This window comes from Granulicella aggregans (assembly GCF_014203275.1).
Taxonomy (GTDB): domain Bacteria; phylum Acidobacteriota; class Terriglobia; order Terriglobales; family Acidobacteriaceae; genus Edaphobacter.
Genome location: NZ_JACHIP010000002.1, coordinates 1091866 through 1149536, shown reverse-complemented (window position 1 = coordinate 1149536; position 57671 = coordinate 1091866). Strand labels below are relative to the sequence as shown.

At 62.6% G+C, this 57671-nt stretch carries 34 protein-coding genes (1 of these 34 running past the window's edge); 21 read left to right on the top strand and 13 right to left on the bottom strand.

The annotated features are described in order from the left end of the window. Nucleotides 1-147 precede the first annotated feature (147 nt). Nucleotides 148-1731, top strand: a complete 1584-nt coding sequence (locus HDF16_RS09995; RefSeq protein WP_184216003.1) for a UdgX family uracil-DNA binding protein — start codon at nucleotides 148-150, stop codon at nucleotides 1729-1731. 313 nt (nucleotides 1732-2044) lie between these two features. Here the strand turns inward: HDF16_RS09995 and HDF16_RS31230 are convergent, their stop codons facing one another. Beyond that, the gene (locus tag HDF16_RS31230) at nucleotides 2045-5974 is read right to left on the bottom strand and encodes an Ig-like domain repeat protein (protein ID WP_184216001.1); all 3930 of its coding nucleotides are present in this window, start codon (nucleotides 5972-5974) and stop codon (nucleotides 2045-2047) included. Between the two features lie 392 nt (nucleotides 5975-6366). Between HDF16_RS31230 and HDF16_RS09985 the strand changes: the two genes are divergently transcribed. Both HDF16_RS09985 and HDF16_RS09980 read left to right on the top strand, forming a co-directional pair. Continuing rightward, nucleotides 6367-6786 (top strand): BlaI/MecI/CopY family transcriptional regulator, encoded by a 420-nt coding sequence (locus HDF16_RS09985; RefSeq protein ID WP_184215999.1) that lies wholly within the window; start codon nucleotides 6367-6369, stop codon nucleotides 6784-6786. Next, nucleotides 6783-8714, top strand: coding sequence for a M56 family metallopeptidase (locus tag HDF16_RS09980; protein ID WP_184215997.1), 1932 nt, complete (start codon nucleotides 6783-6785; stop codon nucleotides 8712-8714). The genes HDF16_RS09985 and HDF16_RS09980 overlap by 4 nt, the downstream gene beginning before the upstream one ends. Before the next feature lie 131 nt (nucleotides 8715-8845). Here the strand turns inward: HDF16_RS09980 and HDF16_RS31225 are convergent, their stop codons facing one another. The 4 genes from HDF16_RS31225 to HDF16_RS09960 all read right to left on the bottom strand — a co-directional run bounded on the left by HDF16_RS31225 (nucleotide 8846) and on the right by HDF16_RS09960 (nucleotide 14280). Further along, nucleotides 8846-10210, bottom strand: coding sequence for a cytochrome P460 family protein (locus tag HDF16_RS31225; protein WP_281383430.1), 1365 nt, complete (start codon nucleotides 10208-10210; stop codon nucleotides 8846-8848). Between the two features lie 43 nt (nucleotides 10211-10253). Continuing rightward, nucleotides 10254-12887, bottom strand: coding sequence for a CPBP family glutamic-type intramembrane protease (locus HDF16_RS09970; protein ID WP_184215996.1), 2634 nt, complete (start codon nucleotides 12885-12887; stop codon nucleotides 10254-10256). Between the two features lie 20 nt (nucleotides 12888-12907). Continuing rightward, nucleotides 12908-13705, bottom strand: coding sequence for an ABC transporter ATP-binding protein (locus tag HDF16_RS09965; RefSeq protein WP_184215994.1), 798 nt, complete (start codon nucleotides 13703-13705; stop codon nucleotides 12908-12910). Nucleotides 13706-13842: 137 nt separating this feature from the next. Further along, entirely contained in the window at nucleotides 13843-14280 is a 438-nt protein-coding gene (locus tag HDF16_RS09960) for a MerC domain-containing protein (RefSeq protein ID WP_184215992.1), read from the bottom strand. Nucleotides 14281-14421: 141 nt separating this feature from the next. Here HDF16_RS09960 and HDF16_RS09955 point away from each other — a divergent pair, with 141 nt between their 5' ends. Continuing rightward, complete coding sequence (locus tag HDF16_RS09955) at nucleotides 14422-15672, top strand: serine hydrolase domain-containing protein (RefSeq protein WP_184215990.1); 1251 nt, start codon at nucleotides 14422-14424, stop codon at nucleotides 15670-15672. Nucleotides 15673-15681: 9 nt separating this feature from the next. On the opposite strand, the gene HDF16_RS30590 is transcribed toward HDF16_RS09955, so the two are convergent. Then, complete coding sequence (locus HDF16_RS30590; protein ID WP_348641285.1) at nucleotides 15682-18405, bottom strand: endonuclease MutS2; 2724 nt, start codon at nucleotides 18403-18405, stop codon at nucleotides 15682-15684. 443 nt (nucleotides 18406-18848) lie between these two features. Here HDF16_RS30590 and HDF16_RS09945 point away from each other — a divergent pair, with 443 nt between their 5' ends. Continuing rightward, nucleotides 18849-19319, top strand: coding sequence for a hypothetical protein (locus HDF16_RS09945; RefSeq protein ID WP_184215988.1), 471 nt, complete (start codon nucleotides 18849-18851; stop codon nucleotides 19317-19319). Nucleotides 19320-19411: 92 nt separating this feature from the next. Here HDF16_RS09945 and HDF16_RS09940 read toward each other — a convergent pair whose 3' ends face one another. Beyond that, entirely contained in the window at nucleotides 19412-19783 is a 372-nt protein-coding gene (locus HDF16_RS09940; RefSeq protein WP_184215986.1) for an ester cyclase, read from the bottom strand. A 120-nt stretch (nucleotides 19784-19903) separates the two neighbouring features. Here HDF16_RS09940 and HDF16_RS09935 point away from each other — a divergent pair, with 120 nt between their 5' ends. Then, the gene (locus tag HDF16_RS09935) at nucleotides 19904-21160 is read left to right on the top strand and encodes a winged helix-turn-helix domain-containing protein (protein ID WP_184215984.1); all 1257 of its coding nucleotides are present in this window, start codon (nucleotides 19904-19906) and stop codon (nucleotides 21158-21160) included. A gap of 325 nt (nucleotides 21161-21485) precedes the next feature. On the opposite strand, the gene HDF16_RS09930 is transcribed toward HDF16_RS09935, so the two are convergent. Next, a complete protein-coding gene (locus HDF16_RS09930; RefSeq protein WP_184215982.1) occupies nucleotides 21486-22658 on the bottom strand; it encodes an MFS transporter in 1173 nt (390 codons plus the stop codon). 318 nt (nucleotides 22659-22976) lie between these two features. Here HDF16_RS09930 and HDF16_RS09925 point away from each other — a divergent pair, with 318 nt between their 5' ends. From HDF16_RS09925 to HDF16_RS09895, 7 genes are all read left to right on the top strand, one after another. Further along, nucleotides 22977-24605, top strand: a complete 1629-nt coding sequence (locus HDF16_RS09925; protein ID WP_184215980.1) for a sensor domain-containing diguanylate cyclase — start codon at nucleotides 22977-22979, stop codon at nucleotides 24603-24605. Between the two features lie 488 nt (nucleotides 24606-25093). Next, nucleotides 25094-30148 carry a beta strand repeat-containing protein gene (locus HDF16_RS09920; RefSeq protein ID WP_221312629.1) on the top strand — a complete coding sequence of 1685 codons (5055 nt, stop codon included), beginning with the start codon at nucleotides 25094-25096 and terminating at the stop codon, nucleotides 30146-30148. Continuing rightward, a complete protein-coding gene (locus HDF16_RS09915) occupies nucleotides 30145-33777 on the top strand; it encodes a beta strand repeat-containing protein (protein WP_184215976.1) in 3633 nt (1210 codons plus the stop codon). The genes HDF16_RS09920 and HDF16_RS09915 overlap by 4 nt, the downstream gene beginning before the upstream one ends. A gap of 66 nt (nucleotides 33778-33843) precedes the next feature. Then, complete coding sequence (locus tag HDF16_RS09910; protein ID WP_184215974.1) at nucleotides 33844-34560, top strand: hypothetical protein; 717 nt, start codon at nucleotides 33844-33846, stop codon at nucleotides 34558-34560. A 142-nt stretch (nucleotides 34561-34702) separates the two neighbouring features. Continuing rightward, a complete protein-coding gene (locus HDF16_RS09905) occupies nucleotides 34703-37804 on the top strand; it encodes a CHAT domain-containing protein (protein ID WP_184215972.1) in 3102 nt (1033 codons plus the stop codon). 421 nt (nucleotides 37805-38225) lie between these two features. Continuing rightward, nucleotides 38226-38462, top strand: a complete 237-nt coding sequence (locus HDF16_RS09900; protein WP_184215970.1) for a hypothetical protein — start codon at nucleotides 38226-38228, stop codon at nucleotides 38460-38462. Next, entirely contained in the window at nucleotides 38462-39241 is a 780-nt protein-coding gene (locus tag HDF16_RS09895; RefSeq protein WP_184215968.1) for a septal ring lytic transglycosylase RlpA family protein, read from the top strand. Before HDF16_RS09900 ends, HDF16_RS09895 begins: the two co-directional genes overlap by 1 nt. A gap of 255 nt (nucleotides 39242-39496) precedes the next feature. On the opposite strand, the gene HDF16_RS09890 is transcribed toward HDF16_RS09895, so the two are convergent. Together HDF16_RS09890 and HDF16_RS09885 are read right to left on the bottom strand one after the other, a co-directional pair. Next, complete coding sequence (locus HDF16_RS09890) at nucleotides 39497-41038, bottom strand: metallopeptidase TldD-related protein (protein WP_246408929.1); 1542 nt, start codon at nucleotides 41036-41038, stop codon at nucleotides 39497-39499. A gap of 269 nt (nucleotides 41039-41307) precedes the next feature. Then, nucleotides 41308-43092: a TldD/PmbA family protein gene (locus HDF16_RS09885; protein ID WP_246408927.1), complete on the bottom strand. Its 1785-nt coding sequence runs from the start codon at nucleotides 43090-43092 to the stop codon at nucleotides 41308-41310. A gap of 448 nt (nucleotides 43093-43540) precedes the next feature. On the opposite strand from HDF16_RS09885, the gene HDF16_RS09880 reads away from it, so the two are divergent. Continuing rightward, nucleotides 43541-44839, top strand: a complete 1299-nt coding sequence (locus tag HDF16_RS09880) for a M48 family metallopeptidase (RefSeq protein ID WP_184215966.1) — start codon at nucleotides 43541-43543, stop codon at nucleotides 44837-44839. A gap of 9 nt (nucleotides 44840-44848) precedes the next feature. Then, nucleotides 44849-45202 carry a histidine triad nucleotide-binding protein gene (locus HDF16_RS09875; RefSeq protein ID WP_184215964.1) on the top strand — a complete coding sequence of 118 codons (354 nt, stop codon included), beginning with the start codon at nucleotides 44849-44851 and terminating at the stop codon, nucleotides 45200-45202. 77 nt (nucleotides 45203-45279) lie between these two features. Here HDF16_RS09875 and HDF16_RS09870 read toward each other — a convergent pair whose 3' ends face one another. After that, on the bottom strand, nucleotides 45280-46806 hold the full coding sequence (locus tag HDF16_RS09870) for an RDD family protein (protein ID WP_246409003.1): 1527 nt from the start codon (nucleotides 46804-46806) through the stop codon (nucleotides 45280-45282). Nucleotides 46807-46860: 54 nt separating this feature from the next. Between HDF16_RS09870 and HDF16_RS09865 the strand changes: the two genes are divergently transcribed. From HDF16_RS09865 to HDF16_RS09855, 3 genes are all read left to right on the top strand, one after another. Further along, complete coding sequence (locus HDF16_RS09865) at nucleotides 46861-49488, top strand: LPS-assembly protein LptD (protein ID WP_184215960.1); 2628 nt, start codon at nucleotides 46861-46863, stop codon at nucleotides 49486-49488. Between the two features lie 202 nt (nucleotides 49489-49690). Beyond that, on the top strand, nucleotides 49691-50635 hold the full coding sequence (locus HDF16_RS09860; protein WP_246408925.1) for a DsbA family protein: 945 nt from the start codon (nucleotides 49691-49693) through the stop codon (nucleotides 50633-50635). A 32-nt stretch (nucleotides 50636-50667) separates the two neighbouring features. Continuing rightward, the gene (locus tag HDF16_RS09855) at nucleotides 50668-51792 is read left to right on the top strand and encodes a SurA N-terminal domain-containing protein (RefSeq protein ID WP_184215957.1); all 1125 of its coding nucleotides are present in this window, start codon (nucleotides 50668-50670) and stop codon (nucleotides 51790-51792) included. 84 nt (nucleotides 51793-51876) lie between these two features. Here HDF16_RS09855 and HDF16_RS09850 read toward each other — a convergent pair whose 3' ends face one another. Together HDF16_RS09850 and HDF16_RS09845 are read right to left on the bottom strand one after the other, a co-directional pair. After that, on the bottom strand, nucleotides 51877-53529 hold the full coding sequence (locus tag HDF16_RS09850; protein ID WP_246408923.1) for a multicopper oxidase family protein: 1653 nt from the start codon (nucleotides 53527-53529) through the stop codon (nucleotides 51877-51879). Nucleotides 53530-53636: 107 nt separating this feature from the next. Continuing rightward, a complete protein-coding gene (locus HDF16_RS09845) occupies nucleotides 53637-55298 on the bottom strand; it encodes a phospholipase C (protein WP_184215955.1) in 1662 nt (553 codons plus the stop codon). Between the two features lie 227 nt (nucleotides 55299-55525). On the opposite strand from HDF16_RS09845, the gene HDF16_RS09840 reads away from it, so the two are divergent. The 3 genes from HDF16_RS09840 to HDF16_RS09830 form a co-directional block, all read left to right on the top strand. After that, nucleotides 55526-56527 (top strand): Gfo/Idh/MocA family protein, encoded by a 1002-nt coding sequence (locus HDF16_RS09840; RefSeq protein WP_184215953.1) that lies wholly within the window; start codon nucleotides 55526-55528, stop codon nucleotides 56525-56527. 354 nt (nucleotides 56528-56881) lie between these two features. Then, nucleotides 56882-57472 (top strand): RNA polymerase sigma factor, encoded by a 591-nt coding sequence (locus HDF16_RS09835; RefSeq protein WP_246408922.1) that lies wholly within the window; start codon nucleotides 56882-56884, stop codon nucleotides 57470-57472. Next, nucleotides 57469-57671, top strand: the start of a protein-coding gene (locus tag HDF16_RS09830; RefSeq protein ID WP_184215952.1) for a hypothetical protein. Its footprint extends 277 nt past the window's final position; 203 of the gene's 480 nt are visible here — the first part of the coding sequence; the start codon lies at nucleotides 57469-57471; the stop codon falls past the right edge of the window. Before HDF16_RS09835 ends, HDF16_RS09830 begins: the two co-directional genes overlap by 4 nt.

Here is a 57671-nt window from a genome sequence, read left to right as displayed (position 1 = left end):
GGTTCGTGCTTCGGACGAATGCCCACCTTAGCGACGATAAAGCTGTCGCGAAGATGGGGCACCCGGCGATGGCGGCGCAGATGCGGAATTGTTAGCTCGGGGTGATGAGTTGCTCTCTCGTGAGTTGCATCGTAACTGGGGAGTGTGATGAAGCGTGTTCTGATTCAACCTGATTTCGAGGCTTGGCGTGAGGCGGCGCGAGATGCGCTGCGTGAGGGTTATGCGCCTGAGGAGATCGATCTTCAGGATGCCGCGGTCGCCAGTACGCTGGCGCTTTCGTTTGAGCTAGAGGCGGGGCCTACGGGGGTGGCGACTACTCAGCCCTATGTGTCGAAGAGCTTTCTTGACGATGCTGCGATGGTGGCGGTTCATCGCAATGCTGGGCGGTGGAATTTGCTGTATCGGGTGCTGTACCGGATGCAGGGCAATCGGAATCTGCTGAAGATCGAGACGGACTCGGATGTGGCGGAGATGAACCGGTTGGCCTCGCAGGTGAGGCGCGATCTGCACAAGATGCATGCGTTCGTGCGGTTTCGGAAGGTGATGCGACCGGGTGAGGTGATGCTGACGGAGCATCGGCCAGAGGTGCTGGTGCCAGCCAGTGGAGCGGCGGATGACGATGGGGAGATGCGTGCTCTGGTGCTGGTTACGCCGACACCGTTCGGCGTGGCGAAGAGCGAAATTGAGCAGTGTGAGCCGGAGGTTCCGGAGGCGCAGCTCGCGGCGGATGATTGTGAGCACTTCGTGGCGTGGTATCAGCCGGACCACCGGATATTGCCTTTGGCGGCTCCATTCTTTGCGGAGCGATTTGCGATTATGCGATGGAGCATTTTGACGCCGGATGCGAGCGTGTCGTGGGACCCGGTGACGAAAGAGCTGCTGTGGTCGGCGGGAGTGCCGAGGGAGTCGGCCCCGGATGAAGACGAGCTGGAGACGCTCTGGCGGAGCTACTACTCGAGCATCTATAACCCGGCGCGATTGAATCCGCGGGCGATGCGGTCGGAGATGCCGGTACGGTACTGGAAGAATCTGCCGGAGATGACGCTGCTGCCGACGCTGGTTACGCAATCGCAGAAGCGAGTGGAGGGGATGGTGGCGAAACAACAGGAGAAGACTTCAGCGGCACCGTTTGTGCCGGCTGAGCATACCGTGACGGCGATTGGAGCGGCGCTGCCGGCGTGCGAGGGGTGCGAGCTCTACAAGCATGCGACGCAGGCGGTTGGTGGTGTTGGGCCGGCTCACGCGAAGATGATGGTGGTGGGCGAACAGCCGGGCGATCAGGAGGATATCAAGGGGCTGCCGTTCGTGGGGCCGGCGGGGCGGCTGCTGGACCAGACGCTGGAGGAGCTTGGAATCGACCGGTCGGAGCTGTATGTGACGAACGCGGTGAAGCACTTCAAGTTTGTGCAGAAGGGCAAGCTGCGGCTGCATGAGAATCCGCGGCTCTCGGAGATTACGGCGTGCAAGCCTTGGCTGCTGGCGGAGATTGATGCGGTGCGGCCGAAGCTGATCGTGTGCCTGGGCGCGTCGGCGGCGAAGTCGCTGCTGGGCGGGACGTTTGGTTTGATGAAGCAGCATGGCGAGGTGCTGAGCACACCGTATGCGGAGCGGGTGATGGCAACGCTACATCCTTCGGCGATTCTGCGGGCGCGAGATGATGCGTCGCGTTCGCAGATGATGGAGATGTTCAAGGCCGACCTGGCGAAGGCGGCCTTGGTGATGGCGGGGTAGGATCCGGTTGGCGGTTTTGGCCGTCCCACTCATCGCGTGAGACAAAGGCGCGATGAATGGGGCACAGAGCGGTGGCTGGAGAAGGAGGAACAAGCAACGGCAAAGACCGATGCGGGGATTCTTCGCTGCGCTGAGAATGGCGGACATGCCAGATTAGGACGGGCTAACGCAGATTCCCTTCGGGAGTGACAAACGGGGAGAACAGACAACAGCAACGGCCAAAGCAGATTCCCTTCGGGAATGACAAACAAAAGAACAGACGAACAAAAGAACAGACGAACCGATTCCATGGCAAACGAGAAAGGATCGGGCGTCACTGAATGTTGAAGACGACGGCGGTGTTGTGGGTGATGCCTTCGGAGGTTGCGGTGACGACCACGGTGTAGGCGCCGGCTGGGGCGTTGGTGGTGGTTGTCGTGGGTGGGGGTGGGGTGATCGGATTACCGCCTGAGGAGCCTCCGCAGGCGACTATCGTCGAGGCGACAGCTAGCAGGAGCAGGCTGAAGAGGATTCCGCTGAGGCGCTTGCGGGTTCGTGGAAGGAAGATGAGGCAAGCGATCGCCAAGGATAGAGCGATCGGGCCGCTGGTGCCTGGATGGGAGGCTGGGTTTGTGGGGGTGAGGAGTGAGCCGGTGGTGGTCGTGATGAAGGCGTTGAGGGTGAGGGTCGCGGTACCGGTGCCGGTGATGGTGGAGGAGCCGGGAGAGATGGAGCAGGTGATTGCGGAGGAGGGTGAGGCGCAGGCGAGGGTGATGGGGACGGCGATGGTATACGGGCTCGAGAGGGCGACGGGAAGGGTGACCGTCTGGCCGGTCTTGACGGAGAGCGCGGAGGCGGCGACGGAGAGGGTGAAGTCCGAGGCGGTGACGGTGAGGGGAACGGCGGCGCTGGTGGAGGGTTGGTCGTTGAAGCTGCCGAGGTAGACGCCGACGACCTGCAGGGCGCCGATGGGGAAGTCGGTGGCGGGGATGGTGCCGGTGCCGGAGAGGATGCCGGTGGTGGAATAGGTCGAAGTGGGGACTACGGCGATGCTTCCGAGGAGAGTGCCGCTGGCGAAGATGTTGACCCTGCCGCTCGGAGAGGAGGTCTGGGGGACGGCGTCGACCACAGTGGCGGTGACGGCGATGCTGCCGGAGCTATCGACTGAGGCGGGCGTCAGGGCGAGCGACGTGGTGGTAGAGCTAGCAGAGGTGGCGGCAAAGGTGAGCGGGGCGGGGTAGGTGTACGAGACGGCGTTCCAGTTGGTGTCTCCCGCGTAGGTGGCGGAGAGGGTGTAGGTTCCGGCGGGGACGGCGGGGAAGGTGATAAAGGCGGTGGCAACGTTCGAGGTCTGGTACTCGCCCGGAGTGAGGGTGGCGGTCTGGCTGGAGGAGCCGAGGTTGACGGTGACGGTGCCGCTGGGCGGGGCGGAGAAGGTAGCGCCACGGAGCAGGACGTGGACGACGAGGCCGGAGCCGGCGGCGTAATCGAGGCCGTTGGTCGTGGAGATTTGTAGGATGGATTCGGGAACCACGCCGAAGGCGGCGGTTCCCTTGACGACGGTGATAGCGAAGGCGGATGAGGTGGAGGCGGTGAAGCTGGGGTCACCGGAGTAGGCGGCGGCGATGGAGTGCGCGCCGAGGGCGAGGTTCTGGGGAGTCCAGGTGGCGGTGCCGTTGGCGTTGAGGGGGATGGTCGCGGTGGCGGAGGTGCTGGAGTCGGTGAAGGTGACGGTTCCCGTAGCGACGCTGGAGGCAGGCAGAGCGAACGTGGGGGTGGAGGAGATGCTGGTGGGGATTGCCTCAAAGAAGAACTGGCTGCCGTAGGGTTCGGAGGGCAGCGCGACGGGGTTGGAGGGGAAGGCTGCGGGGTTGGTGAAGAGGTTGATGGCAGTGGAGCTGGCTTCGGGGGTGACGGTGAGGGTGACGGGAGTGGAGGTGCTGGAGGCGAAGGTGGCATCGCCGCTGTACTCGGCGGTGAGGCTGTAAGTGCCGCCGGGAAGCGTGGTCAGGGCGGTGGTCGCGGTGCCGTTGACCAGTGGGATGGTGCCCGGAGTGTTGCGGATGGCGGCGGTGGACGAGGTGAGGACGGTGTTGCCGGTGGGAGTGGCGGAGCCGGAGGTTGGCGTGACGGTGGTGGTGACCGAGGCGGATGCGCCGTGAACGAAGGTGGTTGGGGAGACCTGGAGGCTGGTGGAGGTCGCAGCGGCGGGAGCGGAGTTCCAACTGGCGAAGAGCTTTCCGGCGTCGATGGAGCCGAGGCCGGTGGCGAGGTCGTATCCGGGGCCTGCGGCGTAGACGCCGAAGGAGTCGATGGCGATCAATGGAGCGGCTGGAATCGGAGTGGCGCAGAGGGGGCCCGAGTTGATGGAGCAGAGAACGTCGTTGGTGCCGACAGTGATGTCGTGAAAGAGGGTGGGATCTTTGCGGGCGAGGGCGTAGAGGGTGAAGTTAGCCTGGCCTTGGCGACCGTATTTCTGGTCGATGAGGGCCATAACGCCAGCCATGGCGGGCGACGAAGCAGAGGTTCCGCCGACGAGGAAGACGTGATAGTTGCCGCTGGAGTTAGGGGTGCAGTCGCCGGGGTCGGCGCAGATGGGCCAGGCGCTGAAGTTGGCGGCGTTGGCGGCGAAGAGGGAGACGTCAGGGAGGTCGCGGGCCTGATCGGCGGGGACACCGGTGGCGGACTGCCAGGCGGGCTTGGGATAGCCGGAGAGGCAGGTGTTGGATGTTGATGTGGAGGAGCTGCTGGTGGCGGTGCAGTTACTGACGCCGCCTCCGCCGGAGGCCGAAGGAATTGTAAAGGCTGAGTAGTTGAAGGGGACGACGTTGAGGCCGAGGGCGTTGTCCCATGGCTGCTCAGGCAGGGGAGCTTTGAGGGAGCCTTTTGAGGTGTCGTTGGAGGCGTTCCAGAGGGTGGAGATGCTGGCGCCGCCGGTGGCGTAGTCGGAGTAGTAGAAGTCGGTGCCACCGACGGCGACGTTCCAGGGCGTGGAGGCGATGCCGTTGACGGAGAGGGTGCTGGTGGGAGTGAACTGGCCGGAGGAGCCGACCGAGGCGAGGGTACAGGTAGTGGGGCCGCTGTCGCCACTGGAGACGAAGACGGTCTGACCCTGGGCGGCGGCCTGCTGCCAGATGCCGTTCCAGAACTGGTTGGCTGTGCCAAGGAGTTGCTCACATGTTCCGTAGCTGACGCTGAGGACGGAGGCCTGATTGTCTTCCACAGCACGGAGGGCGGCGAGCGCGAGCGAGCTAAGCAGCGGCTGACCGCCGGAGATGTAGAGGTTGACGGTAGCTGCGGGAGCCACGGAACCGCTGACCTCGACGTCGAGGAAAGCTTCGATGTCGGGGGAGAGCGGGTCGCCGGGGTCGGTGCCGTCGACGATGACCTGGGTGTGGTCGGCGGGGAGGCTGAAGAGCTTGCGGTAAGCATCGACGAGGGCGAGGTTGATGTTGCTGGTGCCGATGATGCCGATGGTCTGGCCGGCGCCGGTGGTGCCGCCGGCGTAGATGGGAGCGAGGTTGTACTGGGTGGCGAAGTCTTCAGGCGCAAGGGCGTAGAAGGGCTGGTTGTTATGGGTAAGAGTTTGGTCGGGATTTTCGGTAGACGCGATGGGGGTGGCGCGGTGGGTCTCGCGTGACCAGGTGGCGGGACCGACCGGGGCGGCGTAGCTATCGAGGATCAGGTTGTTGATGGGGGCAATGGCGGCTACGCGGGAGAGGATGGCGGCGGGGAGAGAGATTGCCTGGGAGTTGGCGTAGAAGGTTTTGCTGGTGCCCTTGCTCGTGACGGCGAAGTTGTGGATGGGGGTGTGGAGGGCCTCGGCGACCTGGGCGGCAGTGCCGGAGAACTCGACGGTGGTGCCGTTGAGGGCGAGGTGATTGACGGTGAGGCCGTGGGACTCGAGCCAGGAGGTGACGACGGCGGCGTCTTCGGGGAGAGCGCCGAAGCGGTCGCCGAACTCGCTGGGAGTGAGCCACCGGTGGAAGCTGGGGGAGCCGGGGGAGTGGGCGTCGCGGAGGAATTGCTGGAGGGCCCGCTCGCGGGAGGCGGGGCGAGTGAGAGTGAGGATGAGGCGGTCCAGCGGGAGGTCGGAGGCGACGGGACCTTGGTCGTACTTAGCCTGGGCGAGCGGGTGGACGGAGCCGGGGAGGGTGGTGCGGTGAGCTTCGTCAACCGTGACGGAAGACTGGGCGGGGGTTTTGCTGGTGAGTGGGGCAGAGAGGACGAGGAGGCAGAGAAGCCAGGGACGCAGTTGCCGCATGCAAAATTTCTCCGGGAGCGGGATTGGAGGAGGGTACATGAGGAAGGGGCTACGTTGGGTAAATTTCGTTATTGCCAAGGGGTGGAGAGGTCTCGCTGGGCGGTTGGGGCGGACCCACTCATTCGCGATGAGACTGCGAATGAATGGGGCACAGGGTGTGGGGTGGTCAAGGAAGGACAGGCAACGACAAAGGCTAATGCGGGGGTCTCTCCACTGCGCCGCGCGGTGAAGCTGCACGGCTCCGGTCGAGATGACGTATTTCTTGGGTGCCACTTTGCCCTCGCCGAGAGGACGAATCGTTAGAGAAACTTTCCTACTATCTACTAAAAACTTAGTTGACAAAATGAAGGGGCGGGCGTCTTATCTACGAAAGGATTAGGAGGTCGTTGTCGATGACGTTGAATAAGGGCAAGGGGAACCAGACTTTGACTCCGCTGGAGCTGGAGATCATGCAGGTGTTGTGGGAGCTGGGGCCGTGTACGGTGTCGGATGTGCAGCCGAAGCTGAAGGGTGATCTGGCGTATACCACGGTGCAGACGATGTTGAATGTGCTGCTAAAGAAGACGAAGGTGAAGCGCGTACAGGAGGGGCGGGCGTATCGGTATCGGGCGGTGGTGAGCCGGGAGCGGGCGTTTGGCGGGGCGTTGAATGACCTGGTGAAGCGGATGTTCGGAGGCTCGAGCGAGGCGCTGCTGATGGCGATGGTGGATACGAGGCAGATCTCTGCAGAGGAGCTGGAGCGGGTGGCGAAGCGGCTGGCAGAGATGGAGCGGGATGGGGCCAAGGACAGTGATCTGAAGGAGGCGCGATGACGGAGCAGGCGGTGGTCGAGTATGTGGCGAACTGTGCGTGGCAGGTGCCGCTGCTGGCGGGCGGGGCTTGGGCGATGGTGAAGCTGGCAAGGCCGGCTCTGCGGACGGAGTACTGGCTTTGGGTGGCGGTGCTGGCGATGGCGGTGGTGCTGCCGATGCGTGGGGTTGAACGGCGAGGCGGGAATGAAAGACGAACCGCAATCGTAGAGGTGCAACGTGGCGCGGGTTCAACGTATGCCTTGATGTGGGCGGATGGAAGCTTTCTGCGAGGAGAGGAAAGGCCCGTAACGTTGCGGGAGCGCATCGCAACACTGCGATCTGAGCTGGGGTCTGGAGCGTGGTCGGGGTGGAGAGGATTTCGGCTGCAGATGAGCGCTCGTGGGACGCACTGGTTTGTGGGCGTCTACGTGCTGGCGATGTTGTTTGCGGGGCTGCGATTGTTTGGGGCGTGGAGACGGGCTCGGCTGCTGGTGAGGGATGGGCAGGAGATGTCGCTGGGCGACGAGGCGATGCGGAGCTTGCAAGAGGTGGCCTACCGGATGGGGGTGGAGGTTCCGGAGATTCGTGAGTCGCACCGGATCGCTGGACCGATGGTGGTGGGGGCTTTGCGGCCGGTGCTGCTGTTGCCTGAAGGAGCGGGGGAGTACGGCGAAGATGAGTTACGGGCGGCGATCGCTCACGAGCTGGCGCATGTGAAGCGGAGGGACTACCTGGTGAACTTGCTGTGCGAGGCGGTGATGCTTCCGGTGAGCTGGCATCCGGTGGCAAACGCGGTGGAGCAGAGGATTCAGCAGACGCGGGAGATGGTTTGCGATGAGATGGCGGCGGAAGAGATGGAGTCGGGCGAAGGGTATGCGCGGTGCCTGGTTTCGGTGACGCGGCGAATCATGGAGCGGCCGGTGGCTTTTGAGCGGACGCAGGCGGTTGGGTTTTTCGACAGGAACACGCTGGAGGAGAGAGTGATGCGGCTGACGGCAGGTGGGGAGATGATGACAGGACGTTCGAAGGCAATGCGAGTGGTCTGCGGTGGATTGGCGTTGGCTACGGTGGTGGGAGTCGCGGCTACGTTCCATGTAAAGCCGGCGTTTGGTGCTGAGGCAGTGGGGCAGAGTTCGGCTGCTGTGACCGCTGCTGCTAGCAATAAGGCGGCTGCGGGTGTGGTTCAGGTGCAGCCGGTGAAGCCTTCGGCGTTGGTGGTTGAAGGGGACACGGTTGCGGCGACTGAGGTGCAAGGGCATCCTTCTGCCCCGGTGGCGATTGCGCGGGGTAAACATGCGACCGTGACAGCAGAGCCGGGCGAGTATGTCCATCGGTGGAAGACCCACGATGGCGAGGCGTTCGCGATGGTGAATCACGAGGCGACCGAGCCGAGTGAAGAAGAGCAGCAGGCGGTGGAGGAGAAGCTTGACGACATCCATGCGGGGGCAGATCCGGCAGTGATTCGGCTGGACTGGCCGGAGGTGAAGCTGGATTGGCCGGAGGTGAAGCTGGACCTGAAGAAGCTACAGATCGATAAGGTGCAGATCGAGAAGGCGCAGCGGCTGATGAACGATCCGGCGATGAAGAAGCAGTTTGCGGAGTTGCAGCGGAAGGGCATGCTCGACGCGCAGAAGCAGATTGCGGAGTTAAGGATCAATCCGCCAGATATCAACCTGTCGAACCTGAACCTGGAGCTGCAGATGCAGTCGGCGAAGGATGCGTTGGACAGGCTGCAGGTGGAGGGGCTGGCCGATTCGCAGATCAAGTTGATCGATGAGGCAAAGATCAATGCGGAGATCGCCGAGGGAATGAAGGGTAACGCTGCGGCCATGGCGAAGCTGCGGAAAGAGATGGATTCGGGCGAGTTGAAGGCGAAGCTGGAGGCGGCGCAGAAGTTGCTGGACGAGGTGCAGAGGAAGATGGAGGCGATGCAGAAGGAGAAGAAGTAAGTTCGGTCCCACCCATGGCCAAGTGCTTGCCATGGGTGGGGCACCCGATTTTTTTCTGCCGCACGAGACGATCAATGCGGTGGTCTCTCCACTCCCGTTGGTCGGTCGAGATGACGGTTTAACGGGGCGACTCACGGGAGGCTTGCGGGTGGTAAGCCCAGTATGGTGGCGATGCGTTGGGTGGTCTCGGGGTTATTGGGTTGGGCTTCGGTGAGCTGGGTGCCGGCGAAGTGACGGTAGGCGGTCTGGCCGGGGGCGGCGAGGGTGACGAACTCGACTGATTGGGGGGCGTCGGGGATGCGGGCGCCGAACCAGTGGGGGTCTTCGCGCTGGACCCAGGTGACCAGGGCTAGGACTGAGCCGGGTTGGTAGGTCGCAGCGGGGGGAGAGGCGGAGCGGGAGTTGATGGAGCGGGCGGCGGCTTCGTTGCCGAAGAGGGTCGCGGTGGTGTGGGTCCTGGGATCGACGTACATGGTGATGGGAGTCCAGCCTAGAGGTTGATAGGGGAGGCTGGCGGGCAGGGCGGCGGCGTGGTTGTTGACGGCTTCCTGACGATCGACCTTGGCTGTAGTGATGGGCAAGGTGTAGACGTAGTCGTCACCTTTGACGGGTAGATGGCAGGTGGTGCATTCGGTGACGAACTTGGCGTCTTTGCCGTAGGGCTTGAGGTCGAGGCCGCGCCAGCGTCCCCAGCCCCAGCCTTCGATGCTCTTATACTTTGCGGCGTCTTTGACCATGAGCTCAACCTGTATGAATTTACCGGGATGGATGAGGCCGTCGGCACCGAGCTGCTGTTGCCAGGCGATCTTGGCGAAGCGGGCGCCGTCGGGCCAGGGGGTGATAGCGCCGGACTGGGCGGCTTTGAAGGCGACGTCGTTGCCGAGGATGAAGCGGAAGGTGTTGTTGTCGCCGCGGTCGGTGGTGGCGATGACCTTCCAGTTTTCGAAGCTGGGATCGAAGGCCAGGCCGTTGAACTCGGGTGGGACTTCGGAGAGGGAGGTGGGAGCGGCGGACGTGGGAGCGGCGGACGTGGGAGTTGGTGCTGAAGGTGCGGCTGGCGGTGTGGGCAGAGTTCCCCAGGGCGCTAGATAGGCCTTGAGGGTGGCCAGGTCTTCGGGGGTGACTTTGGCGTCGGGGTGGAGCGCGGTGAACTGGGGGAGCGGCATGGCTCCCAGCTGGATCATGTTCACGGCTTCGAAGAGCGTGGCGCGCTGGGCGGCGGCGGGCTTGGTGCCGATGGTGGAGAAGTTGAGGTGCTCGCGGGCGGTGAGGATGTCGTGGCGGACGAGCCAGTAGCCGGGGACGATCTGGTCGAACCATGCGAGGCGGCGCTCATTGGAGTGGCAGGCGTAGCAGTCCTTTTCGAGGATGTGTTTGATCTCGGGGGGCGCTTGAATTTCGGCGGTCGCGGGTGCGGCGGGGATGGTGGGGCGGATTGTCTGCAGGGCTATGAAGAGGATGATGCCAATTGCCGCGAGCCTTGCGAGGAATTTCATTCGTTCTCCTGGGGGTAGTGTCGATTCTACTGGTGTCGACCGACTAGGAGAGGACGACGGCGTTGTAGACCATGTGGAGGAGGATTGCGGGAGCGAGGCGTCCGGTCTTCTTGAAGAGGAGGGCGTTGGCGACGCCGAGCAGACCGACGGGAAGCCAGGAGAGCGGGCCGTGGTAGATGGCGAAGAAGGCGGCGCTGCCGAGGACGGCGCGCCAGCCTCCCCACTCGCGGCCCCATTCACGATCAAGGGCGCGGAAGAGGAGACCGCGGAAGAGGTACTCCTCGGCGAATGGGGCGAAGAAGACGGCCATGACGAAGTAGGACTGCTTGAGGCCGAAGATCCTGGCCGCCTGCTCTTCGGACTTGCGGAGGATCTCGGCGGTGGCGGGGATGTGGTGGAGGATGGCAATGTAGCCGTGGGCGAAGAGGCCGAGGAGCAGGCCGCCGGCGACTCCGGCGAGCAGGGCCGGGACGAGAGCGGTGTTGGTGGAGAGGAGGGTGCGCCACCAGGATGGCGTGGGGGGTAATGTGGGTTTGGAGTTGCTCGACGGGGACTGGCTGGGTGGCCAGTTTATGACTTCATGGAGGGAGACGCTGCGGTTGCCAAGAAAAGAGATGGCTCCAAGGGTGACTGCGACGGAGCAGACGCAGTAGCCCATGGCCTGGGCGATGGCTATGTTGTCGCGACCGAAGATGCCGAGGAGGATGCCGGCGACGACAGCACCGCTCTCGACGAGGATGCTGATGGCGATCATGGCGTGCATGAGCGTTGGCGGCGGGGGCAGCTCTTCCGACCAGGGATCGTAGAGGAAGGGCAGGCGGGCGCGGAAGTTCTGCCAGATGGCGGCGGCGGTGATCCAGGAGTAGACGATTCCCATGACGGCGATGTGCCACTGCTGGGTGACGATGCCGATGGAGAAGGTGAGCATTCCCAGTTGCACTGCCCAGCGGCGTCCGCTGGGGATCTTTTGGACCTCGCCGGAGTCAGAGGTCACGGTGACGAGGGTGACTGATTTTTCCGCCATGCTGCGGCTGAAGAAGAACCACCCTATGCCGACGAGCGCGATCTTCCAGAAGGCCGATGGGAAGAGGAAGACCGCGTAACAGAGGATGAGAGCGACGAGGACGGAGGAGATGAGCGACCAGAGCCACGCCTTGGCCTTGAGCAGAGCTTCGAGGCCCTGGGGCCAGGACATGGCGATCCAGAGGGCGTTGCCTTCGGAGGTGAGGGACTTGGGGCCGAGCACCCAGAGGAAGTAGGTGCCGAAGAGGATGGCCGCTCCGGCGAGGTAGTTCCAGGACTCCTGAGCGTGGCTGACGAGGAAGCGGAGGTTGAAGGCCTGGAATCCGGCGAGGGTGACAGGGACGAGGATGGTCTGGACGATGGCGCTGCGGTCGCGGGTGAACCAGAGGAGTTCCTTGCGGTAAAGAGGCCTGGTGCCGGAGCGGAAGGCGGAGCTTCCGGCGGCTGAGGGGCGGGAGTCGGAGGCGAAGTTTCCGGCGAGGCCCTGCTGCGCTCCCCAGACGCTGAAGGCGACGGCGGCGGCGGTGGTGCCGGCGGCGAGGGCCCAGCAGACGAGGAGTCCTAGGGAGAACGAGTAGGTGCCGTGGGCGCTTCCTCCGAGGAACCAGCGGAGGTAGGGCCATGGGAGTGCGGTGAAGCGCAGGAGGAATGCCGGGGCGGCGGCGATGAGCTTCGGAAGGCCGGAGAGGCCGAAGAAGAAGATCATCATGGAGGTGAATCCGAACCATCCCATGAGGCCGATGACTGCTCCACGAGAGCGCGGTGAGACGCGGAGCATGACGGCTATCTCCACGGCTTTGCCTATGCAGGCGGTTGCGATGGCGATCGGGATGCCCATGAGGACGGTGGCGAGCGCGCCGAGGTCGGGGCCGTAGATGAAGCCGTAGGTGAAGCCGACGAAGAGGGGCGCTCCCCAGTAGATGGGGTTGGCGGCGAGGGGCGAGAGGATCTCGGCGAGGAAGATTGCGCCGGGAGGGACGGGGTGCGAGAAGAGCCACTCCCACATGGGGTGTCGGCGGCGCTGGAGGTCGACCTCGAGGCCCTCGCCCTGGAAGATGAGCATGACGGCCCAGAGCAGGAGCAGGAGGGAGCCGAGCATGGGGGCGAGGAGTTGCGGGGCCGTGGGGATGACTTCAGGGGCCGGTGGTGGAGGGGCGGTGTCCACGATGAAGGCCTGGAGGCCGCGATCGTGGAGGCCCTGGCGGAGTGTGCTCTCGATCTGATCCGGATCTCCGCCGGTGATCTCAGAGATCCGTTGGGATTCGGCGGAGTAGGCCTCTTGCGGGACTGCGTTCTCGGCGGGGGTGTAGAAGTTTGCCTTGTCATTCAGAGCGCGATTCGCGGCGTCCAGAAACGTCTGGCTGACGGCAATTCTGGCGTCGCGGTAGATTGGGGCGGGCGGCGGAGGAGCCGGAGGTTGAGATGCCTCGTGAACCAGGAAGGCAGCGAGGACGTTGAGGCCGACCATGATCAACACAGCGAAGAAGGCACCGAGGCTTCCCCAGTTGGTGGAGTTTCCGGAGCGCCGCTGCAGAAGCTCCTGCGCGCGACGACGCCGGCCGTTGGAGCGGGCGCGGGATGCGGCTAGGAGGATGCGGACGGTTCGCCAGAAGCTGGGCGGGGAAGTCGAATCGGGATTTGTGGCCGGGTTCATGACGGGATCTTATGTCCGGCTTATCTTTGGGGCGGACGGGCGGTGAGTTGGAGGAAGATCTCTTCGAGGCTGGCATCTCCGAAGCTGGCGCTGAGTTCCGTGATCGAGCCCTTGGCGACAACGGTGCCCTCGTTGACGATGACGGCGTGGGAGCAGAGGCGGGTGACGTGGTCCATGAGGTGCGTGGAGAAGAGGACGGTGGTCCCCTGTGCGGCGGTCTCGGAGATGAGGTCGTAGAAGAGGTGGGTGGATTCGACGTCGAGGCCGTTGGTGGGTTCGTCGAGGACGAGGAGGCGGGGCTGATGGAGCATGGCGAGGAGGAGGCCAAGCTTTTTTTTCATGCCGCGGGAGTAGTCCTCGGCATAGGCGTAGATGTCGTCGGCGAGACGGAGTCGGGCGATGATGGGGTCGAGTCGGGCGAGGGTCTCTTTGGGGTCGAGGCCGTGCATGGCGGCGCTGAGCGAGAGGATCTCGTGGCCGGAGAGGTAGGAGTAGAAGATGGGCTCGTCGGGAAGGAAGCCGATGAGGCGTTTGACGGCGACGCGGTCTTCGAAGGCGTCGAGGCCGGCGATCTGGATGCTGCCGCGGGTCGGCTTGAGGATGCCCATGAGCAGGCGGAAGAGCGTCGTTTTGCCGGCGCCGTTGGGGCCGAGGAGGCCGCAGATCTGGCCGGAGGGGACGGCGAAGGAGATGTCCTTGAGGGCGGTCTTGTCGCCGAAGGACTTCATGACGTGATCGACGGTGACGAGTTGGAGGGGTGGTGGCGCGGGTGAGGCGTCGAGATCCGGGCTGGGGATGGTGAGGGTATGGTCGCTCATTCGTTGCTCAGGGGCGGTCAGGTTCGTCGGGGTCCTCAACGGGGTATCGATGGTTTGCGTGATGTGAGGATACGACAGAATTTGACTGGGCCCGAGAGATGGCCTAAGAGATTGGCCGGAGAGATTGGATCAGGGGGCTAGGTGGCGCAGGCACAGTCCTTGCAGAAGGTGTGGTTGAGGCGGTGGGCGGAGATCATGAGGATGCTGCCGGCGAAGGTGACGGCGACCTCGGCCCAGTGGCTGGGGAGGCGATCGCCCGCGAAGGCCGCGAAGAAGATGCAGGCCAGGCCAGCGAACATCAGAGCGATGATGCGGCGTTTGCCGTGGGTGCGGAAGCCGCGGACGAGCGAGGCGGCTCCGATGAGTGCGATGAAGAGAGCGAGGTCGCGGTGGATGCGCTCTTCGGACGGAAGCAGGTGTGCGAAGACGGCGGAGATAGAGAGCAGGACAGGGGTGAAGAGGCAGTGGACGATGCAGGCGGCGGAGGTCCAGACGCCGATGCGGTCGTAGGGCAGGTTGGAGGCGGTTGCGGCGGGGACTGACGGGGCCTGGGTGCAGGAGTGCTGGCGGGACATAGCTTCAAGGGTAAAGGCGGGGTGGGGATGGGGCAAGGATGTGGGGGCTGAAGAGGAGGGATTTGCCGCTGTGAGGCCGGGATCGGGACTGGTCTAAGATGAAGCGGTGCGTAAGCACTCCGGGCCAGAAGAGCATCCGAGATGAGTTTGCTGGAGGTGTGCGTGGGTTCGAGGCGCGAGTTTCTCTCTTCGTGCGCGGGAGCGGTGGTGGGCGCCAGATATGAGGCTTCAGGAGTCGCCGACTTTTTGCAGACAACAGTCCTTCAGGGACCGATCAGCGTTGGCCTGCCGGCCTCACCACCCGCTGAAGTTACGCAGGCCAACCTCGCCGCGGCTGACTCTTTGATGACGAACTTTATGGTGCATGAAGGCGTTAGCGCGGGACAGCTGGCAATCTGCCGCGGAGGGAAGGTCCTGCTGAGTAATAACTATGCGACGAAGCCGCCCCGTGGATATGAACCAGTCACCCGGACGAGCCTGTTTCGCATCGCGAGTTTAAGCAAGATGTTTACGTGCGCAGGAATTACCGTGCTGCGATCGCGCGGCGATCTGGATATCGATGCGAAGGTGTTCCCGCTGCTCGGTATCGACACACCGGCGATTGCCAGGGACAAGCCCGATCCGCATATCAACGAGATCACGGTGAAGCATCTTGTCGACCATGCGGGCGGATGGAACGACCATGAGGGATGCGTCGCCAAGGATGGGACCCATGTTCCCGGGACCGGTTGGGACCCGATGTTCGCCGCGCGTCAGATGGCGCTGGAGATGAATCTGAACAGGCCTCCGTCACGGCAGGAGATTGCGCAGTATATGTACGGAAAGAAGTTACAATTTGCGCCGGGCACGCAGGATTTTCGCTCGACGGGTTCGAAGTCTTATTCGAATCTGGGATATATGCTGCTGGGACTTGTGATCGAGAAGGTGTCGGGGCAGGCCTATATGGACTTTATTCACAAAGAGCTGGAACCCGATTGCGACACCTCCAATGTCTACCTCTCGAAGCTGATGGATGCGGTCAAGGATCCACGCGAGGTCTGGTATGTCAGTCCGGGGTCCGCGCCGACGCAATTGAAGCCTCGTTCCTCCGACCTGCTTCCGTCGGCCTATGGAGGAGACTTCATTCCCGAGCTGCATGATGGTGCCGGGGGACTTATGACGAATGCGGAGACGCTGGCGCAGTTCAGCTTTCACTATGCGGTGTGGGGGTTGGGGAGGCGCGCTGCGGGCTATACCCGGAGCGGAAGTTTGCCGGGTACGAGCAGCTTTACTTACTCCCGCCCCAACGGAATCGATTGCGGATTTGTGCTGAATACGCGGGAGTTTAACGGCGGCCCGAAGCGGCTGGAGGAGTTTAGTAGCTCGCTCCAGGGGCTGCTGGACAAAGCTTGAGGGCTGGCCCTATTGGCGGAGTTCGACTACCGTGGCTCCCTGTCCGCCTTCGTTTTGTGCGGGCTCGGTGACAGTGGTTACGTGTGGATGCGAGCGCAGATACTCGCGTAAGGTCCGGCGGAGGACGCCCATGCCGGTGCCGTGGACGATGCGGATCCGGGGGAGGCCGGCGAGGAAGGCGCGGTCGAGGAAGCGTTCTACTTCGGTCTCGGCTTCGTCGGCGGTGCGGCCGATGACGTTGATCTCGGAGCTCATGTAGTCGGAGTCGCTGCTGGTGGCGGTGGAGATGGTGACGCCTCCACGCTTGCGGGCGGCTTGCAAGGGCGTGATGGCCTGGACGGTGACTACGTCGGTGATGTCGTCGCTGCTTGCGCGCATCTTCATGGGGCCGATGGAGACTTCGTAGTTCTTTGCGTCGATCACGCGTTCTACGCGGGCCTGACGGCCGAGAGATTTGAGGGTGACGAGGTCGCCGGGCTTGATGGCGCGTGGGGCTTGCTGGAGCGGGGACTTTGCGTTGGAGGCGCGGTCGGGATGCTTGTCGGCTCCGGTGTTGTGGGCGACGATGGTGCCTCTGAATTGGTCCGAAAATTCGCGCTTCGCGCGGGCGAGGCGGAGGTCGGCGTCGCGGGAGATCTTTTGTGCGAGGGCCTTGTCGTCGATGGCTTTGACGGTGTCCTTGATCTGGGTGGCGAAGTCCTGCATGAGGGTTTCGAGCTTCTGTTCGAGCTCGCGGATGCGGGCCTTTTGTTCGGCGCGGCCTTCGATGTCTAAACGGATTTTCTCTTTGCGGAGTTCTTCTTCCTTAGCGTGCAGGGACGCACGCTCGCTCTCTGCCTCGCGGAGTTGATCGTGGAGCTGGTCTAGGAAGGCACCGATGTCGGCGGTCTGGGTGGTCATCTGCTCGCGGGCGACCTGCATGATGGCTTCGCTCATGCCGAGGCGGGCGGCGATGTTAAGGCCGGCGGAGGCTCCGGGGACGCCGAGACGGAGCTGGTAGGTGGGCGAGAGGGTGGCCTGGTCGAAGCCGACAGCGGCGTTGAGGACACCGGCGTGGTTGGCGGCATAGACCTTGAGCGAGGTGAGGTGGGTGGTGATGCAGGTCCAGGAATTTGTCGCGAGGAAGTGAGAGGCCACGGCTACGGCGAGGGCTGCGCCTTCTTCGGGGTCGGTGGCGGACCCTAGTTCGTCTAGAAGGACGAGTGAGTTCGCGTCGGCGAGGCGGCTGATGCGGTCGAGGTTGACTACGTGGGCGGAGAAGCTGGAGAGATTGCGCTCGATGGACTGGGCGTCGCCGATGTCGGCGTAGATGGAGTGGAAGAGAGGTAGGATGGCTTCTTCGGCGGGGACGGGGATGCCGGCCTGGGCCATCAGGGCCAGGAGGCCGGTGGTTTTTAGGGTGACTGTTTTGCCGCCGGTGTTGGGGCCGCTGATGATGAGCTGGCGGGCTTCTGCGGGGAGGGCGATGGTGAGGGGGATGGGGGTGAGCGCGGCGGTGCCTTCTTCGCGGGCTGATGCGCGCATGCGGAGTTCGAGGAGCGGGTGACGGGCGTTGGTTAGGGAGATTTGGGGGTCGTTTGAGGAGAGCGGTTCGTGCTTCGCACGAATGCCCACCTTAGCGACGATAGAGCCGTCGCGAAGATGGGGCACCCGGGTTTCGTGGCTGGAAGCTTGGAGCGGTTGTGGAGATTGAGGCGGGGTGGCGGGTCCTTCGACTCCGTCCGTCGCAGGTGCGCGACGGACTTCGCTCAGGATGACGGCATTATTCACGTCCGTGCCAACAGTGAACTTGGGGCGGGTGCAGTTGAGGTCGTTGGCGAAGCGGGCTCGGGCTATGTGGGATTCGACTTCGGCGAGGATGGCGGTGCCCAGGTGGAGGGCTGTCGCGTTTTCGCCGAGGGCGCGGGTCATGGCGACGAGGATGCGGTGGATCTCGGATTGCTCCTCGTCGAGGAGGCGGACGAGTTCGTTGTTTTGCTCGATGGTTTCGAGGGGTTCGACGAAGACGGTCTGGCCGGAGGATGAGGCTCCGTGGATGACGCCGGGGACGCGGCGGCGGAACTCGGCTTTGACGGGGATGACGAAGCGGTCGCCGCGGATGGTGATGAGTTCGTCCTGCGCGGACCCCTCGCTTGCGAGGGAGCGTAAAGAGCGGCGGAGAGAGTCTTCAATGGCGCGGTGCTGGCGCTCCATGGCGCGGCGGATGCGGCGGAGTTCGGGGCTGGCGTCGTCGGAGAGGGAGCCGTCGGGTTCGATCTTTCCGCGTAAGGCGCGGAGGAGGTTGGCCAGGTCGTGATCGAGGAGCGGGGCGGTGAGGGCGGCGATGCTGGTCGCGCTGGCGAGGCCGTTGGCTCGGGTGGCTTCGGCGGAGGTGAAGAGATTGCGCCAGGCGGCTACGCGCTCGGCTACGTTGAGGAGGTTGAGGATCTCGAGGGATTCAAGGGCGGCGCCTTCGATGCGGGCCTTGTCGAGCTGGGTGGTGGGGTCGAAGAGGCCGTTGAAATCGAAGGTGCCGCCGGCGGCGAGCATGGCGCGGAGTTCGGAGGTGCGCTGGTGCTGGGTTTCAATCCACGATAAGTCCGAAGAGGGTTCCAGCCCTGTGACCCAGGCCCGGCCTAGCGGCGAGGTGGTGCGGGTGGCGATGTGCTTGCGGAGGCGCGGCCACTCGAGGGCGATGGCGCTGGTCTCTGTGAGCGGAGCAGGGATGACGGGGATGAGGGACGGCTGTGGCACAGGTCTATGGTAGCGGGTTCGAAGGGTAGGGTGGTGCGGCGTTTTACGTCCCACCCATGGCCAAAGGCGAGCCATGGATGGGGCACCCGGTTGTTGTGGTTATGTCGAACCCATCGCTAAAGTCAGGAGCGCGATGAATGGAGCGGTCTTCTATCGTAGTGGGTCGGTTCGTGGCGAGACCCACTCATCGCGATGAGACCGCGATGAATGGGACACAAGGGTCTTCGCCACCCGGCCGTCGTGGTTTATCGAAGTCCTTTGGGCGGGTGTGGATTGAACCCGGGAGTAAGATGGCGCGTATTGAAAGTCGGTGCTCGTGCTTCATGTTCCTGGATGGGCATGGTTTCGAGGGCGTGAGTTGGAGGTTTGCGATGGTTTGTCCGGCGTGTGGAACTCCTGCGGTTGAGGGCGTGAATTTTTGTGCGAGATGTGGGGCGGCAGTTGTGAGTGCGTCGCCATATGGTGTGCCTCCGCCTCCGGTTGCGGGGCACTACGGGATTCCTGATCCCCCGCGTGTGTGGCTGTTACGCAACCTGCAGCCTTTGGGTGTTCTGTGGTGCGTGTTTGGCGCGTATCGCGTGGTTTCGGGACTCTTCGGGCTGATCTTTGTCCGGTCGTTTGTGGGGAATGGATGGGGTCGGCACTTTGGCAATGACTGGATCGCGCCGCATGGGTTTTGGGGCGCGCTACTACCGGTGCTTGCATTCACGACGCTCGTCTACGCCGGACTTGCGGCGTTCACGGGATGGAGTCTGTTGAACCGGAAGCCGTGGGGGCGGACGCTGGCGATCATTGCCGGAGTGCTGGCCCTGTTCAAGTTTCCACTGGGGACGGCGCTGGGGATCTATACGCTTTGGGTGCTGGCTCCGCGGCAGGCAGGGATGGAATGGGAGAGGATCGCGGATCGAGGGTAGGAGCGTCGCGCGCCTGTGACGGGGATGGTTATGAGATCCCACCCATGGCCAAAGGCGAGCCATGGGTGGGGCACCCGCACTCAGGGGATCGCTCAAGCTTTGAGCTGGGCGAGGCCGCCCATCATGTCGACCTGCATCCAGAATTTGGCGATGCGGCCGTTGCTGACTTGGTAGAAAACCATGGCGCCGACTGAGACGTGCTTGCCGGTGGGCGGGATGCCGGCGAAGGTGCCGTGGTGGGCGGCTTCGAGGGTGGCGTTGATGGCGACGAGGTCGCCTTCGGAGACGATCTGGTGGATGACCAGCTCGTAGTTCGGGAAGCTGGCTTCGGTGTCCAGGATGTGCTGCTTGAGAGCGGGGTCGTCGACCCATTGGTCGATGAGGGCTGCGGTCTTGGGCTTGCCGCTGAAGGCTTTGAAGTAATCTTCGACGACCTGCTTGCTGGTGAGGGTGGCGGTGGACATGGCGTCTCCTGAGAGGTGAATTTCGGGTGCGGGAGAAGATTAGCGCTGGCGGGAGCAATTGAAGTCCACTAAAGTTGTGGGGAAATTCAAAGGGAAATCAAAGCCAGGGATCTTGAAGCTATGGACGAGAGCGTCTATCGGTTCGCTGAGTTTGCGTTGTCGCCGGGTGGGCGGCGGCTCTCGCTGGCTGGAGTGAGCGTTGCGCTGCCGCCGAAGACGTTCGATGCTCTGTGCCTGCTGGTGCGGAAGCGTGGCGAGCTTGTCGCGAAAGAAGAGTTTCTAAGGACGCTTTGGCCGGGCGTTTATGTGACCGAAGCGAACCTCACGAACATCGTTGTGGATCTGCGGAAGCTGCTCGGCAAAGAGGCGGTGCAGACGGTGGCGAAGTTTGGCTATCGGTTTACGCTGCCGGTTGCGGGTGAGGCGGGGATCGATCAGGCGGCGTATGAGAGCTTCGTGCGCGGGAAGGAGTTGATGGCGGAGCGGTCGCTGGAGTCGATACAGCGGGCGAGGGATCTGTTCATGATCTGCGTTGCGGCCGATCCGCAGTTTGCAAAGGGATGGGCGTGGCTGGGGCGGGCGAGCCGGGTGCTGGAGAAGTTCAAGGGCGACAGGCCGCTGACGCCGAATGTGGCGGTGGCCGCGTTTCAGCGGGCGTTTGCGATCGATCCTGACTCGGCTTGCGCGCATAACTTTTATACGCAGTTGCAGGTGGACACCGGCCAGGGGATGCAGGCGATGAACCGGCTGGCGGCGCGGATCAAGACGCGTGGAGAGGATGCGGAGACGCTGGCGGGGCTGGTGCAGGTGTTGCGTTGCTGCGGGATGCTGGAGGAGTCGGTGGCGGCGCATCGGAAGGCGAAGGCGCTTGATCCGACAGTGAAGACGAGCGTGGCGCACACGGTGTTTCTGCAGTGCGATTATGCGAGCGTCTTTGAGCACTATGTGGGGAAGCAATACTATCTCGACGTGGCGGCGTGGGTGGCGATGGGGCAGAGGGAGCGTGGATTGACGCTGCTGCGGGTAAGGATTGCGGAACAGCCGGAACTGGGGCCGTGGATGTCTGCGCTGATGGGGTCGCTGCTGGCAGTGCTGGAGGGTAGGCGCGAGGATGCCTTGAGGTTGGTGGAGCGGGCGAGGTCCGTTTACGAACCGGAGGGAGTGTTTTACTTTGCGCGGCATTGCGGGATGTTGAACGAGGCGGCTTCGGCGGTGGAGTTGATAGGCCGGGCGCGGAGGGAGGGATTCTGGAGTTCGGAGACGCTGGAGAGGGATTCGGCGTTTGACGGGGTGAGGAGTGGGGTGGAGTTTCAAGCGGAGATTGCGGAGGCTAAGGGGATGGAGGCTAGGGCGAGGGCGGAGTTTGAGATGGTGTAAGGGGGAGCGCCAGAATTGGGGAGACGGCTCTGTACATACTCGGGGGTCGAGTCATGTTGACCCTGGCCCGAATTCGGGTGGCTGAAAGCCGGCAGACGCGTTGGTCGACCGGACTTGCTCGGGGTCCTTCGACTACGACGCTTGCGATAAAGCTGCAAGCGCCTCTGCTCAGGGTGACGGCTGGAAACAGAGGCAAAGGCCAAATGCGGGGGGCTCTCCGCTGCGCCGTGCCATGAGACTGCACGGCTTCGGTCGAGATGACGGCCCCTGTTGCGTAAATGGTTCGTGCCTAGCGTTGCCAAGATGCTTGGTCGAGATGACGTTTCTATCGCTTGGGGGACGCTTCGCTAAGTCTTACTCGTGTGGCGTCGATGGCGAGGAGGGCCATGGCGATGGATGCCACCAGCGGAATTGTTAGTCCGATGGTGAGTGACCCGGTGCGATCGGAGACGATGCCGGTGAGCAGGGGCAGGGTGGAGGAGCCGATTCCTCCGGCGAGGAAGACGAGATTGCGGGCTTCTCCGCGATCGAGGACGAGGCCGAGGATCAGGGGATAGAGCGGGCCTACGCCGAGGCCGGCGAGGAGGGCTCCGGCGGCGACGGCTAGCTGGATGTGCGCAAAGGCGAGGAGCAGGGCGGTGCCGGCGATCATCAGGATGGGCGAGAGGCGGAGGGTGTGGCGCTGGAACTTCGCGGCGAAGCCGGGGATGGATTGGACGAGGCGGCTGAGGAGCAGGCCAAGCCAGAAGCAGGTGACGGTGCTGATGGTCGCGGCGAGAAGCATGCCTTCGCGGCGGGAGTAGGCTGCGAGCCACGCTCCGATGCCTGCCTCGAGGCCAGTGGCGAGGGGGACCATGGCGAGGAGCTTCCACGGGGCGTCGCGGATGCTCATCTGCTCCATAGGTAGTGTGGCGTCGGGTCTTTGCGGCTCGCTGGAAGGAAGGACGATGGTTGCGATGACGCCGCAGAGGAGGAACTCGGCGGCTGCTGCCCAGAGGACTGCGTTGAGGTTCCAGCGGGCTACGCCGTGGAGCAGCATGGCTGGGCCGGAGACCGCTCCTACGGCCCATATCAGGTTTAGGCGGGTCATCTCGGCTACGCGGATGTTGGGGCGACGGCGGGATTGGAAGAGGCTGATGGAGGTCATGGCGATGCCAAGGCCAACGCCGAAGAGGAGCATGGCGGCGAAGGCTCCGAGGCGGGATGCGGCTGAGAGCAGAGCGATGCCTGCAGCGGTGAGAACGGTGCCGCGCACGATGGACCAGGCGAGGCGGCCTCGGGAGAGCAGAGCTCCAGCGCTTGAGCCTACGAAGAAGCAGAAGAAGAGGAGGCCGGCCTGGGCGTCGTTGAGGGACCAGCGAAGGAGCAGGCTCGAGAGAAGCGTGCCGGGGATGACGATGGCCGCGCCGGTGGAGGCGAAGAGGAGATAGAGCAGCGAGGTTGCGGGGGCTTCGCGGAGATTGCCGGGTGAAGGCTCCGGTCGAGGGTCGAGTGCCAAGGTGAGTTCTCTTCGGAGCCGGATAGGAGCGATGCTCCTGATTGATGGGCTCGGGATCAGCGTACCATCGGGCTCGCCGAATTCCGGTGTCCGACGGCTCTATTCGTGATCCTTTTGCCCGTTCAAGTCATCCCGTCAATGGCTGCGTCTAGACCGTGTAAATTGTTTCCAAGACGGGGCGTGAGTCGTCAGGAGAATAGGATTTGGCGGGAATCCGTGAAGTTCTGAATGTGGGGCTGGACCTCGGTTAGGATGAAGCGTTATCGATCGAGAGCACGCGGCGCGCCTGTGTGGGACGGCCCGAAGTGCCAGGAGAGCATGTTCGAATCTGGGGACGAGTCTGGGAACAAGTCTGGGAAGAGGACGGGAGCATCGGTGGATGCCGATGCCAACCGCGATGACGTGACTTATCACGCTGAGCATCGGCCCGATAAGGGCGCCGAAGAGTCAATGGATGGGGGAGCGGCCTTTTCAATCAGCGGACTTGTGTCCGGCTTCATGAAGGACTCCTTCCAATTTCGCACTTCGTGGAGCCGGAGTTCGTGGGACCTGAGATCGCTGACGCGGCTCGGTGTCGTGCTGGTTGTGTTGACGGTGTGTTCGTGGCTTGGGATCGCGTTGTCGCGGCAGTCGGGTGGCGTGGCGACGATCTGGCTGAGTAACGGGATCTTGTTTGGGCTGGTGATCACGCAGCCGCGTAAGAGGTGGCTGGCTTATTTTGCCGTGGGGTTGATCGCGGATACTTCGGCCGATGTCTTCTGGGGCGATGGGTTCTGGCTGGCGCTGGGCGTGTCGGTGGCGAACTCGTTCGAGGTGATCACTTCGTGCGTGGTGCTGACGCGGATCTTCGGGCATCCCTTCAACCTGTCGCGGCGGCGGCCTTTGCTGGGATTTCTTGGGGTTTCCGTGGTGTGTGCCGCGGCGCTGACGAGCGCGATGGGCGCGACCTGGACGATGCTGTGGCAGGATGCGGGGCCGTGGCTGCAACTGTTCCGCACGTGGTACCTGGGCGACATGCTGGGGATGGCGTTGATGGCTCCGCTGACCTTCATGCTGCAGCGCGAGGACTTCTTTTCGATCCTGCATCCGGCGCGGCTGGCGAACACGCTGCTGCTGTTGCTGGTTCCGGCGGCGGCAACGCTGCTGGTGTTTTCGCACAATGGAGATCCGCTGATCTTCTTCCTGTTTCCGGCGTTGATGCTGATTGTCTTCAAGCTGGGTTTCCCGGGGACGGTGACAACGATCTTCGTGGTGGCGTTGCTGTCTATCGGGATGACGGTGAAGGGGCATGGGCCGCTGATGTTGATCACGGGTGAGCACGCGATGCTGCACCGCATCGTGGTGGACCAGATCTTCCTGGCGGTTGCGATCTTCACGCTGTTTCCGGTGGCGGCGCTGCTGGAAGAGCGGGCTGCGCTGCAGTTGTGCCTGGAGGCGAGCGAGGCGCGATATCGCAGCCTGGCTACGCTCGATGAGCTTACAGGGCTGGCGAACCGGAGGGCTTTCAATCAGCGGCTGAGCGAGGAGATGCAGAGCGAGCAGGAGATTGCCCTGCTGCTGATCGATGCGGACCTGTTCAAGAGGTACAACGACCACTACGGACACATGATGGGCGACGAGTGCCTGCAGGCGGTGGCGGAGGCGATCAGCGGAGCGGCGACGCTATCTGATGCGTTTGTCTCACGCTTTGGCGGGGAGGAGTTTGCGGTGATTCTGCCAGGGACCGGTCTGCAGCAAGGGCGGGCGATCGCAGAACAGATACGGACGGCGGTGGTCGAGATGCAGCTGCCGCATCCGTCGACGCAGATCGGATATCAGACGGTGAGCATCGGGGTTTCGGCATCCACTGCGGCGGGGCAGGGGAGAGCGGCGGACCTGATCGGGCAGGCGGATATGGCTCTTTACCGGGCCAAGGACCTGGGGCGGAACCGCGTTGTCGCGGGCTAGTTGAGAGGGAATTCGAGCGTCGCCGTTCGGCGACACATCCAGAAGGGCAGAGCGTCCGTTACTAATTTGTGTTTGACTTGCGGCGTGTTAGACCCTATCTTTTCTGCATTCGTAAGCGGGCCATTTTTTAAATAGCTTTGCAGTCGGGTCTTCGCGATGTATCGCGGTAGATCCGGTTCTCGTTGTGTCTTCTGGGCTATGTCTCCGTGTGTCCTTGGCCAGGAGATGCCGAAGAGCGAGATTTCAGCGAGCGTGTAACGATTTCGGGCGCCTGAGCACTAGACCCTGAAACGCAAAGAAAAGTTTCAGACCTAACGTTTCAGAACGCGCCGCATGGTCACGGCGATGCATCAGGCACGAAACCATCCAGAATTCTGATTGATGATCTCGATCGACGGCAGGCAATGCAAAAAAATAAGCGAATTCGGCAATCTTTTTCCCAAGTTTCAGGTCCCCAGTTTTCGGGCGCACCAACGCAACAGACTGCGTTGCGGAGTGCCGGGCACCTCTTATCGGGCTTAGATTTTCTTCGGCGGGGAGTTCTCCCCGCGCTGCTGATTCTGCTTTTTGCCGCCGTGAGCGCGAGCGCTCAATCGACTTTCAACATTACTTCGGCTACCTATGGAACGGGCGCGACAAGCACAGTTCCGGCCGGGGTAAACGGTGCGGTGCTAATGCTGGCGGGGACGCTTCCAGGTGCGCAGCAGATCAACGATTCGAATATCTTTGCCTGCTTTTATACGGGATACGGGCCGACGAGCCAGCTGACGTTGACCCCTCCGGGGAGTGGTACGCCGGAGATGCTGACCGTTCCAGCATCGGTGATCCAGTCGATTCCGCAGGGGAACTTTACGGCGACGAACGGCTATGCGGTGACCGCTTACGTTTATTTCAGTGCCCCGGACGCGACTTGCGATGGGACGTTCGATGCGAGTCTTACGAACGAGTTTCCAGTGAGCGTGGTGGCTCCGTCACTTGGTACTTACTCGGGACCGTTGGCGGTTCCGCAGACGAACTCCGCGACGAGCTTGCGCGCGGCTCCGCTGACGCTGGTGCTTCCGGCGAGTGGGGTCCTCCCGACTGCATCGACCGTAGGCGCGACCACGGTGGTCTTCGACAGCTTTGGCAGCATCACGCCTGTGATCTCCGGATCGGCGTTGGCGGTTCCGATCCCCGCTGCGTTTGCATCCTCTGCCGCGGGGACAACTGCGTCCCTGACCATCTGCAATACGTTCGGAACGAACCAGGTGTGCACTACTCCGACGCCGGCGATTACGCTGACGGTTACAGCGCTGGTGGCGAGTTCGGGCACGCTCACAGCGACTCCCACGCCGGTCTCGGTGGCGGGGCAGACGATTTTAACGGCACAGTTTTCGAAGGCTGCTGGCGCAGGTCAGGGTGCGAATCCTGGAGCACCATCAGGATTGGTGACGTTTACGGCCGACGGCGCGACGGTTCCCGCAGCGAGCTTGTTGCTGGACACGACGGCGACGTTTGTCTCGCAGCCGTCCACGGTGACCTCGCAGGTTGCGCCGGCTCCGACGTTTACGCCGGTGGCGGGAAGCTACCTGGGAGTACAGACGATCACGATCGCCGACAGCGACACGACGGCGGCGATCTACTACACGCAGGACGGAAGCACGCCGACGAACGGATCGACGCTTTACACGGCGCCGTTCAGCATCAGCATCTCGCAGACGATTAAGGCAATTGCGGCAGTTTCGGGATCGCTGAACAGCGCGGTCGCGTCCGTGGCCTATACGGTCACGGTGAGGCCGCCGACGCATCTTGCGTTCCAGGTGCAGCCGGTCAGTACGGGGCTGAACACGGCGATTACGCCGGCGGTGCAGGTGGCCCTGCTCGACTCGACCGGTGCAGTTGCTGCGGGCGCTACGAACGCGGTGACGATTGCCATTGGGACTAACCCAGGCAACGGGATTCTTTCGGGCACGAAGACGGTAAATGCCGTCAATGGTATTGCCACATTCTCTGATCTTTCGATCGCGCAGCTCGGCACGGGATATACGTTGAGCGCGACGAGCGGAAGCCTGACGGGGGCGATCAGCAGCCTGTTCAACATCACGCCGCCGCAGATCACGATGACGGTGCAGAGCACGACGCCGGCGGGACTTGTGGGCGTCGGAGCCACACTCAATGGCAGCTTCACGCTGGGCGCCCCGGCACCGACGGGCGGCGTAACCGTGAACCTGTCGAGCGGAACTCCGGCGAATGTGACGATCTCTCCGGCGACGGTCACGGTGGCTGCGGGTCAGACGACGGGCAGCTTCACTTACACCGGTGTGGCGGCTGGAAGTTCGACGCTATCCGCATCGGCGACGGGATACCAGACGGGAACGGTGGTGACGACGGCCACCATGGCGCAGGTCAGTCTCGGCTTGATCCCGAATGTAGCTCCGGGCCAGACGCAGAGCCTCGCGCTGAGCCTTGCGACGGCTGCTCCCGCAGGCGGAACGACGGTGACCTTTACCATCGCGAACACGAACATCGCCACGGTCACACAGAGCGTCTTTGTTCCGGCCGGTGCGTTTACGGCCTCCACTAACCCGCAGGTGGCGGGCGTGCTGATCGGAACGACGACGGTGACGGCGAATGCGCCAGGCTATGCTCCTGCGACGCGCCCAGTGAATGTCACCGTGACGGCGACGTTCAACCCGGGCACGACGAACCTCAACCTGATTACGTCGACGAACACGGTGCTTCAGATCTCGGCCCCGGCACCGGCAGGCGGCATCACGTTCAACCTGACCTCGAGCGATCCGACAAAGGCCACGGTTCCTGCGAGCGTGACCGTCATCCAGGGCGGCACGAATGTGAAGGTTCCGATTACCGGCGTGGCGGACGGGACGGTGACGATCACCGCGAGCTCGACTGGTATCACCAACGCGACGGGTACGGTCAACGTCAACAGCACGATCACGAGTCCCGACTTTACGACCGGGTATGACCTGCAGTACTACGAGTACTTCTCTCTGCCCGTCACGCCGTCGGTGCCGACGAACGTGACGTTCAAGGTGAGCGACCCGACGGTCGCCATCATCTCGACGACCCAGAGCGCGGTCGGCCAGCAGACCTTGGTCTCCTCCAACGTGACAACGGGTGGGATCGGCTACCTCTATATCCAGGGCAAGAAGGTGGGTACGACGACGCTGACCATCTCAGCGCCTGGATACACCACCGGGACCGAGACGATCACCGTCACTAAATCGGGATTCGCTTACTACTACACCAACGCGAACTTCACGACCACAACGTATGCCAATCCCACGACGGTGACGATCTATCCGTTCCTGCTGGATGCGAACCAGTCGATTACGGGCTATCCGTCGTACGCGATCAACCCTGGGACACCCGCCCTGAGCATTCCCATTACTAGCTCGGATACGACGATCGGGACGGTCACGAGTCCGGTCGTGTTCAACCCGCTGGATACGGGGAAGAGCTTCACCTTCACGCCGGTAGCCGCAGGCACGGCGAACCTGATAATTGGCGCTCAGCCGGCCGGGTTCACGGAGCCGATGCAGAACTCCGCTCCGCAGTACCAGACGGCGGTTGCAACGGTGAATACGCCGGTCATTGTCGCTCCATCCAATACGACGGGCGTTCACCTGCAGAACGGTATCTCGATCTCTCTGCCGGTCGCTCCGCCCACCGGTATTACTGTCACCGTGACGATGACTCCTTTGCCGGCAGGCATGCCTCTGGCGGCGACGATCTCGAAGAGCCAGACGGTGGCCGGCGCCACCACCCAGACGTTCACGAATGTGACCTCCGGCTTCGTGGGGACGCTTTACACGCAGGGCCAGAGCGCCGGGACAGCCACGATCACGGTATCCGCGCCGGGATATACCACGGGTACAAACACCATCACCGTGGCGCCGTCGGGATTCGCCTACTACTACGGCAACAGCAACATTAATACGACGAGCTTCTCGGCCACGAGTACGCTGACGGTCTATCCGTTCCTGCTGGATACGAGCAAGGCCATTAGTGGTTATCCTTCGTACACGATCAACCCAGGCGTGGGGCCGATCACCGTGCCGATCACGAACTCTGATAACACGATTGGGACGATCTCCGCGACCTCGCTCACCTTCAACACGAACGATAACTACCAGCAGTTCACCTTCCAGCCGGTGTCGGCGGGAACGGACAACATTACAGTTGGCAACGTAACGGGATTCACGACTCCGACGACCTACCAGCAGGCCACCGCGACGGTCACGGCACCGTCGATAAGCGTGAGCGGCGCGACGACCGGCGTGCATATGCAGAATTCAATTGGGATCTATCTGCCGGTTGCTCCGCCGAGCGCCAGGACGGTGACTGTGTCGGTGCCTACGGCGGGAGTGGTGACGCTTTCCAAGGACAACGTCACCGTCGGAACAACGACGGTTACGTTTACCAACGTGACCACTAGCTACGTGGGCCAGGTTTACATCCAGGGCCAGGGTGTCGGGACGGCGACGCTCACGGAGTCAGCTCCGGGATATGTGGCGGGAACCAGCACGTTGACGGTGCTGAATTCGGGACTCGGATTCTATCCTGGCAATGGCACCTTCACTACGACCACGTTCTCGTCACCGAACACGTTGACGGTCTACACGTTGCTTCTTGATGCGAATAATAATTTTGCCAACTATGGTCTTCCGCTTAGTCCCGGAGTGGGGCCAGTAACGGTCCCGCTCGCGGATTCGAATACCAGCGTCGGCACCATCTCCAGCAATGCGCTTGTCTTCAACACCAACGAGAGTGCTCACAATTTCACGTTCAAGCCGGTGTCGGCGGGGACGGCGAATATTACCATCCCAACGACTCCTGCCGGCTTTACCGCGCCAAAGGCAACGTCCACAGCCGGGGTTGCGACGGTGACGGCACCGGCGATCTCGGTCAGCGATTCGCTTACGGGTATAAACCTTGAGACGACCCTGGGTATCTACCTGCCACAGACTCCGCCTAACCCGATCACGGTAACGGTGAAGAGCAATGGCCCACTGATCGCGGTCCTTTCGAATGGCGCGACAGTTGTCGGCACGGGTACGCTGACCTTCACCAATGTCACCTCGACGAGCGTAGGCACGATCTACGTGCAGGGGCTGACCGAGGGCTCGACGACTCTGAAGGTAAGCGCGCCGGGCTATACGGATGGCGACGCGAACATCAGGGTCGACCAGTCTGGATTCTCGTTCTACTACGGCAACGGTTCCTCGTTCACGACCAGTGTCGGGTCTAATCCGACCCAGCTCACGGTCTACCCAGTGGCCCTGGTCCACGGCACTTTGACTCCGGACACGTACAACAGTCTGTACGTCAGCCCTCAGGCGGGGACGGTGAATGTGCCGATCACAAGTTCGGCTCCTGCGGTTGGAACGGTGGCCAGCCCGCTGGTCTTCGCGCCTGGAGCGAGCTCCGAGAATCTCACCTTTACTCCGGTAGCAACGGGAACATCCACGCTCAATATAGGGACGCCGACGGGCTTCAGCGTTCCAACTGACTACACGACTTCCACGGCGACGGTGCAATGATGACTACCCTCCGTCGCCACTACCCAACGCTGACCAAGGTTACCGATCCCATGAAGACGCTTATCCCTAATCCCGACAGCACGACCTCCTTCTCGATGAAGTCCGCGAAGGTGCGCCTGACGGAACCGGGAAGGCTGCGGGCCCTTCTTCTATGTGTCGGGCTGGCTGTGTCGATGAGCGCGAGTCTTGCGATGGCGCAGACGGCCCCACCGACGCCGCAAACGGTGATCGTGGGGGACTTCAATGGGGACGGGATTCCGGATGCGCTGGTCGAGTCTACCGTGACGCCTACGGCTACGATCGCCTTCGGGTCTGTACCCTATGGAACGTTTGCGAGTGGCGCCAAGGCAGTCACCTTTCCGTCTGCGTGCGTTTCGTTCAACAGTGATTCGCTGGTGGTTGGAGATTTCAATGGCGACGGGATCGCCGACATCGCGTACTTCTGTAATGGCACGTCGGGCGTCAAGCTGGGCAACGGCGACGGTACCTTCGCTACGGCGAAGTCGCTCGCGGGAGCGATCTCTGCGAATGTGGTTGCCGGAGACTTCAACAAGGACGGCAAGCTCGACCTGGTTGTACTTGGCCTCACGTTTGGTCCGAATACGACCACGCTGGGGACGCTGCAGTTCTTCGCCGGTAACGGCGACGGCACCTTCCAGACCAACAAGAATACGGTGCTCGACCAGTTCAACTACACGGCACCCACTGTCGCCGATCTTAAAGGCGATGGGTATCCCGATATCGTTCTGCTCAGCGTGCCGGATGGCGGAGCTCCGTCGGTGAATGTCTTTGGGAACAACCCGGACGGAACGTTCGGCGCGATCACGGGTGGCGTGGCAACGCCGAACACGCTGGCCAACGTGTCGACTGGCGCCTCCACGATTCTCGTGGGAAATTTCTTTGGGCCGCTGACGGTGGATCTCGCGGTTGTCTCGACCGGGGTCAATGGAGTCTTCTCAGTCCTGCAGAACACCAGCACCGCGACTGCTTACTCGTTCAACGATCCGGTGACCATTCCTTACGCGAACCTGACGGGCGCGCAGGCGGGCAAGTTTACGGGCAGTGGATTCACGGATGTCGTCGCCTCGAACGGCGCGAGCATCTCGGTACTGACGAATGACGGCAAGGGCAATCTAGCAGCGAGCTACGCTGCGCTGAGCCTGGCTTCGACATCGTCGAACTTTGCAGTGGCCGACGCGAATGGCGATGGCTATGCGGACGTCTACACGGCGGCGCTTCCGCAGACCGGGGCGTTGAAGCTCGGCGTTGCTTTGACTTCAGGAACTGCGACGGCGACGTCCCAGCCTATCTCGCTTGCGGCCGGAACGCGTGCGATCGGGGCGACGTGGGCTGGCAATGTGAACTTCACGGGAAGCAGCGCCACGGGCAGCCAGATTGTGATCGGCGCTTCTTCGGTGACGACGCTGGCGAGCAGCAAGAATCCTTCGCTGCTAACAGGCTCGGTGACGTTCACGGTGCATGTGGGAGCGGGGCCGAACTCGGGTGTGACGCAGACGCCTACGGGGACGGTGGTGCTGAAAGACGGCACGGCTACGCTGGCATCGGGCTCAGTGGATGGAACGGGCACCTACACCTACACGACGACAGCGCTGACGCAGGCGACGCATGTGATTACAGCGAACTATGCGGGTGATGGAACCTTTGCCGCATCGACTGCAACGTTGTCCCAGGTGGTGAACCACGCTGCGGTGGTTTCTCTGACGTGGGCGACGCCGGCGGCGATCGTCTACGGCACGGCGCTTTCGGGAGCGCAGTTGAACGCTACGGCGGTTGACGCGACCGGGGCGGCGATACCAGGTGTGTTCGTCTATACGCCGGCAGCTGGAACGGTTCTCGGTGCGGGTACGCAGACGCTGAGTGTAACGTTCACGCCGACTGACCTGCTGAGCTTTACGGTGGCGACGAAGACGCTGTCGCTGGTGGTATCGAAGGCGAACCCGGTGATTACGTGGGCTACGCCGGCGAATATCGCTTACGGCACGGCGCTGGGCGCAACGCAGTTGAACGCGATAGCGACGGGAGCGTCGGGGGCGGCGATACCGGGTGTGTTCGTTTACACGCCGGCGGCTGGAACGGTTCTCGGTGCGGGTACGCAGACGCTGAGTGTAACGTTCACGCCGACTGATCTGCTGAGCTTTACGGTGGCGACGAAGACGGTGTCGCTGGTGGTATCTAAGGCGAACCCAGTAATTACTTGGGCTACGCCCGCGAGTGTCTCTTACGGCACAGCGCTGAGCGCAACGCAGTTGAACGCGACCGCGACGGGAGTGTCGGGGGCGGCGATACCGGGTGTGTTCGTTTACACGCCGGCGGCTGGAACGGTTCTCGGTGCGGGTACGCAGACGCTGAGTGTAACGTTCACGCCGACTGATCTGCTGAGCTTTACGGTGGCGACGAAGACGGTGTCGCTGGTGGTGTCGAAGGCGAACCCGGTGATTACGTGGGCTACGCCCGCGAGTGTCGCGTACGGCACGGCGCTGAGCGCAACGCAGTTGAACGCGACCGCGACTGGAGTGACGGGGGCCGCGCTTCCGGGTGTGTTTACTTACACGCCGGCAGCGGGAACGGTGCCTGCGCCGGGAACACGGACGCTCTCGGTGAGCTTCACGGCGACGAATGCGGTTGACTACAACGTCGGGACGGCCACAGTAAACCTAGTGGTGACGGGATTGACGGTCTCATCGTTCTCACCGACGACGGTGACGCTGGGATCGGGAGCCACGACGGTGACCATTACCGGCGCGGGATTTGTGAGCAACTCCGTCGTCCAGGTGAATGGGACGGCAATCCCGACGACGCTGGTCAATCCCACGACGCTGACTGCCGTCATTCCGGCCTCCGATCTGCTGACGGTGGGGACGCTGCAGATCACGGTCTTGGATCCGACGGTCTCATCGACGAGTACAGCAGTGACGCTCACGGTGACCGCGCCCCCTGTGACGGTGGTGCTAACCGCTCCGCCGACGGTGACGCCGGGAACGCAGCCGACGATTGACTTCACCATCACGCAGCCTTATCCGGTGGACATCACGGCGACGCTGACGCTGGGCTTTGCCGCTTCGACTACACCGGCGGTGGATGATCCAAGCATCCAGTTTGACGGTGGCGGCAGGACACTGACCTTCGTGGTCCCGGCCAACACGGTGACGGTGCCGACGATTACGCTGCAGGCGGGAACGGTGGCTGGAACGATTACGGTTCCGATCACCCTGACCGCGGGAGGAACCAACGTAACACCGGCGGATCTGGGGCCGGCGGTGATTGTGGTGCCGCCGTCGATTCCGACGATCAGCAGTGTGACGGCTACGCGATCGGGCAGTCAGTTGACGGTGGTGATGCATGGCTTCTCGAACACGCGCGAGATGGTGAACGCGAAGTTCCACTTCACGCCGGCTGCTGGAGCGACTCTGGACACGACGGATCTGACGATTACGGCCGACACGATCTTCAACACGAACTGGTTCCAGACGACGCCGTCCGATCAGTACGGTTCGACGTTCACCTACACGCAGATCTTCAATACGAGCAATGACGCGACGACGATCGGATCGGTGGATGTGACGTTGACCAATACGGTTGGGCCATCGGACAAGAAGACGACGCAGTAGGTTTGGGGATCACGCAAACTTTATAGGCCCCGCCGGATGACATTCGGCGGGGCCTATAATTTTGCGATGTTTTCGATTGATCTTCCCGAGGCGACGTACCGTCGGATGGAGCTAGTCTCCGAACCACGGATTGAAAAGGGAATCGCCGCTGACGCGTTCTCCGTTCCCAGCAGTTTCATTGAGCTTTCGGACCCGCAGCACCTTATGTTGCAGAAGACGGCGGTGGATGGGGACAAGGAGCTGGAGGCATTTCTCGCGGCGAACGATGGGAGGTATCGCTATGACTATGTTCGGCTGGGGTGCAGCTTCGGGCCGCAGAATGGCGAGCGGTTCGAGAAGGCCTGGCTGAAGGTGGAGTTGAAGCCGGAGGCTCCGGTTGCGGTTGATCCGGTCACCGCTGTACATGGGCCGATTGCCTGGTCGATCTTTCCGGTGGATACTTCGCAGGAGCTCGAGGAGAGCACGAGCACGAAGTTCGGATCGACGGCGAAGCTGCTGAGCGCGGAGATTGGGTCGTCCACGAAGATCGCGAAGAAGCTGTACAGCATGAAGGGATATCGCGAGGGGAAGGCGAATCCATTTTGGGAGTTGTACAGCAACCAGGCGGACGCGCTGGATGGAGTGGTGCGGTTTCACATGGTGGTTCGGTCTCCGGTAGCGGTAGCGACACTGGGAGCGGTGAGGCTGGAGGCGGTGATCAGCAACCGGTCTTATGTGATCTTTCGGGAGCAGAGGGCTTTTGATGAAACGCCTAGCGCGGAGTTTGTGCTGCCGGGGGTGTGAGGGGTGAACGGCCCAAGGTGAAGTTTTTGGCGGACCCACCCATGGCCAAGTGCGAGCCATGGGTGGGGCACGCGCAATGACGGCTGTCATCCCACCTTGGCGGTGAAGCGGCAAGATATGAGTCACACGGTCGGAGGTCTTCATGGCGGGTGTTGTGGGCTCGAGTCAGATCCTGGAGGTGGCGCAAGAGGTTGTCGAGGGTAAGTTCACGCTTGAGTATGCGGAGAAGGTGGCGGCTACGGCGGAGTTTTACGGCAGGCTGAGTTATCCGCTGGTGTATGCGACGTGCGAGGTGGTGGAGGAGGGGCTGAGCAAGGACTGGCGGCTGTGTGTGCTGGTGATGCGGGTGCTGAACGCGGCTCTAAATGCGCGGGCGAAGAGCGGTGGGGAGGGGCAGCTCGAACTGGAGATTACGACGGCTGAGACGTGGCTCGCGGTGGTGCGGGTGGCATGCTCCGACGTGCCGGATGGACGGCTGTTTCGCGATGCTGCGGCAAGGGGCGATGCTCTGGCGGAGCGCGAGGTGGGGATGAACCCTCCGGCGAATATTCTGCACCGGTTGGGGGTGCTTTACCTGGACACGTATGTTTCAGGGCGGTCTGGCGGGAATCTCGAGAACCAGATGACGGCGTGGGTGGAACGACTGTTCGAGGAGTACAGCGAAGAAGAGCTTGCGGGGGTGCCGGCGGAGGAGTTGATGATGCCTCCGGTGAGTGAGGCGCTGAATACTGCGCTGGGGTACTTTCGGCGGGCGACTGCGCGGAGGACGGGGACGGCTCGAGGACAGACGCTGAAGGCGATTGCGCAGGCGCAGCTTTGGTTGAGTCTGTTCGATCTGCCGTTTGATCAGGGTGAGCTTATGGCGGCAGCACGCGAGGCGCTGACGCTGCTTCCCGCGGACAAGTTTCCTGCGGAGAACGCCGAACTGGGCCGAGTGTTGCAGGGGGTTTCGAACCCGGAGGGGACGAATGCCGCTGCTGATCCGGTTGCTGCCGCAAAGGCTGTAGCGGCGGCGCGCGGCGTTGTTGAGAAGCCGTTGGAGGAGTGGGTCGCCGAGCGGGGACGGGTGGCGACGATCGATGTCTTTTCGCAGTCGGCGGGGGCGGTACAAGAGGCTGATCCGGGACTGGCGCTGCAGTTGTGGATGGCGATTGATGAGCTGATTCGCGAGGAGCCGGAGTCGGTGCGGAGAGCGCACGATCAGGGGCTGGTGCCGTTTGCGATGCGGGCGATGGCTCCGGATGCGCCAGAGGCCGATGGGAGTTCGCTGCAACCGATGTTTATGAAGCTGTTTCAGACGGCGGCGGCTGAGGATTGGCCGAAGCCGAGGATGGCGTACGCGCTGCTGGCGCTGGCGGCGTCGACCACGGTGACGAGCCAGGAGGGTGAAGGGCTGGAGGCGCTGGTGTACTGCGGCGGGTTGGTGCGGAACGGGGCGGCGGATGCGGTGCTCGATCGGGCGGTGCCTTACCTGACGGCAGTGTTGCAGACGGGGCGGGCGGTGAACGCGTTTGAGGCGGGCGAGTTGGGGACGGCGGCGAAGCTGTATCTCGATGCGTTGACCGGGAATCTGCGGGCGGGGCAGCCGCTGGCGGCGCTCGATATTGTGCGGCGGATGGCCGATCTGGCGAAGCAGGGTGGAGCGGAGCAGCAGGCGGTGCTGAACGCTCTGGTGGTGGCGCTGGCTTCGAATGCGCTGGAACTTGAGCTTGCAGCGGGGGACGCGGCGACGGGGTTGATCCAGACGGCGAGCCGGTTTGCGATGGCGCGGTTGCTGGCAACGGGAACGACGAAGACGACGACGGTGCTGTTCCTGCTGGACGCGGCGAAGGGGCGGCGGTTCCGGTCGGCGCTGGCTACGCCGGGCGGGGCGATTGCATGGCTGAATGACCATAGGACTTTGGAGACAGAGCGGGAGATTGCGAAGCTGCGGGCCCAGGTTGAGTTGGAGCCTCCGGCTACTCCGGCGGCGTTGAGCAAGAACATGGTGCTGACGGCGTACGTGAGTCCGAAGGAGATGCGGGGCGGAGGGACGGCGGCAGAGCAGTTGCGGAATATGCAGATCCGGTTTGATGGCGGGTTGGACCGGCAACTGGCGACGGATGATTCGGAGAAGTGGTCGCCGGATTTGGAGAGTCTGCAGACGAGGCTGGATGAGAAGACAGTGCTGGTGATGGAGTACATCGGGACGCATGCGACTGGAGCGCTGACGGTGACGACGCTGCTGATCGCGAAGGACGGGTTCGGGTCGGCGATCGCTATGATTCCGGATGTTCCTTTCGCGGATGTTTTTATGAGCAGCGGCGAAGAAGCGGTTGCCCAGAACGTTGTGAGCGCGGCGGTGAGTGAGCTGCGGGATAGGATTGTGAGCCCGCCGGGGCCGTTTGCGGCTGACTCGAAGGCGCTGGCGATGTTGGAGGGTGATCACGAGGTATATCTGGGCGGGCCGCTTGCGCTAAAGCTGGCGGAGTTTCGGGCGCAGGGGAAGGACCATCTTTGCTTCGTGCCGCATGGGCCGCTGCACTACTTTCCGTTCCACTTGCTGGGGCCGGAGAATGAGCCGGTGGCGGCGGAGTGGTGCGTGACTTATCTGCCGCATCCTTACTTGCTGGAGCGGAAGGCGGCGGAGGTTGCGGGGCTGACGGAGCTGACTTCGATTGGGGTGAACTTTGCGCCGGGGAACGTCTTTCATCTTGATCCGTTGAGCGGGTGTGAGGAGGAGGCGGCTACGGTTGCTTCGTCTTTCACAGGGGCGAAGTTGTTGGTGGGGCCGGATGCGAATGAGGCGGCTGTGCTCGGGGCGCTCGCTTCGAGCCGGCGGGTACATATTTCGACGCATGGGTTGCACACGGCGAATGCACCCGCGTTTCAGTGTGTGTTTTTGAATGCGGGTGTCGGTGGCGATGGGATCTTGAATGCTTATGAGTTGCTGAGGCTGGATTTGCGCGCGCTGGATCTGGTTACGTTCAGTGCTTGCGAGACGGCGCTGGGGCGGTTCGATCCGGCGGATAATTTGAGGGGGATCCCGGCGGCTCTGCTGGTGGCGGGGGTGTCGACGATTGTGGGGACGTTGTGGAACGTGGAGACCGAGACTTCGACTTACTTCTTTACGAGGTTTTACCGGTGGTTGAAGGAGACGGGGAGAAAGAAGGCGGCGTTTCAGAAGGCGCAGACGGAGACGCGGGGGCGGTTTCCGAAGTATCGGGATTGGGGGGCGTTTCAGTTTATTGGGGGGTGGGGGTAAATCCTCCATCGGTGGCAGGAAGGTTCAAGCGGTATGGGTGGCGTGGAGTCGCTCGGGGTCCTTCGACTGCGGCGCGTTGCGCCTTTGCTCAGGATGACGTCAAGGGCAAGGGCAGATGCGGGGTCTCTCCACTGCGCCACGCGATGAAACTGCGTGGCTTTGGTCGAGATGACGTTTCTTTGAGGATTGGTGGCGGACCCACCCATGGCCAAAAGCGAGCCATGGATGGGGCACCCGCATTTGTGGCTCTGATCGCACATATCTGGCGATGAAACTGCCAGATATGGGGCACCCGGCTTTGTGGATGGATACCCGACATTTGTGGATGGGTTACCAGTTGGGGGCCTGCGGGCACATAGAGCTCTCGCGGGCTTGACCCTGGGTTTTCCACATACTCATACTCTTAGACAGAGGTTTGCATATGCCGCCTGAAGTTCCGAGACAGCCCTGGCAGGATCGTCTGCATGAGACAGCCGCGCGCGTGGAAGATGAGCTGCGGACGTTTGCGAACTACATCAACGACGAGGTGGTGCCTGACGTGCGGCGGCATAGCTCGGAGGCGCTGCGGACGGCTGCTGTGGAGTTGCAGAAGCTGGCGCAGAAGCTCGATGACGTGCGGAATGCACCGCCTCCGCCGCCGAGGCCGCCCGAGGCGTGATGTTGCGATGCGGAATCGGGTCAGGCGTGTGGGGTGCGATCGCGCTTGTTGCGTGCGTGTGGCTAGTTGCGGGATGTCATAAGCAGAGGCAGCAGGTGTATCAGCCGACTGCGCCGAGTATCGAAGAGCAGCAGCCTCCGGTGGTTGCGCGGCATAAGGCTCCGCACGTTGAGAGTGCTCCTGTGGATTCAGCGGGGATGATTCCGCCGGACGCGGTGCATGGGGCTCCGGCGTCGACGGAGATGGGGCTGGCAAGCTGGTATGGGCCGCCTTACTCGGGGCGCAAGGGAGCGGATGGGTCGGTGTACGACCAGAATGCGATGACTGCGGCGAGTCTGACGCTGCCGCTGGGGACGGTCGCGAGGGTGACCAACCTGACCAACAACCAGGCGGTGCTGGTGAAGATCACGGACCGGGGGCCGTTTGTGCGGGGGCGGATCATCGATCTGTCGCTGGCGGCGGCGAAGGCTACGGGGGTGTATCGGGCTGGAGTGGCGAAGGTGCAGGTGGAGGCTTATCCGCCGCCGCCTTCTCCGACGGGGATTCCTGGCGGACGGTGGTGCGTGCAGATTGGCGCGTTCTATAACGTCGAGGATGCGGTGCAGTTGAAGGCTGATCTGATGCGGCGGTATGCGACGGCGAAGGTGATCGAGTTCCAGGGGCCTACGGGGTATTGGGTGAGGATCAATCCGAAGTTCGCGGATAAGGCTACGGCGAAGGCGGTTGCGGATGGGATCCATATCCCGGATGCGGAGCCTTATCTGACTCGTACGGATTGAGTTGTTGGTTCTTTATCGATCGCAGTGGCGGACCCACCCATGGCCAAGTGCGAGCCATGGATGGGGCACCCGAACCCGGGTTGGTGGCTGGGATCCCACATCTGGCGATGGAGCTGCCAGATATGGGGCACCCGGCGCTGTGCGCCTTCGCTCAGGATGACGGGAGATAGGTTGGTGGTGGACCCATCCATGGCCAACTGCGAGCCACGGATGGGGCACCCAGACTGGTGGCACGCATCAACATCCGTCGCCTGCTTATTCTGCGGGTGGGGCGTAGTAGGGGAGCTTCTGCTGTTCTTCGGTGGCGCGCTTTACGGCTATGTCGCCGAAGAGGAGGCTGGGGGCGATGACGGTTTGGGGGATGGGGCCCAGGGTGTTGGCGATGTAGGGATGGTCGCCGGCGGCGATGATGTCGCTGCGCAGGCTGCGGAGGTCAAGCTCGTCGAAAGCTGCGCCGCGGACTAGCTCACGGGTGCCGTCAGCGTGAACGCGGTAGAGGAGGCGGGGGACGAGTTCGCCGCCCAGGGTTTCGACGACGTAGGCGTCGGAGCCTTGCTTGGTGGCCAGTTCGGCTAGCTTGGCCTTCATCGCGGCGTCGGTCAGGGGTTCGCTGGACTTGAAGATGGTGACGCCGGCGCGGGAGTGGGCGGGTTGGCCGAGGCCGGCGCGGCCATGGCCGTTCGATTCGGGGAAGTCTTTTACGGGTTCGCGGCCGATGACGTAGCTCATCAGTTTGCCGGAGAGGACCAGGTCGAGCGATTCGGCGGGAACGCCTTCGTCGTCAACGTCGTAGTGGCCCATGAGGTCCTTGCCGTCGAGCTTGGTGAGGAGAGGATTGTCCTTGACGTTCATGAAGTCGGGGAGGACGCGCTGGCGGAGGCTGGAGGTGTAGGCACCCTGGGTGCGGGCGGTGGTGCCGGCGTCGGGGCGGTCGGCTTCGACGTTGGGGAGGAAGAGCTTGGTGAGGGCGTCGGTGGCGGCGTCGCCGCTGAAGAAGACCGCGCCGTGATAGTCGTCGGCGTCGACGATGGGGGCGTTGCGGAGGGCCTGGTAGGACTTGAGGTCGTCGATCATGCGCTGGTGGAATGCGGCGGCGGACTCGAGGTCTTTGGCGAGGGGCGCGGAGGTTCCGTTGTCGCGGCTTAGGTGCATGCCGTCGGCGGCCTGGCCACCTACGCTGACGCTGGCGCTGTAGCCGGTGTATCCGTGGCGGACGACGGTGCCTTCGGAGTTGACGAGGTAGCGGTTGACGGCGACACCTCGAACGCTGGCGGTGGAGTACTGGACGGTATCGGCAGTCTGCTTCGCAGACGGATCGCTGGCGTAGAGACCGCTGGTCTCGATGATGCGGTGCTTCCATTCGTCGCGGTCCAGGTCAAGAGCGACGAGGGGTTTGATCTCGGTGACGGGCTTTGCGGGGGCGAAGTCGTCGGCGGTGGCCGCGGTCTGGAAGCGCTTGAGGTTGGCCTGCTTGGCGGCGTAGGCGCGGAGGGCGACCTTGTAGGCTTCGTCGGTGGCGGTCCAGAGGGCGTAGCGGAGGGCGGCGGGGTCGTTGTCTTCGGGGGCTAGCTGGACGTTGCCGTCGCCGCGGCTGCTGGAGCTATCGGCGGCGAAGTCGCCTACGCGGACGGAGACGCGGATGACGCGCTGGTGAGTGGTGTCTTCGCGGGTGAGCGCGCCGTAGTTGGCGACGGCGTCGTAGCTTGTGAGCTCGTCCATGCGGTACTCGATGAAGTAGGGGCGCTGTTGGCCGGGGAGGACGAGGAGTTTTTGCTCGCGGGAGAGCTCGGACTTCATGGCTTCTAGCATGGGGTCCGTTTGTTCGGCTTGAGCTTTATTTGTAACGAAACAAGTTGCTAATAGAGTTAGGGCGGCTAGGATGGCGATTTTGTGGCGGGGGGAGGAGGACGGTCTCGTTCTGCGGGATACCCACTCATCGCGAGAGACAAAGGCGCGATGAATGGGGCACATTGGATTCGTGGCGGACCCACCCATGGCCAAGAGCGAGCCATGGGTGGGGCACCCGGCGTTGTGGCTGGTTTGTAACTTCTTTAGGAGCTTATTCATTAGTTGGCTCCCTTCGGCGTTGCTTCGTCGGCGGAGGGTGGCGGGATCAGGGGTGGCCGGGTGGTGCCCTGGGACTGGCGCTGGGTTTCGATCTCGGAGACCAGCATGGCGGGGGCTACGGCGCTTACCGGGATAGAGCCTGACTCCGCGCCGCAGATGCCGTTGAAGATGTCCTGCTTGTCGTTGGTCGCGACGATGCGATTGAGGGCGGCTTGCGGGGTGCCGACGATGCTTACGCCGCGAACGAGTTCGTCGGGGCGGCCGTCTACGTAGACGCGGTAGACGACGAGAGGGATGACCTGGAAGGCCTGCGGGGAACGGCGGGTGGTGACGGCGAAGCCGGAGGAGATGTCTTCGAAGTAGAGGCCGTAGGGCTTGTTCTGCTTCTTCGCCTCGGCGATGAGGAGCTTGCGGAGTTCGGCGTCGCTGACGGACTTGGTCGAGGTGACGATGAGGTTGCCCTGTCTTCCGGTGGGCATATGCCCGGTCTCAGAGCGGCCGTGGCCGTTCGAGGTCGAGAAGCTGGCGATGGGCTGGCGGGACATCAGGAAGGTCTCGAGGACGCCGTTCTTGATGAGGTCGACGCGGCGGGCGGGTTGGCCTTCGTCGTCGAAGCTGTAGTGGCCGCTGAGAGGGCGGCCTTCGAACTTTTCGAGGGTGGGGTCGTCGGAGACGGAGAGGAAGTCGGGCAGGATGGGCTTGCCGAGGAGCTTGGTGAAGGTCTGGCCCTCTTCGTCGCCGCGCTGGCGTTGGCCTTCGAGGCGGTGGCCGAGGACTTCGTGGAAGAAGACGGCGGAGGCGCGGCCGCTGAGGATGGCGGGGCCGTCGAAGGGCTCGGTGATGGGCGCGTTGCGGAGGTCGACCAGGTTTTTGGCCATCGCATTCGTTTTGGCGATGAGGGTCTTCTGGTCGGGGAGGTTGCCGGTGGCGTCGGCTTCGAAGGTCTCGACGCGGAAGAGGTCCATGCCGTCGGCGGCGCGGGTGCGGGCGACGACGACGAGGCGGGCGACGTGGTTGGGAGTAGAGACTTCCTGGCCTTCGGAGGAGACGAAGTAGTCGGTTTCGGTGGAGGCCTGGAGGCCGACGGTGTTGTAGTAGATGTCCGGATATTGCTTGAAGAGGCCGGAGAGTTCGCGGAGGCGCTGCTCCCATGCGGCCTTGTCGACCTTGAGGGCGTCGGCTGCGGGGAGGAGTTGCTGCTTGGACTGCTCGGCTGAGAAGTCGGCGGAGACGTCTTCTTCTTTAGCGCGGACCTGCTGCTCGGTTTTGACTTTGAGGTAGCCGTCTAGGGCTCGGGCGTAGCCGCGGTCGGTAGCGAACCAGAGGCTGCGGGCGAGGGCGGCTCGGTCATCCGTTAGCGGGAGGGCCATGGTGGTGAGGGCGGAGGTGCGGTGGTCGCCGTGGGTGTTGTCCTGGGCGGGGGTGCCGAGGCGGATCTGGACGTCGGCTACGCGGCGGTGGAACTGGTTTGAGGCGGTGATGGCACCGTATTGGGCGGAGATGTCGATGTTCGAGGCGTCGGAGACGGCGTAGCTGAGGAAGTAGGGCTTGGGGGCCGCTGTCTCAGATGCCGTGGCTGGCTGGCTGCCTAGTTCGGACATGGCGCGCTTGAGCTCGGCCTGCATTGCCTGGACGAGCACGGGCGGCTGCGTGGGGCGCGGGAGCTTGGGCTCGGCTTCGGCATCAGCCGCAGGGCGCGGGGCTGCCGAGAGGTGGATCGCGAAGGGAGAAGTGAGGGATAGACCGAGGAAGATGCTTGTTGCCAGCCAATGCTGCTTGTTCAAAGTGAAGACTCCGCGCTGTACAGATACTCAAAGCGAGTGTAACGAATTGGTGAGGGGTGGGCCATGCGCCTTTAGAGCCTGTCGAAAAATTGAAGCTGGCGGATCTTCAATTTGAAAATGCCAGGGCGGATTTTCTCGGGATGTGCACGGCTGGGTTGAGGCGCTTGCGAGTTTGTTGGGAGAAAGGGGTGAACGCTCCTGGTAGAGTGAGCGTGGATGCAGGTCCTTCGACTGCGTCTCTTGCGGTGGGGCTGCAAGAGACTTCGCTCAGGATGACAGTCTTTCTTGGTGTTTGTAAGGCAACAGCAAGTGCAACGGCCAATGCGGGGTCTCTCCACTTCGCTTCGCTCCGGTCGAGATGACGAGTTTCTTAGGGGGTAACCGGACTTCGTGCGGGTTTGACGCGCTGTATCTTAGCTTTGACTCACCATCGAGGGAACTGTCGTCTATGAATTTCCGCTGGTTTTTGATGATGCTTGTCTGCGTGGGCTTTTTGTTGGCTGTGCCTCGGGTTGAGGCAGAGGCGACGGCCACTCATGCTTTGCAGGGTGACGCGGCGTACAGGTTGCCGCCGGCGAAGTTGAAGGTGGCGATCGAGCTGAACGGGAAGCGGACGGCGATCGAGTTTCTTTATACCGGTTGGACGATTGTGCAGTTGGTATTGCTGCTGAGGCTGGGTGCGGCGGCGTGGATGCGGCGTGTAGCTGTGGGCTTTAGTCAGAATCGGTGGGTGCAGGGATTTGCGTTCTACTTTCTATTTCTGGCGATTACTTCGCTGCTGAGTTTGCCGCTCGAGATTTATGGGCATCATGTGTCGCTGGTTTATGGGCAGTCGGTGCAGCAGTGGGGGAGTTGGTTTGCGGACAAGGGGAAGAGTTTCCTGCTGGCGTACCTGATTGGGGGGCTGCTGGTGATGCTGTTGTTCTTCTGCATCCGGCGATCGGCGCAGCGTTGGTGGTTCTGGTTCTGGATACCGACGATGGCGGCGGTGGTGTTTGGCGTATTCGTCTCGCCTATTCTGATCGATCCGATCTTCAACAAGTTTGAGCCGCTGCAGGCTTCGAATCCGGCGCTGGTGGCTCGGCTGGAGCAGGTGGTGGCGCGGGGAGGGATCGTGATTCCGCCGGAACGGATGTTCCTGATGCGGGCGAGCGAGAAGGTGACGGGATTGAACGCGTATGTGACGGGGATCGGGGCTTCGAAGCGGGTGGTGGTTTGGGACACTTCGATTGCGAAGGCTACTCCGGATGAGATCTCGTATATCTTTGGGCACGAGATGGGGCATTACGTGCTGAACCATATCTATAAGGGCATTGCGGCGGCGGCGGTGGGGCTGCTGGTGATGTTCTTTGTCGGGTATCACTGTGTGCAATGGTTGATTGCTCGGTACGGGGCGAGGGGGGGCGTTGACGGGCAGGGGGATTGGGCGGCGTTTGTGGTGGTGATGCTGGTGTTTTCGGTGTTGAGTTTTCTTGGGGAGCCTGTCGGCAACGCTGTTAGCCGGATGCAGGAGCATGAGGCGGATGTGTATGGGCAGGAGGCGATCCATGGGATCGTGGTTGATCCGCAGGCGGTGGCGCAGCGATCATTCCAGGTGCTGGGGGAGGAGTCGCTGGTGGATCCGACGCCGCATCCGCTGGTGGAGTTCTGGACGTTTAGCCATCCTCCGATTGCGGAGCGGGCGAGGTTTGCGGCGGCTTATGATCCCTGGGCTCTGGGGAACAAGCCGAAGTATTTTGGGAGGTAGGATCGTTTTATGGCCGAACAGAGTTCAGAGTGTCTTTTCTGCAAGATTGTTTATGGGGTGATTCCGGCGAAGCGGGTGTTTGAGGATGAGTTGAGTCTCGCGTTCGCGGATATCAATCCGCAGGCTCCAACGCATCTTTTGATTATTCCGAAGGAGCATCTGACTTCGCTGGCTCATGCGGCGAAGGATCACGCTGCGCTGCTCGGGCATTTGGTGTTTGTGGCTACGGAGCTGGCGCGGAGTTATGGGTTGGAGAAGGGGTATCGGGTGGTGGTGAACACTGGGGATGATGGCGGTCAGACGGTGCAGCATCTGCATGCGCATTTGTTGGGTGGACGGGCGATGAAGTGGCCTCCGGGATAGAGTTCGTGGCGGACCCACCCATGGCCAAGTGCGCGCCATGGGCGGGGCACCCGGCACCCGGCGCATCGCGCTAGTGCTTAGTAGTGGCGTTGGTACATGCGGGAGAGGCGGTCGTGCCAGCCCAGGCCTTCGCCGTCGAACCAGGCCCAGGCGAAGCCGAGGCCGAGGGGGAGAGCGGCGACGATGAGGGCGAAGGTGCGGCGGCGCATCTCGGAACGGGTGGGGTTCTCGTCTTCGAAGGTGCAGAGGCCGATGCGGGCGTAGCGCATGCCGGGGGTGGCTTCAGAGAAAGTGAAGAAGAGCAGGTTGTAGAGGGCGTAGAAGACGGTCAGGGTGGCGACGCCTGTGGCGGCGGCGGTGATGCCCGTCGGAAGGACGTTGGCCCAGAGGGCGAAGACGGTGAGACCGACGAGGAAGGTGGCGCTGACGGCGCAGAGGTCGACCATACCAGCCATGAGGCGGAGGTTGAGCGGCGCCACCTGCATGGGGGGGAAGATCTTGGGCTCGGGTTCGACGGCCACGTGGATGACGGGCGGGGTGTCGAGCAGGATAGAGGACCAGACGGGAGCGTTGGTCTCGCGCTCGGCGGCGGGCGCGGTGGAGATGAGGGAGGGTTCGACCTCGAAGATGCGGAGCTGGGCAGAGGCTGCTGTCTCGGCCTCGTCGCGCAGGGGGCCTTCGGCTGTCCTTGGACGAGCCCTGCGAGCGGCGATGAGCTGGCGCGGGAACTCGATGAGATTGGCCGGGATGGCGACCGGGGGGCCGGAGGGTTCTTCGAAGACCGGGGCCTGACGGAACTCGATCTCTTCGTCGAGAGCGTAGGTCTCGTCGGTGTCGATCGGGTTCAGGGTCGGGTGGCTCGGCATATCGCTCCGGTGGAGAGGGCCAGCTTGCGGCTGGCGGACTCCGATATCTTCGTAAAGCCTGACGGTCAGATCGGATGGAGCAACTACTGCTCGACGTGTGGCAACGGGAGCACGGTAGGCTGGCTCGCGATAGACGACGGGTTCGGGGGCAAATTCTTCGACGAAAGCCGGCTCGGGTAGAGCGCGGGCGAAGAAATCATCTCTTTCGGCTGCGAGGTTGGTGTCTGCCTGCGTCTGCTGGTGGACTGGCTCCGGTTGGAACTCCGGCTGAGGCGTCTGAATCTCCGTTTGGGGATAGTCGAACTGCGTCCGGCTCACTTGCTGTATCGGCGCGGGATTCCAGTTCTCCAGTTCCTCGAGGAGTTCCTGCTGTGCAAAAAGAATCGCCTGGGCACTACGAGCGGCTACCTGGGCGGTGGCGGCTGCTTCCTGGGCGGCGAGGTTGGCCTGCTCGATGGCGCGTTCGGCCTCGGCTGCGAGGAAGTCGCGGTAGCTTTGGGACTGGGCGTAGCGCTCGGCGACGGCGGCGGCGATGGAGTTGGACTTTTTGCGGACGGGTTTCGGAGCGGCTTCGGTAACGAGTGCTGGGCCGGTCTGTCGGCCGCGGCGGGAGCGGTGCGCGGCGAGTCGTTCGGCGACCTGCTGCCTCAGATCGGAGGTTGAAGCTGCGACATCGGCCGGTTCAGAGCCCTGGCCGGGGAAGTCGAACTCTTCTGATTGGAGTTCCGCAGACCTCATTGTGTTCAATTGCCAACTCCGGGTTCCGATGAAATCAATTAGCCTCTAAAGCAGATGGACTTCAGTAAGAGATCTCTGCGCGGCTATGCACTCTTCATAAGTATCACCCTGTTCGCGGTGAATTCCGAACTGCTGGTGGGGCAGGAGTTGGCGAGTTCGTTACCCCCTGATGGGGTGGGGCAATCGAGTTCGTCTCTGGCGCCTGATGGGGACGGGCAGCTGCCTTACCCGGCAGCGGTGGTAGTGCCGGGAAAGAACCAGGGTACGCCGGTAAAGATTGAATCGACCAACCCGCAGACGCGGGTGGGGTCGCTTTATACGCTAGACAAGGACGTGGTGATTACCTACGGCGATCGGATCATCAAGGCCGATCATGTGGAGTATGACTCGGACACGGGCGAGGTGCGTGCCGCCGGTCACCTGGAGGTGACGGGCGGGGAGAACCTGGAGTACATCCGGGCGAGCCGGGGCGAGTTCAATGTTCAGACACAGACGGGGCGGTTCTACGACGTGATGGGGTCGGTGGGGCTACCGAAGGGTTCGGCTAACCGGCCCGCGACAGGCCCGGTGGCAGGACCGATGCCTGGGTCGCGGCAGGTCTATGACAACGGGAATCCTTTTCTCTTCTCGGGGAGGATTGTGATCAAACGGGGCCCGGCGGCGTATGACGTGATCGACGGGAGCGTGACGTCGTGCCAGTTGGCGAAGCCTGACTGGGTACTGGACGCGGCGCTGTTCTCGATCGACGGGCCGAAGGCGAAGGCGAAGAACAGCGTGTTCCGGCTGCTGAATGTTCCGCTGCTCTATCTGCCGTATGTGACCCATCCGGTCGATCCGCAGGCGAGGCAGAGCGGGCTGCTCATCCCTACGCTGGGATATTCGGGCGGACATAAGGGCTTCGTGCTGGGCGAGGAGATTTACGTTGTTCTGGGCCGGAGCATGGATCTGACGTTCGGATCGACCTACTATTCGGAGCGCGGGTTTGCGGAGAATGGAACGTTCCGGTACCGGGGGTTGGGGCAGAACTTTGTGACAGCGCGATTCAGCGCGTTGCAGGACCGGGGGTTCACGCCGACGGGCGGGGTTTACACGAACCAGGGCGGCCAGGACATGGTGCTGAAGGCGCGGTACGATGTCGCTCCGCGGAGCAGCGCGCAGACGCGGCTGGTGGCGGACGCGGAGTATCTGAGCTCGTATATCTATCGCGAGGCATTTACGGAGAACTTCAACCAGGCGGTGACGACGGACATCCTCTCGACGCTGTACGCGGTGCGAAATGCGGATGGGTACTCGGCGTCGTTCCGTGCGGACCGGTACCAGGGATTGAAGCCCGCTCCGCAGACAGCGGCGCAGGCGGCGGCGGGAGATGCGATCCAGAACTCGCAGGTGACGATCTTTCATATTCCGGCGCTGGCTTTGACGACGACCGATCACGTGCTGGGTGGTGGAGCTGCGAGTCATGTGATCTGGAACCTCGATACTTCGATTGGCGGGTTGAAGCGGACGCAGCCGGCGTTCACGACGAGCGGCGTTGGGCGAGTGGATATTCATCCGGAGGTTGCGGTTCCGTTCACGCTGGGTGGGCTGCATCTGAGGCCGTCGCTGGCGGTTCGAGAGACGGCGTACACGCGGAGCCGGCTGACTCCGTTTGTGCCGGGAACGACGCCGGTGGAGACGGCGGGCGGGTATGCGCGGACCGACCTCGAGGCTGGGATGGAGATTCGGCCGGCGGTGCTGGAGCGGACTTTCGACACTCCATTTACGCAGCGGGTCTTCGGCGGCCAGGTGAAGCACACGATCGAGCCGGAGGCGTCGTATCGGTTCGTAACGGGGATCAACAACTTCGGGGGCGTGTTGCGGTTCGACGATAACGACGTCGTCTCGAACACGAACCAGCTGGAGTACGGGGTGACGCAGCGGCTGTTTCTGAAGTCGTCCCATTTGGCGACGAAGGTGCGGGCTTGCAAGGCTACGGAGACGCCGGATGCGGTCGACGACAACTTGCCGGATGATGACCCAAATGGAAAGCCGGCATCGGAGACGCGGAGGTGCAATTCGCGGGAGTTCTTCAGCTGGCGGCTGGCGCAGCGAGTGTACTTTGACGACAGCTTTGGCGGGGCGGTGGCGAACGGGCGGCGGAACATCCTGGAGTCGACGCTCAGCTTTTCGGGGATCGCGTTTCTGACGCAGCCGAGATCGACTTCGCCGCTTATTTCGCGGATCAGGGTGCGGCCGTCGGAGCGGCTGGACTTCGAGTGGGACTTTGACTACGACACGAAGCAGGGGAAGTTCACGACCAGCAATATCTTTACCGATGTTCACCAGGGCAATATCTTTGCCGGGTTCAGCTACGCGGGATTGAGCGCTCCGGGGCGGTTCGACACGAATGGGACGCAGAACTCGACGACGGAGTTCAGCCAAATGCGGGTACTGGCGGGATACGGAATGCCGACGAAGGCGGGGTTGAGCGTTGCGGCGAATGCGGGGATCGACTTGAACCTGGGGTCATTCCAGTATGCGTCGGTCGAGACTTCGTACAACTGGAACTGCTGCGGGTTCAGCGCGGAGTATCGGAAGTATCAGCTGGGTTCGGTGCGGAATGAGCCGGCTTATAAGTTCAACTTCACGCTGGCGAATATTGGGACGGCGGGGAATCTGCGGCGGGCGGAACGGCTGTTTTAGGCGTTCTACGTCCCACCCATGGCCAGATGCGAGCCATGGATGGGGCACCCTCGAGCTAAGTGGCTGTTTTAGGGGGGAGCGAAATGCGGGATTCGTCGCCGCGCTCCGAATCACGGTGGCAGGGGTCGCGGTGGGGTGGCCTGCGTGGTCAGCGTGAGATAATCGGGCTATTGTGCCGAATGTCGTAAAGCCGCTCTTTTCTTTGTCGATTGCACTTATGCTTGCCGCCGTGGGATGCCATGCGCAGCCGCCGGTGAAATCTTCCGATGCCGCTGCTACGGCAATCTCGCCTGAGCTGTCGCGGCGGGTTGAGGTGATGATCCGGTCGCGGCTGGAGGTTCCGGCTAACTACGACTTTCACATCGAATCTCTGAGCAAGAGCGATATTCCGGGATACGACACGGTGACGGTGGACTTCAGCACCGAGGGCAAGAGCAGCCGGCCCATTCCGTTCCTGTTGTCGAAGGATGGCAAGACGCTGGCACAGTTTTCGAAGTTCGATATCAGCAAAGACCCGAAGGCGCTGGTCTCCGGTGTGAATCGCCCGGCGCGTGGCGGGCCGGCGGATGCTCCGGTGCTGATCGTGGGGTTCGATGATCTGGAGTGCCCTTTCTGCGCGCGAATGAATGCGCAGTTGTTTCCGGCGATTCTGGATCGCTATAAGGACCAGGTACGGATTGTGTACCGGGACTTCCCGATCGAGCAGCATCCTTGGGCGCTGCGCGCCGCAGTCGATACGAACTGCGTGGGAGCGCAGAGCGGGACGGGTTACTGGAACCTGGTGGATTACATTCACGCGCACGCGGACGAGATAGGCGGCACGGAGAAGACGGTGGCGAAGGCCAACGAGATGTTGGACAAGCTGTCGAGCGACGAGGGCAAGAAGCAGAAGATCGATGAAGCGGCGCTTTCGGCGTGTATCGCGAAACAGGATGCGACGGCGATCAAGGCTTCGGCGAAGGAAGGCGAGGCGCTCGGCATCTCGGCTACGCCTACCTTGTTTATCAATGGCGAAAAGATCGAAGGGGCGCAGCCGCTGGAGTATGTTTACCGGATGATCGACAGTGCGCTGATCGCCGCCGGGAAGACGCCTCCTCCGCCCGCACCTGTAACAACCGCTGCGCCAGCGGCGAAGCAAGGGAATTAGCGCAGGACGCGCTTGGAAAGATTCGATTGAGCATGAAGACTTATTCCGGAACGGCACGCACAGAGAAGTTTGAGGGCAGAGCCCGGTTTGCGGGAGCAGCCCGTGGGCTGGGCGTAACGCTACTTGCCGGCGGCGCGATGTTGTTTGCGGCGGGATGCGACCAGAAGCCGAGCGCCGACGTTGTCGCGAGCGTGAATGGCAAGCCGATCATGCGGGCGGAGATGGAGAAGGGCTATGTTGCCTACTCCGCGCAGGTAGCGCAGCAGCAACAGCAGCAGGTGCAGCTTTCGAATGAGCAGGCGGACCTGGGGCGGCTGAAGGTGCTCGACAACCTGATCACGAACGAGATTGTGGAGCAGCGCGCGGCGAAGATGAACCTGACCGCCACCAACGAAGAGGTGGACGCGAAGCTGACGGAGATGAAGGCTCCGGTGACCGAGGACCAGTTTCAGCAGCACCTGAAGGCGGAGAACCTTACGCTGGACGATCTGAAGCACGATATCCGGCGGTCGCTGACGGGGAACAAGTTGCTGAACAAGGAGATCAACTCCAAGATCACGGTCAGCGATGCGGACGTGTCGAGCTACTACAACCAGCACAAGGCGGAGTACAACCTGATCGAGCCGCAGTACCGGCTGGCGCAGATCCAGGTGACGGGCGTACCTTCGGACCAGGCCGGAAATCTGCAGGGTAGCAAGGCGACGAATGATTCCGAGGCGAAGCGCAAGATCCAGGCCTTGAAGACGCGGCTGGACAGCGGCGAGGATTTTGGGACGCTGGCGATGAACTTCTCGGAGCGGGTGGAGACGGCTTCGAGCGGCGGCGATATGGGATTTGTGACCGAGTCGCAGCTTCATGCGGACCCGATGATCTATGCGGAGATTACGCGGCTGAAGCCGGGGCAGACGACGGCGATCATGCCGCTGCTGGACGCGCAGACCAAGAAGGCCATGGGGTACTCGATCTACAAGCTGGTCTCGAAGGAGCCGGCGGGGCAGCGCGATTTGAGCGATCCGATCGTGCAGCAGGCGATTCGGCAGCAGTTGCAGAACGACCGTTCGCAGCTGTTGAAGAATGCTTACTTCGAGATGCTGAGAGATCAGGCGAAGATCGTGAACTACTTTGCTGAGAACCTCTTTAAGAACGCTACGAAGTAAGAAGTTCGCCCTGCGCGGGCGGCGGTCACTTCGTGACTTTTATACCGCTTCGCTTGGTTCGCGCTTTGCGCGACTTGATACCCTTTACGCGACGACTTCAAACGGCCGCATCATGTCGTTGGCTTCGTGCTCCAGGATGTGGCAGTGGTAGAGGTAATTGCCCGTAAAACCTTCGAATTTTACGATGATGCGTGTGACCATGCCGGGTGGGCATTGGACCACGTCTTTCCAGCCTTGTTCGTTGGCGGCGGGAGCTTCGGCAGCTGAGACGAACTTCAGTTCCTTGTGCATCAGGTAGGCGAAGGTGTCGTAGACGCGGCGATCCAGTACCTGGAAGCGGACCAGGTGGAGATGCATGGGATGAACGTCCTCGGTCATGTTGATAAACTCCCAGATCTCGGTTGAGTTCAGGCGGGGTTTTTCGGTGACGGGCTCGTGCCAGCGCTTGCGGTTGAGCAGCATCTCCATGGAGTTGCCGACCTTGTCCTGGTACTCGTTGAGCGTGATGGTCCGGGTGAGGATGGAGTTCGATTCGGGGATGCGGGTGATCGTGCGCAGGGACTTTGGAAGTGGCTGCGCTTTTTGAGACGTGGCCTTTGCTACGCGAAGCTGGAGGATGTCGAAGGCACCGTGACGCAGGTGCAGGTTCTGCCCGGCGGAGTAGGTGAGGTCGAGCAGGATGTCGAGGCGTTCGCCGGGGGCGAAGGTGATGGCGGGTAGCTCGACTGGTGCGGACAGAAGGCCCTGATCGCTGCCGATCTGGACGAGGGGCTGCTTGTTCGACATGGAGAGCCGGAAGAAACGGCTGTTGGCGGCGTTGACCAGGCGCAGGCGATAGAGGGCGGGTTCGACTTCGAGGTAGGGGCGGATCTTGCCGTTGATGAGGATGGCGTCGCCGGCGAACTCGGAGACCCAGGGGTGATCGGGGTCGCCGGAGTCGGGATAGTAGAGCTGGCCGTCGGCGTAGAAGTTGCGGTCGTAGAGGACGAGGGGGAGTTCGTACTTGCCGGTGGGCAGGTGCAGGGCGTCTTCAGTCTCGTCGCGGACGAGCATCATGCCGAACATGCCGGCGTAGACGTTGAGGCGGTTGAGGCCCATAGCGTGGTCGTGGTACCAGAGGGCGGTGGCGTCCTGCTGGAGCGGGTAGTTGCAGGTGAGGCTCTGGGTGGGGACGAACCAGTCGTCGGGGTGGCCGTCGTCGTCGGAGGGAACGCGGGCTCCGTGGACGTGGACGATGGCGCGGACGTCGGGGACATCTTTGCCGCAGCCGTGGAGGCTGTGGTCGATGGGGAGGAAATGTTGGGTGGGGAGATTGTTCACCCACTCGACCTGGACGGGCTTGTGGGAGCGGGCCTCGATGAGCGGAGCTACGGCGGTGTCGGTTGCGGACGGGTTTGCGAGGTCGTGGTAGACCCACATGCGGGTTGCGGGCACGTCGCGATGGACTTTTGTGTGGATCACTTTCATGCCGATGCGGAAGTGCGCGCCGTGGTTCGAAGCGGGATGTGTGACTGGAGGGGTGACTGGGCGTGCGGCCCGCGGGAGAGGAAGGGGATCGACGAATGGGGTTAGTTCAAGCGAGTGCAGAAGCGGGGCGGAGGGAGCTGCGGGCGTCGGCATCGACATGCCGGAGCTGTGCTGTTGCATCCCGGCGAGAGCCGTGCGGGGGAGAAGGCTGAAGGCGGCGGCTTTCTGCAGGAAGCTGCGGCGCGGAAGAGTACTGCGGAAAAAGTGCAAAAAGGGACTCCGTGCTCCGGCAAAGAGGGCGCACCAAGAAAATAGGCACGCGTCGGATAGCGGCGCGTGCCCTGAGGGTACGGAGTTTGTGTGACGAAGCGGTAAATCTAGTTCTTGCTGGTGACGAGGCCGGTTGCGGGGTCGAGAAGGACGACGTTGGGGTTGGGAGCAGCGGCGCCGTTCGAGAAATCGAACATGTTGTTCAACGATCCGGCGATGCTGTCGAACGATCCGCCACCGATGCGGTTGCTCGAAGCGAAGGTGTCCTCGATGAATTTGGTGACCGAGCTCTGATCGGTGACGGTCGAATCGATCACGTTCTTCTTGGCCCAGGGTGAGATGACCATAAGCGGAAGACGTGGACCGTATCCGCAGCGGCCCTGTGCGTGGAGGGTTGCTGCGTTGACACCAGGAAGCGCGTTGCCAGCAGCGGCCGCGCTGATGCAGACGCCGGCACCGTTGAGCGAGTCAGCAGTGGTGGCGGAGCCGTTGACGAGGTTCGGGAGGTGATCGTACCAGCCGTCGGAGTCGTCGTAGGCGATGATGATGGCGGTAGAGCTCCAGAAGCTTGAGGACTCGATGGCGTTGACCATGTTGATGACGAAGGTCTGTTCATCGAGAGGGTCCGAGTAGCCGGCGTGGGCGTCCTGGTAGCCGGGGGCCTTGAGGAAGCTGACCGCAGGGAGATTGCCCGCAGCGAGAGCATCGGTGAAGTCATGCGTGTCGTACTGGTGGTTGGCCTGGTCGGTGCTGCCGATCTTCGCGATCGAAGTAGGACGCAGGTGGTTCAGGTTGGCGGTCGAAGCGTAGTACTGGAAGGGCTGGTGGTGGGGGATGTAGTCAGCCTTCTTGCTATTGGTGATCTTCGAGGTGGTGGTACGACCGCAGCCGGTCGAGCCGTCCGCGTTGGTGACGGTGAGGTCGAAGCCGCCTTCAAAGAAGCCCCAGGTTGCGCCAGCGGTGTTGAGGAGGTCGCCGACGTTCTTGCCGGACATGCTGAAGGTGGCGCTGCTGGTTGTGCAGATGTCGCCTACGGGGTCGGCGTCTCCGATGTCGGTGATGCCGCCGTTGCCGTCGGCGATCGTATCCGCGCCGGCGTTGGTGGCGTTGATGACGCCGTTGGTCTGGCCGGAGACGAGGTTGAGGGCACCGGGGGTGGAAGGACCGAAGGTGGTGCCGAAGGAGTGGTCGTTAAGAGCGTAGTGCTGAGCGTAGTTCCAGAGGCCGGTGACGGTGTTGCCGTCGTAGTAGCCCATGGTGAGGGCGTTGGTGGTGGTCAGGGCGTCGGCTCCGGTGGAGGTGGCCAGAGAGGTGCTGTCGGGAACGCCGACCGAGAGTGGGAAGAGGTCCATCTTGCCGCCGTCATAGGCGGTCTGCTCGGGGCCGTAGTTGTGGTCCTGGTCGTTGGTCGCGGCCTGTGCGGGATCGAGCCGGAAGGGAAGGCTGGCACCCGCTCCGTTCGCGACGGTCGTGTTCGGGTTCTGCGCGAGCAGATTCGCCGAAAGCAGGTTAACCGGTACAGGTGTTCCGCTGGCGGCAGTGAACTTCACGGAGTTCGTGGCCGGGTTGGCGGCTGTCGGATAGGTGCCGAAGTAGTGGTCGAAGGAGATGTTCTCGCCGAAGATGACGACGACGTGCTTGATCGCCTGGGCGCTGGTTGTTGGCGTAATGGTGGCCGGGGGTGTTCCGGGGCCGGCGGGGACGCCGGTGCCACATCCGCTCAACACGATGGTTGAGGCTAGAGAGAGGGCGATAAGTTTGCGCGTCATTTTGAAAGAGCCTCGATAAGAAAAATGCGGATGCTTCTTTGGTAACGGGCGGGTGTGAACAGAGGTTTACGGATCGATGAATCTCTGGATTGAAGCGTGAAGGTGGGGCGGACGAGATGCGGAGGTCTCTCCACTTCGCTGCGCCTCGGTCGAGATGACGGATCCTGGGGACGGGCCAGGACGGGTTGTAGCCCGCGACGTGGTGGGTGTGGTTTGATGGTCTGGTGATGACTCAAGCTCCTCTACGCGTCGCTATCCTTGGCTTCGGACACCATGCTGTCCGGCGGCTGCTGCCTGCCTTTGCACGATCGAACGAGACGAAAGTGGTTGGCCTGTGGCGGCGGAATCAGGCTGCTGCGGCGGAGGATTGTGCCACGCACGGGATCGAGCACTGCTTCGCTACGCGCGAGGAGTTGTGTACTTCGCCGAATGTGGATGCGGTATTTATCACTTCGCCCGATGCGATGCACCTGGACGATGCTCTGCTGGCGATGAAGAACGGCAAGGCGGTGCTTTGCGAGAAGCCGCTGGCGATGAATGCGGGTGAGGCGGCGGAGATGGTAGCTGCGGCGAAGGCTGCGGGCGTGTACTTCGGCGTGGCGCAGAACTTTCGCTACAACCTGAGCCTGGAGTTTATGCGGGGACAGATCGCGGAGGGGCTGGTGGGACAGCCGCAGATTGCGCAGGCGCACTTCTGCTATGCGGCGCAGAACGCTCCTCGGAAGTGGATCGCGGATGGGTCGCTGGCTTGCGGCGGCCCGATTGGGGATGTCGGGGTGCATTCGATCGATGCGCTGCGGTACATCCTGCAGGCGGAGGTGCTGAGTATCTCCACGCTGGCGAAGCAGGACGAGCTCTCGGGCAACGTCGAGGCTTATGCCGCGATGCAGATGGAGATGACTGGCGGGATCTTCTCGCATGTGGTGGCGGACGCGCGTGCGCCCTACCGGACGCTGCTGGAGGTGATTGGCAGCGAAGGCGTGCTGACGGCGGAGAGCGGCTTCAGCGTGGATAAGCCGGTCGAGGTGGTGCATCGGAAGAATGGGCAGGTGGTGTCTTCGACGACGCTCGATAACGTAGATGGGTATGTGCGGATGTTGGATGGGTTCGCTGCGGCGGTTCGGGGTGGGGCGGATTTTCTGGCTACGGGAGCGGATGGTGTGCTGAATATGCGGGCTTTGGATGCGGCTTACAAGAGCTGGCGGAGTGGGATGCGGGAAGCGGTTTAGGGGCGGTGTGTGGATTGGGTGAGTGAGGCTTTCTCCGGGCCTTCGTGGGGTAGATAGGAAATGCGGGGGGCTCTCCACTTCGTATCGCGATGAGGCTGCCATGCTCCCGTCGAGATGACGTTGTTTTGGGAGCGCTGGTGAAGTGTGGGGAATTTTCGCCTTCGGCTCAGAATGACAGGACGACGTAAGTGGCAGACCCACCCATGGCCAAGAGCGAGCCATGGGTGGGGCACCCTCTCTTGCCTCAGCAATACGTCTTCCTTGCATTGGGAGCAACTGAGCCGGCCGCCATTAGAAAAGAAATGAACACTTTGCCCTTCGGACCGGTCTTAGGTTGTGAAAGGGAGTTTCCTGATGCCGCTGTCATCGATCGTGAGTGCCGGGTTCGGTATGGACGGAGAGCTGGCGGATGCTGCGGCTGGTGGCTCTAACGAGCTGCCTGCGGAGCGGGAGGCTACGTTTGGGATGCTGGTGGAGCGGCACTCGCGGGTGATGTTCCGGGTGGCGTTCTCGCTCCTGCGCAATGCGCAGGACGCTGAGGACGCGGTACAGGAGGCGTTTCTGAAGCTGTATCGCGGAGACGCGTGGCGGCGGATGGAGGATGAGAAGGCTTTCCTGGCGCGGACGGTTTGGCGGGTGGCGCTGGACCGGTTGCCGAGGAGCCCTGAGAGGTCGCTCGAGGCTGATGAGCCGTTCGCGAGTGGTGTGGCTTCGCCGGAGGCTACAGCTTTGCGAGGGGCGCAGTCTGCGTTGCTGCGAAGGATGATTGACGCGCTGCCGGAGGATCTGCGGCAGGTGTTGGTGCTGAGTGCGATCGAAGAGCTGAATTCGCGGGAGATTGCGGAGATGATTGGGGTGCCGGAGGGGACGGTGCGGACGCGGTTGATGCGGGCCAAGGAAGAACTGCGAAAGCGCTATCAGGCGTCGGCTGGGAGGTCTAGATGAACGAGTTTGATGAACTACTGCGCGATGTTCTGAGTGCTGATGTCTGCGTGGAACCGCCCCTGGGGATGGGACGACGGATTGCGGCGGCGCTCTCCGTGGCTGAGGAGCGACGCTCAAGGATGCCGAGAATCGCGCTCGAGGCTATCGCGGCGGTGCTTCTGATTGGTGTTGTAGGGATGATGGTCTTCCGGCATCGCGG

Bases quoted from the DNA above. Each gene is read 5' to 3' on its own strand.
- HDF16_RS09995 (WP_184216003.1), top strand. From the start codon at position 148: ATGAAGCGTGTTCTGATTCAACCTGATTTCGAGGCTTGGCGTGAGGCG.
- HDF16_RS31230 (WP_184216001.1), bottom strand. From the start codon at position 5,974: ATGCGGCAACTGCGTCCCTGGCTTCTCTGCCTCCTCGTCCTCTCTGCC.
- HDF16_RS09985 (WP_184215999.1), top strand. From the start codon at position 6,367: ATGACGTTGAATAAGGGCAAGGGGAACCAGACTTTGACTCCGCTGGAG.
- HDF16_RS09980 (WP_184215997.1), top strand. From the start codon at position 6,783: ATGACGGAGCAGGCGGTGGTCGAGTATGTGGCGAACTGTGCGTGGCAG.
- HDF16_RS31225 (WP_281383430.1), bottom strand. From the start codon at position 10,210: ATGAAATTCCTCGCAAGGCTCGCGGCAATTGGCATCATCCTCTTCATA.
- HDF16_RS09970 (WP_184215996.1), bottom strand. From the start codon at position 12,887: ATGAACCCGGCCACAAATCCCGATTCGACTTCCCCGCCCAGCTTCTGG.
- HDF16_RS09965 (WP_184215994.1), bottom strand. From the start codon at position 13,705: ATGAGCGACCATACCCTCACCATCCCCAGCCCGGATCTCGACGCCTCA.
- HDF16_RS09960 (WP_184215992.1), bottom strand. From the start codon at position 14,280: ATGTCCCGCCAGCACTCCTGCACCCAGGCCCCGTCAGTCCCCGCCGCA.
- HDF16_RS09955 (WP_184215990.1), top strand. From the start codon at position 14,422: ATGAGTTTGCTGGAGGTGTGCGTGGGTTCGAGGCGCGAGTTTCTCTCT.
- HDF16_RS09940 (WP_184215986.1), bottom strand. From the start codon at position 19,783: ATGTCCACCGCCACCCTCACCAGCAAGCAGGTCGTCGAAGATTACTTC.
- HDF16_RS09935 (WP_184215984.1), top strand. From the start codon at position 19,904: ATGGACGAGAGCGTCTATCGGTTCGCTGAGTTTGCGTTGTCGCCGGGT.
- HDF16_RS09925 (WP_184215980.1), top strand. From the start codon at position 22,977: ATGTTCGAATCTGGGGACGAGTCTGGGAACAAGTCTGGGAAGAGGACG.
- HDF16_RS09915 (WP_184215976.1), top strand. From the start codon at position 30,145: ATGATGACTACCCTCCGTCGCCACTACCCAACGCTGACCAAGGTTACC.
- HDF16_RS09910 (WP_184215974.1), top strand. From the start codon at position 33,844: ATGTTTTCGATTGATCTTCCCGAGGCGACGTACCGTCGGATGGAGCTA.
- HDF16_RS09905 (WP_184215972.1), top strand. From the start codon at position 34,703: ATGGCGGGTGTTGTGGGCTCGAGTCAGATCCTGGAGGTGGCGCAAGAG.
- HDF16_RS09900 (WP_184215970.1), top strand. From the start codon at position 38,226: ATGCCGCCTGAAGTTCCGAGACAGCCCTGGCAGGATCGTCTGCATGAG.
- HDF16_RS09895 (WP_184215968.1), top strand. From the start codon at position 38,462: ATGTTGCGATGCGGAATCGGGTCAGGCGTGTGGGGTGCGATCGCGCTT.
- HDF16_RS09890 (WP_246408929.1), bottom strand. From the start codon at position 41,038: ATGAAGTCCGAGCTCTCCCGCGAGCAAAAACTCCTCGTCCTCCCCGGC.
- HDF16_RS09880 (WP_184215966.1), top strand. From the start codon at position 43,541: ATGAATTTCCGCTGGTTTTTGATGATGCTTGTCTGCGTGGGCTTTTTG.
- HDF16_RS09875 (WP_184215964.1), top strand. From the start codon at position 44,849: ATGGCCGAACAGAGTTCAGAGTGTCTTTTCTGCAAGATTGTTTATGGG.
- HDF16_RS09870 (WP_246409003.1), bottom strand. From the start codon at position 46,806: ATGAGGTCTGCGGAACTCCAATCAGAAGAGTTCGACTTCCCCGGCCAG.
- HDF16_RS09865 (WP_184215960.1), top strand. From the start codon at position 46,861: ATGGACTTCAGTAAGAGATCTCTGCGCGGCTATGCACTCTTCATAAGT.
- HDF16_RS09855 (WP_184215957.1), top strand. From the start codon at position 50,668: ATGAAGACTTATTCCGGAACGGCACGCACAGAGAAGTTTGAGGGCAGA.
- HDF16_RS09845 (WP_184215955.1), bottom strand. From the start codon at position 55,298: ATGACGCGCAAACTTATCGCCCTCTCTCTAGCCTCAACCATCGTGTTG.
- HDF16_RS09840 (WP_184215953.1), top strand. From the start codon at position 55,526: ATGACTCAAGCTCCTCTACGCGTCGCTATCCTTGGCTTCGGACACCAT.
- HDF16_RS09835 (WP_246408922.1), top strand. From the start codon at position 56,882: ATGCCGCTGTCATCGATCGTGAGTGCCGGGTTCGGTATGGACGGAGAG.